We start from the raw sequence: 57,671 nt of genomic DNA on the forward strand, positions 1-57,671 counted from the left end.
GGGAAAAGCGCGTGTCCGAAGACCCCGCAGAGTGGTTTTCTCGAGGAGGCTGAGGCCGTGCCCACGGAAAGCAATGGTCCGTAGCGGAAAACAACTTAGCAGTTACTGCACAGTTTATTTCTTATATGAAAAAACAAGTCTTATTGATTAGGATAGAATGCTTCACAGTTCTATTATTTTGGAAAACGGTTTATTGTACAGGTTGGTAAAAATATCATTGAAATAGCCCAAACTTAACCATGCAAACTGGATTAACTCATTTTAATGATACGAACGTTTACTGATATTAAAAAAACCTTTGTAGAAGTTATCCTACAAAGGTTACATTCCCATCTTATAATCATACATTTTCGCTTTATCTGGGATGGCATTTTCAAAATCTGTTTTTAGAAAAGGTTTATATGAACGGTCTACTTTTGAAATGAATGGCAATTTAAGTATATTATCTTCTATTGTATCAATTTCAGATTGATTCACATATACGACTGCATAACGCATTTTTCGTGATACATACAAAAGATTTCCGAACCTTTTAATATGTTTAATGTTTTTTCTATGTTGAAACCAGACAACAATGCCTTGACGTTTATTATGCATTCTCTTACTCCCAATCATAATAATAAAATAGTTGATGATACTATGAAGCTTGACAGCCACATTTCCCACCAGTTCCACAGCTTCCTGACGCACAACCGCTCTCAATGAGTGCTAAACCTTCTTTTGGTACCATAATATGATCACTAACACTTTTGGCAATACTTTCACTTATCTCATCCAAAAACCGTTGTACATTACGCTCAGCTACTTTAAAAGCAGCAACATAACTATTCATGTCCATTTTTCTCTTGGCACTTCGAACATCCCGCATAATTTCATGATAGTCTGGATGATAACGACCAAACCGCTCTACATCTTCATAGTGATCTTTTATATGTAGAAACGTTTGAATTAAACGTTGAGCTTCTTCATTGGTTTGAAGTAAATGATACGTTCTTTGATACTCGATCATAATATCGGATTGTAAGATCATCTTTGTTAGTTCATCTGTCTTATCAAGTATTGCAACATACTCCAAATTCGCTATCAAAGTTGGCACACCTCCATGGCACTATTTTACCATGATTAGAATAGAAAAGAAAATAGTACAATTCTTCTTCTCTACGGTTTTAACAAGAAGTTCTGTGTGTAATAGAGTCGATGAACTCCAATTCCTAAATGAGTGTAATCTTCATGAAGTAATGCTTCTCTATGCCCCTCACTATTTAACCAGCCTTCCATCGCAGCTGGTGCATCGGTATGTTGTGCAGCAATATTTTCCCCAGCAGATAAATAATAAATCTCTTTCTCCTCTAACCGCTCTTTTAAGCCATTTCCATCTAAACTATAATGCGAAAAATACTTTTGGTCAAACATATCTTGGCTATGGAGGAAAGCGACTTCACTAACTTGCTCATCTTTTATAAGTGGAGCTACATCAAATCGATGGCGATAAATATTTGTTAAGTCAAATATTTGTTGTTCCATCCCTTTTTCAATCTGTTTCCAATCTTCATCCGATAATAATACCTCTTCTGGTAAAGTACCACGATACTCCATTTCGTACATGCGCTGTTTTAGTAAAATATCTCCCGTAATAATTCGGATAGACGATAATTGTTCCGTAAATGTATCAAAATAACATTGGACAAAAACATTATCTGATAATTTTATAAGTGGATTCGTGTTTATATCTGTTTCGTTTAATAAAAATGAATAAAACGCTAAACCAGATTGATACGTAACTTTATCTTGAAATGGAAAATTTCCCTTTACGGAATCAAAAGATGCTCCAATCTTAAATGGTTCAATAGAGATGTCTTCCCCCGTTGCATATATCGTTTGAACGGAATCATCTTCTATACCCACTTGAATTTGAAAAGTTGATTCATCTGTGTAAATCCACCATGTATAGCCATAGGGCGTTAAATCTTTACGAATAGGCTCACCTAATTCATCCTTTACTTCACTGCTTGTCTTTTCCATTAAAGTAAATAAATCACCTTGTAATAATTCCTTCATTTCTTTCGTTGCTTGATTCGATTTTAGTTTGGGCAATTCCGATTGATCTGTCGTAACGAGCATATCAATCGATTTACTAACATATTCTTTTTCTACAAAATAAACACCAGTCCCAATTAAAATAACTATAAAAAGTATTATACCAATCTTTCGCATAGTAGCCTCCAATAACTAAATTATCGTTCTACAATCCTATACATATTCTTATGTAAATATACCCTCTTGTAGACTAAATTGCGTCAACATCTTGAACTGTTTATATATTTTATTGCAAGTTATGTTTTTTTCTACTATGATTAGTTTAATGAGACTAAATCAAGAGGTGTATAAAATGAAATTAGAAAACACAGGAATAGACAATAAGGTAATTGATCTCGTCCCTTTAGATCATGTTATGGGTAAACATGCCTTTATCCGTGGTGAAAACTGGGATTATGAACGTGTAACTTACGACTATAAAATTAATTCCCAAGAAAAAAATGTTACATATTATATTCGTATTCAAGGTGAAGCAATCGAAGGTGATGTAGATCGTAAAGATGCTGTCATCAAATTAAAAACACCTTTATTAGGAAAACATTACTATCCACACGGTATTGAATATGGTGAAGATGAGAATTTTCCAAAAAATTTAATCGAACGTGCTAACAACCTTGTCATTAATGCAAATGAAGAATTAGAAAAGTACAACAAATAAGAGTCCATTTATTTTAGCATATAGATGGTGCGCTATTTGTTACTATTTGTTTACAAATCAAATCTTTGTTTTGATGAATACGTCGAAATTTCTTATAAAATAAGAGGTAATGACGATATATAAAAAAGTGAGAAACGAATGTATGAAATTTCGATTTTCTCACTTTTTTATTCATTATAAAATTTAATATCCAAGTATTGCTCTAATCATACTCGTTGTTTCCCCACCTTGGTAGATTACATAAAGAAATAAATATACCATGATGCCTGTGATAGCGGTGAAAAACCAAATGATACTTGTGATAGGGCCAATTTTCTTATGTTTTGTAAAATTCCCTTTAAATGCGAGTCGTAATGTAACCACTCCAAAGACTGCACCTGTCATCGATAAAAGTATATGGAAGATCAAAAATATCGTGTAATATACTTTTATATTGTCTGGCCCGCCAAAGCTCGTATTTCCAATAAATATCGTTCTAGATACGTAAATAATTAAAAATAATAAAGCACTAATTGCTGCAGCTACCATCGTTTTCTTATGCGCTTCTTTTTTACCTTTGATAATAAGTCCCCAACCAACCGCAACTAAAACAGCGCTTAATGCTATTAGTAGCGTACTAATAAAAGGCAAAAACTCTAAGTCCATCGTATTCTATCCCTTTCCATTACAAAAATTCTACAAGTAATATAATGTGTTTCCTACTGTTTTGAATATGGTAAAGAAGATGGCATTGGATCTACCTCTAAACTTTTTTTAGAAAACCAACCGAAAAAGATCCAAGCAATGACGAATCCGTAAATAATTTGTTGTAAAAACATCATAATAATTCCACCTAATTGCTGGTCTTCGTGCGCACTTAGGGGGGAGAACATTTCCGCACCCGATAATGTACCAGATAATCCTGTTAATACATCTGTCGGTACACACAAACTTAGTGCTTGAATCCAAGCACCCTGTGAACTATAGGCAAGATACAATGATTTTGTCGAAAAAATCATTAGAGCACAAGCAATTGAAACCATTAAAATACTTCCTAATAAATATCCCATTTTTATTAAAGGGTTGAGTTTATCCTGTGATTTTAATGGGGTGACAATTGGCCACCACATAAACATAGCAAAAATGAATAATATGACAGATATTCCAAAATGAAAAACTGCATGACTTTTCGAAAAATCAAATATTGCAGGTAAATGATACATAGAAAACAAACTATTAAATATTGCTAATGCAATAAGTGGGAGTGTAAAGAACGTAAACAAAGGTTTAATGACAGGCAAATGAATAAATTTTTCCCACATCCATACAGGTAAGCCACGAATAATAAAAATGGGTACAACAAAATATAGAAATGACATTTGAATCATATGAGCACTCATCATAATATGTGACATAAGATCAACTGGAGAACCTTTTACTATATAGAGTATGAACATGCCTGAATAAAAGAATATTTGTTGATTTCTAGTTGGTGGATCAAAAGAACCGAATTTCTCCCTCATTGGCCCAGTTAATAGAAAATATAATAAAGCTACACAGATGATAATTGTTAAAAAGTATGGACTCCATAATGCCCGAAATCCGAATATTTGTATTTCTAACCACATGTAATATTCACCTCTTTAAAAAACTTGGTTTATCGCCTAGCCATCATGGCAAAAACCTTGGTAGGACTTAACAGTAAGATAGTTTATACTTTTTTATCTGCTAAAAAAGTATGCAGTATTATTATAACGTATTATGACACATATTTGCAGCTGACATGTGACAACTTTGAGATAAACTGCGCAGTAACTTGGGTCTTCTAAACAACTAAATTGCGTTCCATGCTACCGTTGTCTTCCGCAAAATGTGACATGCTTTCCGCGGGCACCGCTGGCTTCAGCCTCCGACGCACAATGTTTATTGCGACGAGTAATCGCAGTCGCAGGACGTACTAGTGCGGGTATTGCGACAAGGACGTCGCGAACTTAACCCGCCTCGGAAGAAAACCGCTTCCTGCGAGGTCTTCAGACTCGTGGGACTCCGCTAAATGCTCGTCCCATCGAAGACCATTTGCTTTTCCCGCTGGAGTCAGTCACTTTCGCTCCAGACAACTAGAGTAGTTCATCTTACTTTATCTTGATTACATTCTCCTTAGCGAAGGAAATGCAAGTAGACTCCTGGTCGGCTAAAAACGGATATCATTCACCCAATCTAACGTATAGTTGATTGGAGCGGAGGACAGTTGACTCCTACGGGAAAAGCAACAGCCGAAAATCTATTTTCTAAAGTTTTGACAAAAACGGAGGAAATTAGTTGAGGCGTTGCCCGTGGAAAGCAACTGTCCATAGCGAAAATCAACGGTGCTACTAGCTTAGTTACTGTACAGTTTATTTCTACTATGTCGTGAAGTAAGATAAAATTAAATTCTCATTTTAATATAAAAAAACTGGAGGAAAACCCCCAGTTTTTTTATTATTTTACCACCAAGAAATTACCATTAGTCCAGCGAGTGTTAGGAATGCTGCCCATACACCACCATAAATTAATAAGGCAGGCATCTCATGCCCTTTATCTTTTAAGTGCATGAAATAGTAAAACTGAAATCCTGCTTGAACAATTGCCATAATAAATAGAATTGGTAAGATATATATTCTATCTACTGTATCTGTTGCTACAATTGCAAAAGCAATTAAAGTAAAAACAATCATAAGTCCGAAAGAAATTAACTGTCTTTGCATTTCTTCCTTACTTTTTTGTCTCTTAAAAACTTCAGTTTGATCATTTGAATTGTCAGTCATCCATTAACCCACCTTTCCCATTAAGTATACTACCGTAAAGATAAATACCCATACGACGTCAATAAAGTGCCAGAATAAACTAAAAGTATTAAACTTAGGTGCGTTATAAAGGTTTAAGCCTCTTTTTGCATTTCGAATCAACAATGTGGTTAACCAACAAATACCGAATAACACGTGTCCTCCGTGGAATCCAACTAGTGCGTAGAATGCTGAACCAAACGCTGACGATCTAAAACTGAAACCATACTCAGTAATATAATGTGCAAACTCGTAAATTTCACAGGCTAAGAAGCCGATACCGAGTAGACCAGTAATGCCTAGCCATAAGTACATCTTTTTAAAGTCGTTATTACGCATGTGATACATTGCATAAACACTTGTAAGTGAGCTTGTTAATAACAACATTGTCATTAAAAATACTAAACCCAAACCAAATAATTCGTCAGTGGATGGGCCCCCCGCAGTTGAATTTTTCAACGCGAGGTAAGTCCCAAACAAACTTGCAAATAGTACAGTTTCTCCGCCAAGGAAGAACCACTGACCAAAAAATTTATTTTTTCCTTCCAAAGTAGCTTTTTCTGGTGCTGCTGGCATAACTTCTGGAAATAAGCTGCTATGATCATGACTCATCTTTTATTTAGCCTCCCCTTCTAGTGCCTTTTTAAGTTCTTCTTTAGGGATATAGTAGCCAAAATCATCCTGAAGAGATCTTACAACCATACAACCAATAGAGAACGCTAATCCACCATATAATGCAAGGTACCATAAGCTATGGTCAACTTGATAAATAAAGCCAAATCCAGCAATAAAGAATCCAAGTCCCATTAAGAATGGTATGAATGAACCGTTAGGCATATGAACATCATCTAAAGGTTCTCCTGGAGGAATCTTTCCATCGCCTTCCATTTTTTCAATCCATAATGGATCAAGTCCACGTACAAGTGGAAGTTGTTCAAAGTTATAGTACGGTGGCGGTGAAGAAATTGACCACTCCAATGTACGACCATCCCAAGGGTCCGCTTCTGCTTTCTCCCCTTTAATTGCTGAATAAACGATATTATAAATAAATACGATCGATGCGATCCCCATTAAAAAGGCACCGATTGTACTGATTAAGTTACCTAATTCTAATCCTTGGTCATGTAAGAATACCCAGTAACGACGTGGCATTCCCATTAAGCCTAGGAAATGTTGAATGAAGAAAGTTAAATGGAATCCTGCAAAGAATACCCAAAACGAAAATTTACCCATTCCTTCATGTAAAATACGTCCAAACATTTTCGGCCACCAGTAATGTAAACCAGCAAAGATACCAAAAATTGTTCCTCCAACAATAACGTAGTGGAAGTGTGCAACAACAAAATATGTGTCATGGTACTGATAATCCGCAACGTTAGAACCGAGCATTACCCCAGTCATACCACCAATAGTAAACGAAGGAATAAATCCTAATGCCCATAACATGGCAGAGTTAACCGTTACTTGTCCGCCCCACATAGTTAAAAGCCAGTTAAATATTTTAATCCCAGTCGGAACAGCGATTGCCATTGTACCAACTGCGAAAATAGAGTTTGCAACTGGACCTAAACCTACTGTGAACATATGGTGGGCCCAAACCATAAACCCTAAAAATGCAATTAACATCGTCGCAAATACCATTGCTGTATAACCGAACAATCTCTTTCTAGAGAATGTTGAAAATATATCACTAAATAAACCAAATAAAGGTAAAATTAAGATATATACTTCTGGGTGACCAAAAATCCAGAATAAGTGTTGATAAATAATCGTATTTCCACCTAATGCAACATTGAAAAATGCTGTTTCAAACATACGATCAAACATTAATAAAAATAAGTTAATTGTAAGTGGTGGGAATGCAAATAAAATTAACACGCTCGTAATAAACGTTGCCCATGTAAATAAAGGCATACGCATATATGTCATCCCAGGTGCACGCATCGTAACGATTGTGGCAATAAAGTTAATACCACCCATTAGCGTACCAGCACCTGCAATTTGCAAACCTAAGATATAAAAGTCAACACCGTGACCAGGTGATTGCATCGCAAGTGATGCGTAAGAAGTCCAACCTGCGTCAGGCGCTCCACCAAATAGGAAACTTAAGTTAAGTAATAGTCCTCCAAATAAGAATAACCAAAAACTTAGTGCGTTTAAAAATGGAAACGCTACATCTCGTGCACCTATTTGTAATGGCATGGCGGCGTTCATTAACCCGATAAGAATCGGCATCCCCGCTAAAAATATCATCGTTGTTCCGTGCATCGTAATCATTTCGTTATAAAATCCAGCACTAATAAAGTCATTTTCAGGTCTAATTAGCTGAATTCGTATGACTAATGCTTCTAATCCACCAAGTATGAAAAAGAAACCTCCACCTGCTAAGTATAGGTGAGCAATTTTCTTATGGTCAACTGTTGTTAGATAGTCCCATAAGAAAGAACCAAAGCTTCGTTTACCCGTAGCTGCAATACTCACAATAAATACCTCCTATAATGATCTTTAAACTTACATAAAAAAGTTTTAAGATTAATCTTCCTTACTCTCTGCTGTAATCTCAGATGGTTTTAATTGTAAAAGATATTCAGCAATTTTATCCGCTTCATCGTCTGATAGTTCTGGGTATGCTCCTGTCATTAAGTTACCAGGCTTCAGTGACTCGGGATCTTGAATCCATTTCACTAAATTTTCTTTTGTAGGATCTAAATATCCAGCTAGTCTAGAGCGATCAGCAAACTGTGTTAAATCCGGACCAATTGGTACTGAGCCCGCAGAATAATTTTGTGTATCTGTCGCGTGACATTGGACACATGATTTTTCTTCAAAGAGTTCTCTACCTTCTTGTGCAACCGGATCTAGATCAAGCGTTTCAGTATCAAAGTTCTGCATATCTTGAACCCATTGGTCATACTCTTCTTCACTAACAACTACTACTTTAAAGTCCATCAGTGAGTGTGAAGGACCACAGAGTTCAGCACATTTCCCAAAATATACGCCCTCTTCGTAAGCTTCAATATACATTGTGTTTACGTTTTCCGGGTTTACGTCTAACTTACCTGATAAGCTAGGTACCCAGAATGAGTGAAGAACATCATTTGTTATTAAATGAACATATACTTTTGTGTTAACTGGAATATACAAGTCTTGGCTTGTTGCAATTTCCTCATTTCGATAATCATAATGCCACCAATATTGATTTCCTGTAACATCGATGTTGATATGATCTTCTGAATCTGAATCATCCGCCAAGTGGAATGTTGCAAATACAGTAGGAACTGCCATAATAACAACAAGAATTATCGGAATGATCGTCCAAACTGCTTCTAACGTTTTATTTCCTTCTACTTGTTCAGGATTGATAACTGGATCCCCTTTTTTCTTACGATAACGCATCAACACAATTACATAGATGACCATAACAACTAAAAATACAAATGTCATAACCACCGTTGTCAATATTATTAGTTGCATTGATACATCCGCACCATACCCTTTCGGTACAAGTGCTGTTAAATTGTCTCTACCACATCCTGAAAGTATAAAGGCTAAAGAACCTAATAGAACTAAGGTTCTCAGTTTTCCCATCCAACCTTTCATGTATGCATACCTCTCTTTCTCAATTATTACTACATTTGGTTTCAATTAGGGCTGTTTAAAAGTAAAACAATTTATACCACTACAATAATCATAGTAAAGAAAATAACGATAAGATAGCCTAATGAATAGAAGAAAACGATGTTTGCCCATTTCATAACATTTTCCATAAAAAACCCACTAAACCCTATAATTAGCCAAGCAACATTTAGTAGTGTCGCTATACTTAAGAAAGTTATCCCTAATTCTCCCAAGAAAAAAGGTAACGGAAGTAAACATGCAATGTAAACGACGATTTGCCGTTTTGTAAATTCAAATCCATGTACAACAGGGAGCATAGGGATACCAGCTGCTTTATATTCTTCACAGTTTTTCATTGCTAATGCAAGAAAGTGAGGTGTTTGCCAAATAAACATAATTAAAAACAAGGCAATTGGTACGATATGAAATAAATCTGGGTTAACTGCTGCCCATCCTATTAATGGAGGAACTGCTCCAGATATACAGCCTATTTCAGTATTTAAGGTATATCTTCTCTTTGACCATATCGTGTATAGTACTACATATGTAAACCAGCCAATAAATGCAACAATTGCCGCTGTTACTGTAGTTAAATATAAGAGAATTAGACCTAATAATGTAGAAATAATACCGATAAATAATACATTATTCAAAGATATTTTCCCTGTAACTGTAGGACGTTCTTTCGTTCTATCCATTACTGGATCTATATCTACATCATACCAGTTATTTAAAATGCTCGCGCCGATTAAAACAAAGGTGCTTCCAGCCATTGTTAATAGAAACAGTTTTAAATTTGGCATAAAAGATGCATTTGTAAAGTAAAGGGCAAGCCAATAACCTGCAAAAACTGTAAATAAATTGGAATTAACAATTCCTATTTTAATAACAGACTTAATATCTTTTAGCGTTAGTTTCCCATTATTTACTACAGCATTTTCATTTATTGTTACAGAAGAAGGCGTTACTTCTCCGTTAGCCATTCATGATAGCCTCCCTTCACTTTTATAAATAAAAAGAATATAGAAAGATATTATTTGTCTAACCCATTATCTTTATATATTCTACTCATTAAAGTTGCTTTCCCCTATTTACATGATAATGAATTTGTTGCACAATTAATTCTATTATACCACTTTTTTCACTGATCCACATACTTTAAGAGTATAGCAAGATAAAATCTTAAGTACAAATGGATACTAGTTGATAACCTCTATAATTATTTTTAGCAAATTTCATTTCATTTTGCAAGGAATACTACTGATACGAAAGCGAAAATGGGATTAATAAGAAAATTTATTACGAAAATGTGACAACTATTGAACATTATTCGTTTTACCATATTAATTAATTGATTTATATACATTAAAGCTATTATGATTAGTTATGTAATCTTTTATATAATTTAAACTATGTATTATGTGGTAGTAACTATCATTATCGTTTACTTACTCATGGTTGATTATTTAAACTATAAAAGTGAGGCTGTATTATATGTTAAGAATCATTAAATGGCTATCAGTAGTTTCTACAATTGGGATGGTCTTTATATTATTAGGTGGAGCATTAGTGACAAAAACCGACTCTGGAATGGGGTGCGGTAATAGCTGGCCATTATGTAATGGACAACTTTTTCCATCTGATATTACACCTGAATTAATTATCGAATATAGTCACCGTTTAGTTTCTTCTACTATAGGAGTAACCGTTCTTCTACTAGCAGTTTTGTCTTGGATGGTAATTGGACATATTCGTGAAGTGAAATTTCTAGCCTTTTTATCCGTTTTTTTCTTAGTACTACAAGGATTAATTGGAGCTGCAGCAGTGGTATGGGGACAGTCTGATTTTGTTCTTGCATTACATTTCGGAATTTCATTAATCTCATTTGCTTCTATCTTCTTATTAATGTTACTCATTTTTGAAATTGATAAAAAATTAGATGCAAATACGTTATTTATTCGCAAGAATCATCGAATAGAAATCTATTTTCTAACCTTTTTTACTATTATTGTCGTCTATACTGGTGCACTTGTCAGACATGTAAACGCCAATCTTGTTTGTGGAAGTTGGCCATTTTGTAATAATAGTGCCCCATTTGCATTTGCTGAGTACAATTTCCATCAATGGGTTCAGATGGGACATCGATTTATTGCAGGGATATTACTTATTTGGACCATTGCCTTTTTTATCAAAGTGTTTAAAAATTATCGTAACAATCGTATTATGTATTGGGGCTGGGTCTCTACATTAATCCTGATTATTTCCCAAGTTCTGTTCGGCGCACTAATCATTTTCACCCAACTGAACCTATGGATTGCTCTTTTACATGCCTTTTTCATCACTTGTTACTTTGGGAATCTTAGCTACTTCATCTTATTATCTTATCGAAGTGCCAACCAAGAAAATGAAGTACCTGTTAGAAATAAAATCAACGTCAGTGCAGAAGCAAAAAATGAGATTTAGGATATTTCCTAGATTTCATTTTTTATTTCTTTGACTAATTGCCATTTATCCCAAGGGCTTCCATCATCGTTTGGCATGGAAGTAATTGTAATGGTCTCTTTTTTAACAGGATGAATAAACGATAGTTTATTAGCCCATAAGGCAATTTGCTCCCCAACTTTATTTACATGAGCACCATATTTTTGATCTCCGTATAACGGATGTCCAATGGCTTTCAGTTGTACTCGTATTTGATGAGATCTACCTGTTTGCAGTTTTATATGTAGTAAAGTTAAATTGTTTTTCCGCTCCAGTACTTTATAGTGTAGAATTGCCTGTTTCGCATCATTTACATGAGGTTGGACAGCAAACACTTGATTTACTTTCCTGTTCTTTCGTAAATAATGTTCTAATGTTTCCTCTTCTTTTTTTACATATCCACGAACAACTGCTAAATATGTACGGTGTATTTCTCTTTTTCTTAATAGACTAGACATACGTGATGCTGCTTTTGACGTTTTTGCAAATACAATTGCGCCTCCAACAGGTCGATCCAGTCTATGTATTAAACTTAAGTAGACATTTCCACGTTTGTTATACCTAATTTTTATATCTTCTTTTAATAAATTTAATAAATCACGATCATTTGTCCGATCTTGTTGTACAGGTATATTAACTGGTTTTTCAACAATCAAAAGATGATTATCTTCATATAAAATTGGAATATTCATCGATAAATTCTCCTTTTAAATAGGGTCTACTGAATAAATAGAAATCCTATCTACATCAATAGTTTGTACTTTTCATATAAAGTGCAAGGCTTTTGACTGTTTTACCAATAAACCTTTGCATATGCAATGAACTACTCTAGTTGTCTGGAGCGAAGGTGACTGACTCCAGCCCATATACATTACTTTTCCATGGACGATTCACCAACTGTCTTTAGAAAGAGAAGTCGTTTATACGAATTACAGTGCATATAAAAAGTAGAGGGTGAATTTTACCCTCTACTTTTTATGATTTAGAGCATTCCGATTAATTGACAGATAAGAATGTATAAAACTTTCCTGACACACATAAGTGCAACTTTAGTCTCGCCATTAAAGGCTAAATGTAAATAGGTTAATCACTTATTACATTCAGTGCAAACATCACCTGGCGGCTCGCCAATCGGTGTGTTTTCTTTCGTCATAAACTAGCTACCCGCTAGTTTACTTACATAAGCGCAACAATCACCTCTGTCATCACCTAGCGGCTCGCCAATCGGTGTGTTTTCTTTAACGTATGCCTAGTTTTTAATGTATTATTCAAATTCAATTAATAAGTCATTAACAGAAATGGCTGCTCCATCATTTACATATATCCTTTTGATGACACCTTTGAATGGTGCTTGAATTGTCGTTTCCATCTTCATCGCTTCTGTAATGAGTAGATAGTCACCTTTTTCGACTTTATCGCCTTCCTTAATGAGCGTTTTGATGACCGTTCCTGGCATTGTTGCACCGATATGTTTCGAATTCTCTTTATCCGCTTTTGGAAGTTCGACAACTTGAGACTCAATACTTTTATCCTTAATAATTATTTCACGTGATTGACCATTTAATTCAAAGTAAATAACACGTGTTGCATCTGAACGAGGTTCGGAAATAGAAACAAGTCGAATAAACAATGTTTTACCTTGCTCAATCTCTACTTCGATTTCTTCCCCAAGTCGCATTCCATAAAAGTATGTTGGCGTATCTAATACCGAAACATCTGCATAAGTAGTAGTGAAGTTATGATAACTCATAAATACATCTGGATATAACGCATAAGCTATCATATCAAAGCTTGTTACTTCACGGTCAAGCTTTTTATATAATTCATCACGTACTTGATCAAAATCGACTGGTTCAAGTAAAATGCCTGGGCGTACATCGATTTTATCTCGACCTTTTAAGATGATACGCTGTAATTCTTCTGGGAAACCTCCATAAGGTTGTCCAATATCACCTTGGAAAAATTCGATGACAGATGCTGGAAAGTCCATAAATTCGCCACGTTCATATATATCTTTTTCCGTTAAATTATTTTGTACCATAAATAATGCCATATCACCAACTATTTTAGATGATGGGGTTACTTTGACAATATCTCCAAACAGGTCATTGACCGTACGGAACATTTTCTTCACTTCATCCCAACGCTCTTCTAGCCCAACAGCTTTTGCCTGTTGTTGTAAATTACTATATTGACCACCCGGCATTTCATGAAAATAAACTTCCGTATGTGGTGATTTCATCCCACTTTCGAAATCTTGATAGTAGTCACGTACCCCTTCCCAGTAAGTGGACAACTCTTCAAATTTTTCAATATTCATGTTCGGTTGGTTTTTCGTTCCTTCTAGTGCGTGATACAGTGATTGCGCACTTGGTTGGGATGTCGATCCTGCCATTGAACCTAATGCAACATCTACAACATCAACTCCAGCCTCAATTGCTCTCGCATACATATAAATGCCGTTTCCACTTGTGTCATGTGTATGCAAATGGATCGGAATATCGATCGATTCTTTTAATGTTGAAACTAGTTGATAAGCAGCTTCAGGCTTTAATAGTCCTGCCATATCTTTAATTCCTAAAATATGTGCACCTGAAGCTTCTAGTTCTTTTGCTAAATTCGTATAATACGATAAATCATATTTATTGCGTCCTTTATCTAACACATTTCCTGTATAACAAATGGATGCTTCCGCAATTTTATTGTTTTCCCTAACTGCTTCAATGGCAGGTTTAATTCCTTCTAACCAGTTTAAACTATCAAAAATTCGAAAAACATCAATTCCTGCTTTTGAACTTTCCGAAACAAATGATTGAATGACATTATCCGGATAATTTTTATAACCGACTGCATTACTCGCCCGTAATAACATTTGAAATAACACATTTGGCATCTTTTCACGTAACGTAAGTAATCTTTCCCATGGATCTTCTCGTAAAAAGCGGTAAGCGACATCAAATGTTGCGCCACCCCACATTTCTACCGAAAATAAATCTGGTAGCAATCTTGCTGTCGGTTCAGCGATTTGGATTAAATCTTTTGAACGGACTCGTGTTGCAAGAAGCGATTGATGCGCATCCCGAAAAGTCGTATCTGTTAGTAATACTTTATCTTGATCTTTTAACCACTTTGCCACATACTCTGGTCCATGTTCATCTAAGAGTTGTTTTGTCCCATTTGGAATCGACTCTAAATGATTCACGTGAGGAATTGAAACTGGTGAAAAGATTGGTTTTTGTTTTTTTGGTACACCATCGACACCGTTTACTGTCATTTCACCAATATAGGTTAATAATTTCGTTCCTCGGTCTTTTCGCTTAGGGAAAACAAATAATTCTGGTGTATCGTCTATAAAATTCGTATCATATTTCCCCGAAGCAAATTTATCATGTAAAATAACATTTTTTAAAAATGGAATATTCGTTTTAATTCCTCTTATCCGAAACTCTTTTAATGTACGAACCATTTTTTGTGAAGCCTGCTCAAAAGTGAGTGCCTGTGTCGACACTTTCACGAGTAAAGAATCATAGTATGGTGAAATAACTGCTCCTTGGTATCCGTTTCCTGCATCGAGTCGGACACCAAAACCTCCACCAGAACGATAAACCATAATACGACCTGTATCAGGCATAAAATCATTTAATGGATCTTCCGTCGTTACACGAGATTGAATGGCATATCCATTTGTTCTAATTTCATCTTGTGATGGAATACCAATCGATTTGTCATGGAGCTTTTGACCTTCAGCTACTTTTATTTGTGTTTGAACAATATCCACGCCTGTAATCATTTCGGTAATCGTATGTTCTACTTGAATACGTGGGTTTACCTCAATAAAGTAGAAATCTTCACCAGTTACCAAAAATTCAACCGTTCCAGCGTTAATATATTTTACATTTTTCGCTAGTTGTACAGCCGCATCACAAATTCGTTCACGTAGTTGTTCAGAAAGTGATAAACTGGGTGCAACTTCTACTACTTTTTGATGCCTACGTTGCACAGAGCAATCTCGTTCATACAAATGGACAATATTATCATATTCATCTGCAACAATTTGTACTTCAATATGTTTTGGGTTAAGAATAAACTTTTCAACATATATTTCATCATTCCCAAATGCAGACTTTGCTTCTGAACGGGCTCTGTCATATGCTTCTGTTAACTCACCTTTATGGTGAACAATTCTCATTCCACGGCCGCCACCACCCAGTGATGCTTTAATGATGATCGGGTAACCGTTTTCTTCTGCAAAATTTTCTACTTCCGAGATCGATGAGACTGGACCATCTGTACCAGGAATAATTGGTAGTCCAGCATTAATCGCTTGTGTTTTCGCTTTTACCTTATCACCAAACATATCTAAATGTTCGCTTCTCGGTCCGATAAAAATAATTCCTTCTTCTTCACAACGTTTAGCAAAATTAATATTTTCTGCTAAAAAGCCATACCCAGGATGAATCGCGTCCACCCCTACGTTTTTAGCAAGTTCAATAATTCCTTCAATATCTAAGTAAGCGTCAATTGCGCTTTTATCCTCACCAATTAAATAAGATTCATCTGCCTTATATCTGTGTAGGGCACTTGAGTCTTCTTTCGAGTAAATAGCAACTGTTCGAATATCAAGCTCTGTACATGCTCTGAATATTCGGATCGCTATTTCTCCCCTATTCGCTGCTAAAATCTTTTTGATTTTTCTTCTTTCTAAATTGGCCATGAACTTCCTCTCCTATGTGTAAGATTATTAATTGGTTCTGGTTCTATTGTCTTCGGTTCTTGCTCTTTTAACCGAACAGTTCTAGCTATATTATTTAATATTCCCATTGAAATCATTAAAGCTAATAATGAAGATCCACCATAACTAATAAAAGGTAAGGTAACACCAGTAATAGGTAGTACCCCACTGATTGCACCAAGGTTAATGATCGCCTGAATAGCGACCATAGAAGATATTCCAATTGCAAGTAAGGATCCAAAGCTGTCCGTACACTTCTTAGAAATAAACAAACCACGTAAAGTGATGACGGTGAATAGACCTATGACCATGACAACGCCAAATACACCTAGTTCTTCAGCGATTACGGCCATAATAAAGTCTGTATGTGCCCCCCATAAAAAGCCTAATTTTTGCACACTTTGTCCTAATCCTTCCCCACTTAATCCGCCACCACCAATCGCTAAGTAAGACTGGATTAAATGATATCCAGTTCCATCTGGATTTAAAAAAGGTTGATATGCACCTGTAAAGCGAGCAATTCTCGTTTCGGTTATCATTCTAGGAACGATAAGTACTAAGAGGACAGCACTAAAAGTAAATAATAGCAGTATATGTTTAAATCGAATTCCTGAACTAATAATAATCGTACCAACTACGAAAAGAATAATCGAAGCTGTTCCAATATCAGGTTGTACAACGATTAATGCAATCATGATAAATGTTAAAATTAGCGGTGGGAAAACCCCTTTAAAAAAATCACCTATATACATCTGCTTCTTCGAATAGACAGATGCCAAATAAATGATTAATGCTAATTTTACAAATTCAGATGGTTGTATCCGCAGACCAAGTATTTCCATTGACCTTGTTGCATTATGTGCCGTATCACCAAAAATAAGTACACCTAAAAGCATGATTACACTTATTAATAAGATCAATTTAATAAGATTTTGATAGTATTTATATGGGAAAATACAGCAAAAGATAAAACCAATTATGCTTAAAATAAACCATTGTACTTGCCTGAATAAGTAATATGTACTATCTAGTCCGTCTACCACTGCCGAAACCATGCTTGCACTATAGATCATTACTATTCCAAAACTAGCTAATAGAATGGGAGTGATGATGAGAGTAAAATCATAGCCCTTTAGTTTTTCCTTCACTAAAACCACCCCAAACACAATATAAGATGTTTTTACATTTACTTGTAGCCCAAAAAATGTCATCGTGTTTTCACTAATACGTTTGAACATCTTATTTAAATTATATTGCATGTTTCTCGCAATTGCTAGAGCTTGAATTCAATTTAATTAAATACCTTACATGAAAATAAGAATAATATCAAAGGTTTTTTAAATTTGTTCACTATTTGTTCACATTTCGCCTTTTATAAAGATGCTTAATACAAAAAACTTTGCTTCATGTAAGCAAAGTTTTATTTTTTAAATTCAATTGTATTTTGCGCTGTTTCATGTAAAAGACTTAATTTAAGTTCCAAATTATCTAGTAGTTCTCTACCTTCAGACTCCGTTATTAAATCGAGTCGCACCGCAAAATCAATTTCTCTTGATAAACCAAACATCTGTGTATCTAATACTTCTTCATACAAAGGACATTGTGGAGTCATTAAATTATCGATTTGAACTTCAATAAGCCTTAATATTTTGTCAGCATCTGACTTTAAAAGTGCATATGCTTTCTCACGCTGATTCATCGTAATTTGAGGCATCTAATTCATTCCTTCCGCAACACATTCTATTATCTACTTGAAAGAATAAATGTGAACTGTAACGCTTTAAAATAATAGTATCGTTATATACTGTAAAATGCAAATAGAAAACAAGTAAAATAGATAACTTATCAATACTGTCCTTTAATTATACCAAAAAAATTGTTCATATATGCCTTAAATGATTAAAATAGTTATATTATCGTGTAAAATAAGTATAATTTTGTTATTCTAAAAGTAGACATTTTAAAAGAGGTGGAATAATGATTATCCAATTAAAAGGGAAAGTCACATACCCGATTACATTAGATGCTTCCGTATGGATATTCGATGATCGTAAAATTATCTTGGAGGAAGCCTTTACCGAAAAAGAAGTAGTACAAGAAGAAGACCCTTTAAAAAAGGCAGATGAAATGTTCAATCAAGAAATTTATTTTCAAACTAAGATTAAACCGCCTGTAAATAAAAGTATTAATCGCTATGAAAAAGAAAAAATATTGGAAAACTCATTTGTTATGCCTTTGGAAGATTTTATTAACAACGCTGAAGTAAAACCCGAAGCGAAAAGAGCACTCTTAAAAACAGATGGAGACGATATTGTTATTACGGTCGAACAATTAACGGACGCTTATCTACTATTTGCAGTAGATGGAAAGCCATTAAAAGAAGAAGGCCCAGTACATTTATACTTTAGAGATGGGTCAAATAAAGAGGCTCCAATTAAAAATATTAAACAAATTATTATTAAGTAAAGATGAAAAAACTGCTCCTTTTGTGAGTAGTTTTTTTGGTAGATAAGAAAGTATCAACACTTTCTTACTGCATAAGTGCAACTAAGTCTTTCGCCATAAAGAGACTGGGACAAAAGTATTTTCACCAAAGAAAAACCCGAACAATGGTAGCTGCATATAACCCGCTCTGGAAATATACTTCGCTTTCCGCGGGCGGCTGGTGAGCCTCCTCGCTTGAAATTAAAGGAAGGCCAACTAAAGCCGGCCTTTGCGGCCAACGTCGGCATACCCCTTGCCGGGGCAGGGTCTCACCGATGCCTTTCTTCCCGCGACGCACAATGTTTTCGATGGGACGAGATTTTATCGCAGTCCCAGGACGTGCTAGTGTCGGGCGTTGGTCACAGGACGTGACCGCTTTTAGCCGACCAGGAGTCTACGTATATTTCCACCGCTAAGGTAATGCATTGTTCTTCTTGAGATTTGGTCGTTTTAGTTTTGTCCCGGCCTCTTCTAATAAGCTAGATACTCTGTCATTATTTGAATGTGCATCGTTCATTTTAAGTTCCACCATGCCAATACACATTGCAAGTATCTATCACGAAATTATTACGGAATGTTGACCACCATCGGTGAATTAGAACTCACCGTGGAAATGCAAGCGATTATTTATGGCGATTTAAAGCAAGAAGAATGTCTGAGTCATTACGTTACTACTTTGTGATTTGTTTTCAAAAAAAATTGTATAAAAATAGTCTTTTTACTAACAATATGGATATTAAAGCCCGTTAGTGAAGGAGACGACTTGAAAATGAAGATACGATTAATGCTAATCCTGTTCGTTATTAGCTTATTATTAATGAGTTGCAACCGAAATAATACGATGCCTGACAATCAAAGAAATGAAAATATTGCTGTTGAGCAGTCAAGTTATGAGGATGAAGTTAATTTAACAAATCAAGAAATAGCCTCTCATTTAGCAACTATTGCTTCAGAAGTTCCGAATGTAAATGATGCTGCCGCGGTTGTTGCAGGTCCTTATGCGGTTGTCGGTATCAATATTGATGAAGCGACAGAAAGGCAGCGAGTTGGAACAATTAAATTTTCTGTTAACGAGGCATTACAGCATGACCCATATGGAAAAACTGCAGTTGTTGTCGCTGATGCAGATATGACGCAACGGCTTCGTGATATGGGAGATAAAATCCAACAAGGACACCCTGTGCAAGGAGTCGTTGATGAATTATCTGAAATTGTAAGTCGATATATGCCAATGTTTCCTGTGGATGAAGATCGGCCAATCGATGAAGATGAAAACAGACAGAAAATGACAGATGAAGAAAGAAGACGATTAGATAATATCGAAAAAGAACAATCAAATCAGTAGAGGTAACGGCTTCAAAAAAATGGTGCTTTCCGAAATCGGAGAGCACCTACTTTATTATTCAGTAATCATTTCTTCAACTTTTTCTACATCGTCTTCCGATACTTCATTAAAATATTGAACTCCAAACTGTGAACCTTCAGACACCATTTTGGCGTTCTCAAACTGCGCATGATCATAATTTTCATGATTCATTTGATCCGGAATCCCTGCATTTGCTAAAGAATGGGCGAGTGTCCCTGCATCTGACTGGTTGTCTTGATTTTTATTTTTCATCATATATCCTACACCAACGGAAGCGATCGCCCCAATAATCGGAATAATATATCTTTTTTTCATTTTATCATCCTTTCACATTAAAGCATTTTTAATGTAATTATAGAATACCCCATACCATTTTTAATAAACATTATGTTATAGTTGTTTAGAGGAAAAATATTAGAGGTGAACTTGATGCAAGTCCAATGCGTATTATGTGATAAAATTGAATCGATTAATGATAACTCGTACGAAGCAAAACGATTGATAAATAAAAGAATTCAGTCTTATCTTTGTCAAACTTGTTATGATCGAATTGAAACAAATACAAAAAAACGTCATGAAACAGGAAAATTTAACTTGTATCGGTCAAATAGGAAGAATGAGTAGGACAGGTGCCATTTGCGATAGAAAACGCGTGATTGGCAAGCTAACGGGTGAGGACAAAATGATGTCGCGCTTATGTAAAGAAGTGCGTTATTTATTTATCAAGCCTTTATTGCGAATATACACAATGTTTATTGTGACGGGTAATCGCAGTCTCAGGATGCTACTACTGACGTCCCGACAAATGCTTTTCGCTAGGCATGCGTAAGCAAAAAGCAGAATGTCGCGCTTTTTAGCCAGCGAACAATAAAAAATTTTATGGTTCTTATCTGCAAAATGAATCCATCAATGAAAAAACTAAAACATCTTTTCTTAAGATGTTTTAGATTTTCGTTTTCGTTCAGTATGTAATCTGTAGCGATATATTCCAAGTACAATGGAAATAATAATTAATGTTTCGGTCATTGGATATTTTACAATACTAAAAAGTGTTATAATAAAAACTCCCATTGCGAGTAAAACATAGACAATAATAGATTTTAATAAAGGTAACTGTCTTGCAAATCCAAGCTTATAAGCTATAACACTAAAAATAAGGTTTAATACATAAAAAGTCCAAAAAACATACTCTGTTCCAAAGGTATTTACGATAAAATTAAATATTAAGCCAAAATCTGTATCCATTTTTACCCCTCACAAATGACAATTTCATTTAAAATAATGTCCAACCTTTATCATACTAAATCTTTCATTTTCATACCAGTAACTACAATTCATTTTATTTTTAATTTAAAATATTATATACTTACTTTGGAAACAAATTGAGGTGTATGTAGTTGAAAAACATTAATTATCCAATGTTATTTTTAGCAATGCTTGTCGTATCCATGTTTTGTTTAGTAGGTGTAGCCATTTTTTATCAAAATGTCTTTCTTGTTATTTTATTTTTATTACTCGGATTTGCACTTATGGGTTACGGTATCAAGCTAAAACGAAAAAGTGACAATTAAGTCACTTTTTTGCTTTACATATATAATCTTTTATTAACGTTTTATGTATAGTTGGATTACAAGTGAGTATGGAACTTCTTTCTAACATCCCTACCTCTTCCCCATAAATGTTTGTTATCATTGCTCCTACTTCACGAACAATAATCCTCCCTGCTGCAATATCCCACGGTTCAAGACGCATCGTAATGTAAGCATCTGCTGCCCCTTCAGCTACATAAGCAAATTCTAAAGCCGCTGAACCGTATGTCCTTGTCCCACGAACATCTTTAATTAATTGCTGCATAACTCTTTCATCAACTAGACTATTTTTTGCCAACCAATGATGATTTAAGCAAATAATAGAATGGTTTAGTTGTAAATCTTTATTTAATTTTTTTAACTGTCGGTCATTTTTATATGCCCCGTTATTTCTCATCGCACTATAAAGGTTATTTCTCATCACATCATAAATTAATCCAATTTCACCAATTCCTTCATAATAAATGCCGAGCGAAATAGCGAAATTTTGTTTTTGATGTACAAAATTCATCGTTCCATCAATTGGATCTAAAACCCAAACGGTTCCATGAACATCTGATAATGTATCTCCATAGCCTTCTTCACTTAACAATAAATGTTCTGGATAATATGCTTTAATTTTTGATGCAAAAAAAAATTCCACTTCTCTGTCCATTTCCGTTACTAAATCTTTTGGATTGGATTTTGTGTCAATTGTAAGTGGATCATGCATTTTTTTTCGAATGAGCGCACCTGCCTCAAGTACCCAAGATCTAACTCGATTGAATAGGATTTCTCGTGTAATTACGTCCATGCTTGAGCCTCCATTTTTAGCACAAAATTTAAATGAGAACCGTGCTAAATTTGATTCACGCTACATGTAATAGATAAAATTTATATTACTTGAACTATCACACGTTTTTCGGAATCGATATTAAAGCTCATTGTACCAAATAATGATCAATTATTCATCGGATTCGATCATTTACGTTCATTTCATGGAAGATAACGCATTTAATTTTCTAACTAAATAAGTTAATTTCTCTTTCGCTTTAATGATTTCAAGTTTATTGTTTGCCTGCATAGCATCGAACAGTGTTACAAGTTCATAATCAATCTCCATACGGACAACGGACAACATTTGACGGTTTTCTTTTTTCCTTACCTGCTCGATTACATACTTCATAACACTCACATCCTTTGTAGATATTATTATCTATATGATGTTTTTTATATTTTGTGTAATGTAATTCCCATTAAGTTTTAATATTTATTAATCTTATTCATTCCTGTCTTATATTATTCATACCCATTCCAAGCAAGATATAAACTACATTTTTTAGTTGCGGAAAAATGGGTTTATAACGAATAGCTACCTTTTTTTGCAATCAAGAAAGTTAATTGGGCGAAAATGGAAGTCCATTTCACCTTCTAATCACAGCAAATCGAATATCCTCGCTTTTCGTGGACTCCCCCACGAGCCTCCGACCATACAATGTCTATCGTACTGATAATCGTAATCACAAAAGCTTTTCGCTGGGACGTAAGTAAGTGCCGTCCCCCAACACGACGCTTGTCACTGGTCTCGTTCACTATAAATGACCCTCGTTGTGAAATCTCTTAGGTCGCTGAGTCAAGACGCATGGAACATGGCGATATTAGCCAACTAGGAGACTAACTGCTTGGGAAGTTAATCGCTCCATTTTCCTCACGATAATCAAAAGTGGCTGGGATAAAAGGATTTTTCTAAAGAAAAATCCGAACAATAATCGCTGCATATATCTCTCCCTTGAAATATAATTCGCGCATCGTAAGGCGGCTGGTGAGCCTCTTTACGATGCGCGTTTTTAGGGGGCTACACTGGTGCCTTCCTCCCACTGAACTCTACATATATTTCCTCTTACATGCCCCATGCTTTTCTAATTTGTTCCGCTTCAGTTATAATCGATTGAATTAGTTCTTCAACGGTTGGAATATCACTAATTCTAGCAGCCCCTTGACCGGCCCAACCAAATCCTTCCTCGGCAACTCCTTCATGAATATAACGTTTATTTGCTTCTCCACTTATATAGTCTTTTAATCCTTCATAGCCGGCTTTTTGTTTTTCTAAATCTAAAATTTTATCAGGCCAACTCCCTTTCAGTGCGCGAGCTGGTGCACCAAGTGAACGCTTAATAACGACTGTCGCTTCTTCATCGGCATCAAGAATCGCTTGTTTGTATGCCTCATGTGCATGGACACATTCTTTTGTCGCAATAAATCTCGTTCCCATCTCAATGCCGTCTGCTCCTAGTGCAAATGCCGCCATTAATCCCCTTCCATCAACAATACCGCCGGAGGCAAGAACTGGAATAGAAACATGATCGACAACTTGTGGTGTTAAAACAAGTGTTCCGGTATCACTTCGCCCAATATGCCCACCACCTTCTTGACCAACTACCATCACGGCATCTACACCCAGTTCTTCTGCCTTTTCCGCTTGCCTACGCGCTGCAACTAGTACTAATTTTTTAATATTGTGACCGCTTACCATATCGAGCACACCTTTAGGATTTCCACCTGTAACAGAAATAGCTGGAACTTGTTCTTCAACAGCTACTTGAACCATTTCCTCATATGGACGACGGCCTGCTCCTATAGCAAAATTCACACCAAAAGGTTTATCTGTCATCATTCTAACCCGTTTTATTTCTTCCCTTAAATGATCTGGAGTAGGTAAACTCATAGCTGTTATTTGCCCTAATCCTCCGGCATTTGAGACAGCAGCGGCAAGATCCGCATATGCTAAATGTGCTAACCCACCTTGAACAATTGGATATTTTACTTGAAAAGCTTCAGTAAATTTCGTATTCCAATTCATTAGAATATTCCCCCTTCGTTCATTTGCAATACTCCACGGCGTTCAGCGGAGTAAAAATCCTTACAAATTCAGTCTCCTTTATCGTATCATTAAAAGATTATGTTTGGCTAATAATTTGGAGTACGGAGATTCTGGTGCTGTGGGAAAAGAGGATGGGGAAGATTGATTATGTGCTATTTTGGGGAATGATGTCCTTCATTCAGAAATGATCAGCTAGTTCTAAACAATTATGTTATGGAAAATATGGAGATGGACAAAATTTTGCGATTTGGTTTTTTCTTACTTGTATATAGTTTAATATAAATAAAAGAGTGATGCATAATTAAGATCGCATCACTCTTTTAATTCATTGATTAATTTGTATTTTTTGTATTATTGTTACAGCTTGGACATGTGCTATAAAGTTTTGTCACTTTTTCTTCTTCATAATAATTAATTACTTGTTGACACTGTTGACAGATGATGATTCCCACATTCGCCAACTCCTCTAAAATTATTTAAGTTCTACTATAATTAATTATAGTATAGCACATTTGAAATTTCAAGGGTTAATTAGTATAACACATTCAAATTGTGTGATGTTTCATTTGTTTCCACGATAGCTGTATAAGAAAAAATAACTATTTTAATTTTTCGAGCTTTTTAACGATAATACTAAACCAATTATGATTTGTCATCTCACAGTTTACCGACACATTTTCCTATACTAAATAGATTTAGTTTAAAAAAGCCTATACATCTGTAAGAGTTATTCGATCATCTTCACGATTTTATACTTAATGTATCTTACTTTAACATTTACAGTTAGTTTTACTGTATTTTTAATAGAAAATCTACTATTACATAAAGTTATTCCAAATTCGTTTTGGTTATATGATAATTTTTTAACAGGATAAAAGGAGGAAATTGTTTTGAATGATTATTTTATTTGCAATAAGCATGCAGGCAATATTCAAACCTCTGGGATAATGATTTACGAGAATGAATATGTTTATGTTGGTCATATTGATGGAAATGGAAATCCAAACAACTATTTAGGCCATATGATGATCGACCTAAAAAGACACGTTCCAACACTTGGAGATATGAATATGGAGGAAGCAAAAGCTTTTGGTATAATAATAGCTAAAGTAAGTAATGCACTAATGAAATCTGAGAAGGCGGAGCATATTTATTCCTACGTTCTGGATGATAGTGTTCCCCACCTTCATTTGCACTTAGTTCCTCGCTATCTAAACACACCTAAAGAGTATTGGGGACCAAATGCTGTTTATGATTGGAAAGATGCCCCTATGGGTGGAGAAAACGATATTAACGGGCTTTGTACCCGTATCTCAACATACCTGGAGGATGATTCAAATGAATAACCCCGTTGAAGATTTTAGCTGGATCGGAAGCCAAAAAGATTTCATGGATAATCCTGAAGTCATCCTCCTTAATCATATTATGATTGGACGTTACGGTGGTAATACAAATACTGGACAATACAAAAACGAAGACGGATGTTTGGTATGGTTAAATGAAAACGAAGATTGGGAATTTGCCATTATGTTGGATGCTCATAATACCTCAGAAAGCGCTCTAATAACTTTAGAACTATTCGAAAATAATAAGGCTCAAATTAAACATGTATTATCTCTACCAACAAATCGTCAAATGTTTAGAGAACTTGAAGAGAAAATTTTAAATATGTTTCTATCCGATGAGTTCTTGTCCGCTTGCAGAAAGATTACCGGGGAAACAGCTTGTTTGATTGTGGCTAGGAAAGATAAGTATGTGTGGTGGCTTCCAGTTGGAGACTGTATTGTTTATTTATTTCATCATGAATTAGCGAGGCTTGGTCAATATCAGTTAAATCAAAGACAATTTTTTGAATGGATAGGAGAAGTTAATACCTTTGAACAAGAGGTACCTTGTTATAGTATTGGGATAAAAGAATTAAGAAAAGGTGAAAATCATCTATTTTTAGCGACTGATGGATTAATTGAATGCCCGAATGAACTGTATTCAAAGCCAAGCAAGATTTTTAAAGCATTTTACCATTCGAAAGATAATGAGAGTATTCAAACCATATTGAAAAATATTCAAGAAAATAATGTTCAAGATAACGCTACCATCGTTTCCTGGAAAGTAAATATTTCAAAAGAAGCAAGTAGACCAAGCAATCAATAACAACCTTCTTTAATTTATTAAAATATAAAACATACTAAAATTAGTGGGTTAGGTCATCGACGGATGACTTTACCCACTGTTACTATTTTGAAGTTAATAGTGAGGTTAGGACAAAAGTGTTTTCACCAAGAAAAATCCAAACAATGATAGCTGCATATAACCCACTCCGGAAATATACTTCGCTAAGATAATGATTTGTTCGTCTTTAGATTTGGTCGTTTTAGTTATGTCCCAGTCTCTTTTGCTATTAATATTCTCCAGACCGAACTTTTTTTCATACAGTTACTTTTATAGCATATGAATCGGTGTGCCAAGAGCAACTTCTGCTGCTTCCATCGTAATTTCACCAAGTGTTGGGTGAGCATGGACAGTTAGCGCAATATCTTCAGCTGTCATTCCCGCTTCGATCGCTAGACCAATTTCAGCGATCATATCACTTGCATTTGGTCCAACAACTTGACCTCCGATGACTAAACCATCTTCCTCACGAGTAATCAACTTCAAAAATCCATCTGTATCATTAAGCGATAGTGCACGGCCGTTTGCTGCAAATGGGAATTTTGATGCTTTAATTTTAATTCCGGCATCTTTCGCTTCTTGTTCCGTATATCCAACTGAAGCCATTTCTGGATCAGAAAATACAACTGCTGGCATGCCGATATAGTCGATTTCAGATTTTTTACCACTAATTGCTTCTGCAGCAACTTTTCCTTCGTAGGAAGCTTTATGTGCAAGTGGTAAGCCTGCAACAATATCACCAATTGCATAAATATTTTCTACGTTCGTACGACATTGTTTATCAATTTTAATAAGACCACGCTCATCCACTTCAACGCCTACTTGTTCTAGTCCAAGTTCGCTCGTATTAGGACGACGTCCGACTGTTACTAATACATAATCCGCTTCGATCGTTTCTTCTTTTCCAGCCGCTTCATATGTAACTTTCACACCGTTCTCTGTTTCTTCCACACCTTTTGCCATTGCACTTGTTACGATGTTCACGTCTTTTTTCTTCAAACGTTTTTTAACGGCAGCAGTCATTGGCTTTTCAAAAGTAGCTAAAATTTCTTTTTCACCTTCAATAATCGTTACCTTTGTACCGAAATTAGCATACGCTGAGCCAAGTTCTGTACCAATGTATCCCCCGCCAATTACAACTAAGCTTTCAGGAATTTCTGTTAGGTTTAATCCACCAGTTGAATCAAGTACTCTTTCTGAAAAAGGAAAACTTGGAATTTCAATTGGCGTTGAACCTGTTGCAATAATACAGTTGTTAAATGTATATGTTTGTGATTGTTTTTCGTCCATCACTTTTGCGTTATTTTTATCGATAAAATAAACTTCACCTTGTACGATATCCACTTTATTTCCTTTTAATAACGCTTCTACACCAGATGTTAATTTATTTACAATACCACTTTTCCATTCTTGAACTTTTGAAAAGTCTACTTTTACGTTTTCTGTAGATATACCGAGGTCTTCATTCCCTCGAGCAGCTTCAGTTAAATGACCTGCTTGGATTAATGCTTTCGAAGGAATACATCCTACGTTTAAGCACGTACCACCTAACGCTCCTTTATCTACAATTGTTACTTTTTGACCAAGTTGTGCAGCACGAATTGCAGCAACATATCCTCCTGGTCCAGCTCCAACTACAAGCGTATCTACTTCAATTGGAAAATCCCCTACTACCATTACTCACGCCTCCATCATGATTAATTGTGGATCATTTAATAATCTCTTGATTTGATTGAGAGCTTCTTGTCCTGTAGCACCGTCGACAATACGATGGTCGAAACTGAGTGATAGTGCAAGCACTGGTGCTACAACTATTTCACCATTACGAACAACTGGTTTTTCCGCGATACGACCGATTCCTAAAATAGCCGCTTCTGGATAATTTAAAACCGGAGTAAACCATTGCCCTCCTGCAGAACCGATATTCGTAATTGTATTCGAAGCACCTTTCATCTCCTCAGCTGTTAGTTTACCACTACGAGCCTTCTCTGCCAACTCATTTATATCTTTTGAAATTTCAAATAAAGATTTTCTATCAGCATCTTTGACAACAGGAACGAGTAATCCTTTTTCTGTATCTGCTGCTATTCCAATATTATAGTAATGCTTATGAATGATTTCATCTGTTTCATCATCAACAGCCGCATTCATAATCGGATACTTTTTAGAAGCAGAAATAAGTGCCTTTACAACATATGGTAGGTAAGTCAATTTAATCCCTTGTTCTGCCGCTACTTCTTTAAAACGTTTTCGGTGGGCAACAAGTTCCGTTACATCAACCTCATCCATTAACGTAACATGCGGTGCTTTCGTTTTCGAATTGACCATCGCTTTTGCAATCGCTTTTCTGATCCCACTCATTTTTTCACGCGTTTCCGCATACGTGCCTTTTGGAATCGATACTGGTTTTTCGGAAGTTTCTGTTTCAGTTGTATCTGCAGAAGTAGTTTCTTCCGCCGTGTCCACATCACCTTGTACAAATCGATCGATATCTTCTTTCAAAATACGACCGTTTTTACCAGTCCCTTTTACCTCTTGAATTGTCACATCATTTTCACGTGCATACTTACGGACAGAAGGCATTGCGATGACTCGTTTACTAGAATCTGCACTTGCCGGTGCCTCAGTTAGTTCAGAAGCTTTTTCTTCCACTTTTTCATCTTTCTCTACTTGTTCCTCTACCTCTTCTATTGGTTCTTCTTCTGATTCGTACCCTTCTGCATCAATGCTAATGAGTGGGTCACCAACAACGGCCACCTCTCCTTCAGCAACATGAATTTTAAGTGCAGTCCCTTCAACAGGAGAAGGTATTTCAACGACTGCTTTATCATTTTGAACTTCACATAATGGATCGTCTTCTTTTATTTCTTCGCCTTCTTTTACAAACCATTTTAAAATTTCACCTTCATGGATACCTTCACCGATATCCGGTAATTTAAATTGATAAGCCACAATGTCAACCTCCTATCTATTCTGTTAAAAGTTCATAACTGCTGCTACTTTTTCGATAATATCTTTATGATCTGGTAACCATGCATCTTCTACCGCGGCAAAAGAATATACTGTATCTGGTGCCGTCACACGAAGAACCGGAGCTTCTAAATGTAGAATAGCTCTCTCTTGAATTTCAGCTGCTACGGTTGCGGCAATGCCTGCTTGACGCTGTGCTTCCTGCACAACAACGGCACGATTTGTTTTTTCTACTGATGCAATAATCGTATCAATATCGAGAGGAGAAACCGTACGTAGGTCGATTACTTCTGCATCAATACCGTCTTTTTCAAGTTCACTAGCTGCTTTTAAACATGCGTGAACCATTGCGCCATATGCAATCAATGTTACATCTTTACCTTCACGCTTTATATCAGCTTTACCGATTTCAATTGTATATTCTTCCTCAGGTACTTCGCCACGGAATGATCGGTATAATTTCATATGTTCTAAAAAGATGACTGGGTCATTATCACGAATAGCGGAAATTAATAATCCTTTTGCATCATATGGTGTAGAAGGAATCACAACTTTAAGTCCTGGTTGTTGTGCCATAAGCCCCTCTAATGAATCGGCATGTAACTCTGGTGTTTGCACTCCCCCACCAAACGGCGAACGTACAGTTATCGGTGATGTAAACGTATTTCCTGTCCGATATCTCATTCGAGCCATTTGGCCACTTATTGAATCCATTACTTCATATAAAAATCCGAAGAATTGAATTTCCGGTACTGGTCGATATCCTTCTAAAGCGAGCCCGATCGCTAGTCCACCGATTGCAGACTCGGCAAGTGGTGTATCAAACACACGATCTTCTCCAAATTCTTTTTGTAATCCCTCTGTCGCTCGGAAAACACCACCATTTTGTCCAACATCTTCGCCGAATACTAGCACATTTTCATCTTTATTCAGTTCATTTCGCATCGCATCCGTAATTGCTTGAATCATTGTCATTTGTGCCATGTTAGTTCGACTCCCTTTCTCTATATTCCTTCAGTTGCTCCTCGAGGTTGTACGGTAAGTTTTCATACATATTTTCGATTAGCTCGGTAACTTTTTGTTTAGGATAAGCATCAGCTTTTTTAATTGCTTCCTTAATATCTTCTTTCGCACGTTCAATTACTTCATTTTCTTGTTCTTCAGACCATACGTTTTTATTTTCCAAATAAGTTCTAAATCTAACAAGTGGATCTCTTTTTTCCCATTCCGAATCAAGATCTTTCGTACGATATCTTGTCGGATCGTCCCCTGCCATCGTATGTGGTCCGTAGCGGTAAGTAAGTGTTTCTATTAATGTAGGTCCCCCGCCATTAATTGCCCGTTTTCGCGCATGTTCTGTCACTGCATAAACTGCAAGTGGATCCATTCCATCTACTTGGTATCCTTCAATTCCAGCAGCAACCGCTTTTTGAGCAAGTGTCTTTGCAGCAGTTTGTTTTTCTACTGGAACAGATATTGCGAAATAGTTGTTTTGGATGAAAAAGATTGCTGGTGCATTGTAAGCTCCTGCAAAGTTAATTCCTTCATAGAAATCACCTTGAGAAGTTCCACCGTCACCTGTATATGTAACGGCAACAGCATCTTTCCCTCTTAGTTTCATTCCTAGCGCCACACCGGCTGCTTGCACATATTGCGCGCCAATAATAATTTGTGGGCTTAAAGCATTGACACCTTCTGGCATTTGATTACCATGAAAATGCCCTTTTGAAAATAGAAAAGCTTGATATAATGGTAGACCGTGCCAAATTAATTGTGGGACATCACGATAACCAGGTAAAATAAAATCTTGTTTTTCTAGAGCGAAATGGCTCGCAATTTGAGATGCCTCTTGCCCAGCAGTCGGCGCATAAAAACCTAGTCGACCTTGACGGTTTAAAGCAATTGATCGCTGGTCTAAAACTCTTGTGTATACCATTCTTGTCATCAATTCTTTTAACTCATCATCAGAAAGATCTGGTACATTTTCTTTATTTACAATCTCTCCATCTTGATTTAACACTTGAAACACTTCAAATTTGTTTTCTATCTCTTCTAATACATGCTTCAAAGTAGTCACCTCTTCCTTCCCTACATAATATATGAATGATATTGTTTGCACTTCTCGTTAAAACTTTCACACAAAATGTATGAAAGCCTTTTACTAAACTGTTCTACTTATTTATTCTTTCATAGTAGTACAATGTTTCATGTAAATATAGTGTAGCTTATCAACCTATGAAAGGTCAATGTTTTTAACTGTTAATCTGAATTTTTAACAAGAAAAAAATTATTTTATTTGGTTGTTATATGACGTCATCCCTTATCTGTTATACTTATATATAGAAACTGTACTAGTCTGTATAGGGAGAATATTATCTGTATTAATACAAATGTCTAAGTATTTTTTGAAAATCAATTTTTGCGGTTTTGATGTATTCCACAAAAAAAGCATTCTTTCATCTATACCCATAAAAAAGAGAGTTAAATCTATGCTGTTTAACTCTCCCTCTCACATTTATTATTCACTTACCATCTCATAATATTCTTCTTTTAAACTATTGTATAAGACCGTTTCTTTATTAAATGTTTCATTCGCTTTCAATACTTCATCATAACTATCATTCACATTAGCTATCACTGCATATACTTCATTTTCCTTAAATTCCTCTTGCTGAAAAAGCGAATATAAGCTTTTTGTCAACTCGATCGATTCTGCATAATTTCCGTAAACTACTTCATATGCATCATACCGATTAATCATCGTTTCATACATCTTTTCTGCTTGCTCCTTCTCCTCAGGATCCGATATCTTATCGATTAACGGAGCAATTTGTTCAAATTCTATTCGTGATTCATCAAGACTTTCTTTTTCTAATTTAACATATTCCATCCGTTCCTCCAATAAATCCATTGCTTCCGTAGATAGTTCAACAACTTTTTCATAATCTTCAGTGCCAAGCCCAATTATTTCGTTATAAATTTTCTCATCTTCTTTTTCTAATTCATAAATTTTTTCTTGATTCTCTTCAAAAGCTGCCTCTATTTCAACAGTCGCCTCTATATGTTCAGACACTTTATCCATAACATTTTCTTCATTATTACAAGCGACGAGGATGAAGAAAATAAACATTGTTATCATAGCTTGAGTAAATTTGACCAACCGTAATCCCTCCAATACTAGAATTGTTAAATAGTTTGTTTTTTCATTAATCATTGTATGATGCAATGTATGTATTTATTTGCAGGAAGATGTAATTTGAATCACTTTACAGCAACGAAATAATCCTTTATCTAGTTTAGCGCCATCTATACAAGATTCCAAATAATAACTCAACTTTTGCAGAGTGAAATGGATTAACCTGCCTGGTAAAAAGAAGTGGGATGAAGATACAGTGCGCAAACTGACTTCGGATCAACTGGTTGCTGGAAAGTAGTCTATTTATACCTAGCCTCCACCCGCTCCTTTCATTACGTTTGTTGCTATTACCGCGCATTTGAAATAAACTACGGAGTAACTTCGAATAGTGAATGTCTATCTGCTACGGAAATACACTACGTTTTCCGCGGACAGCTGGTGAGCCTCCTCGTTCTCAATTAAAGGAAGACCAACTAAAACCGGCCTTTGCGGCCAACGTCGGCATCCCCCTTGCCGAGGGCCGGGGGTCTCACCGATGCCTTTCCTCCCGCGACGCACAATGTTTTCGATGGGACGAGTAAGCGCAGTCCCAGTCCCCAGGAACGTGACCGCTTTTTTTAGCTGACCAGGAGTCTCCGTGTATTCCTTCGCTCAGGTGGGTGTAGTCAATCATTACTGTTATTTGTTATGGATGTAATAAAATAATTTTCATTCACCCTACGTTGGGTCTACTGAATAAACAGATATCCCATCTAAATCAATAGTTTGTATCCGTTTTTCTCGATATAAAGTACAAGGGTTTTGACTGTTTTACCAAAAACCTTTGCATATGCAATGAACTACTCTAGTTGTTTGGAGCGAAAGTGACTGACTCCAGCGGGAAAAGCGCGAGTCTGAAGACCCCGCAGGAAGTGGTTTTCTTCCGAGGAGGCTGAAGCTGTGCCCGCGGAAAGCATGTCACATTTCGCGGAAAACAACGGTAGCATGGAACGCAATTTAGTTGTTCAGCAGACCCTAAGTTACCGCACAGTTTATCTTTTATATGATGTAACAAAAAAAGATTTGGTAAGAGAAGGATTCGCCGTTCCAATCTCTTGGAAAATTGTTTATTATACCAAGAGTGACAAGGATATAATTAGAAGCTTCCAAAGCTTAATTTAGCGAGCTGTTTGAACTCATTTGATTGGTGCTAAAGTGGAGCAATAATAAATAAAAGTGAACATTACACATTCGTATAAAGTAGGTTTTTACCATTTTTTTCGATTACTTGTGTTAAAATAAACAAGAGTATGTGAACATTTGGAGATAGGAGTTTGGAAAATGTTATTAATGAAAGATATTGTTAGAGACGGACATCCAGCATTAAGAAAAAAATCCGCAGAAATTAGTTTACCACCATCCGCTGAGGATGTTCATATATTAAATGAAATGATGGCTTTTATAAAAAACAGTCAAGATGATGAATTAGCTGAAAAGTATAAATTACGTTCAGGTGTTGGGCTTGCCGCACCACAAATTGGAATGAATAAACAGCTTATCGTCGTTCATTTTACACATGATCAGAAACAGTACAGTTATCAGCTCATTAACCCAAAAATTATTAGTCATTCCGTTGAAAAGGCATTTTTAAGTGGTGGAGAAGGGTGCTTATCGGTCGATGAAGTAATTGAAGGATATGTCGTTCGTCATGCTCGTATCACTGTACGTGCTTTTGATATCGAGGGAAACCCTTTGAAATTGAGGTTCAAAGGTTATCCGGCAATTGTCCTGCAACATGAAATTGATCATTTAAACGGTGTAATGTTTTATGACTATATTAATGAGCAAAATCCATTTTATGTGCCCAAAAACGCCAGAGCGATTGATTAACTAATTAAAGTGCGTGTTCAAAAAGGGCAATAAAACAGGCGCGGTCGGCTAAGATCGCTAGCGTCCGCTAAATGTGCAGTCCTAGGACGTCATGCTTAACCAGTGAGCAGTAAGAAAGTGTCTATACCTTCTAAGTTTGCCAAAGAAATGCGAGGTGTCAATTTAACCGGACTTTTTAAGCTTACCTCATAAAGAATGAATCAATCACTCTACATCTCAATCACTTTTTTAGATTTTTGATCTACGTATAATATACATAAGAATGTTAAAAATAAAGGTAGAAAAATGCTTGCATTAGTTTAACCTTATTTACTTTTAAGGATCACTTATTATTTATGTATGCGTAAATTTTTAAAATTATAATTGATATTTATTCCAATAATAATGAAATCATATTATAATAAAACTAACAGGGATTGGATCGGCCTAAACTTATTGCTTTTCTTTGTTTAGAAAGGAGATGTAGGGTGATGTTGAAACGCCTGAAAGAAAAGCTGAAAAGAAAGTGGAAGGAATTTTTAAAACAAGGACGTGTACCGACAACTGATAAATGATATGTATAACTACTTTACAGACAACACTTGTGAAACAAAACATGGAAGCAAAATAGAAACAATTATCATCTTAAACAATAATTTTTTTAACCGAATAAACATATTAGGAGAGATACAATGATATTTAAGGTTTTATATCAACCTTCAGCACATATTGCTCCCGTGCGTGAACGTACGGAAAGTATTTATGTTGAAGCAGAAACAGAACGAGAAGTTCGTTCGAAATTAAAAGATCGAGATATTAATATTGAGTTAATCCAAGCATTAGATGACGTACATTTAGCATATGAAAAAAAGTCTGAATTCTTCACGATAGAGAGCGTGTAAGATGAAATTTGTTAAAAATGACCAGACAGCTGTCTTTGCACTTGGCGGCTTAGATGAAATCGGAAAAAATACGTACTGTATTCAATTTCAGGATGAAATAATCATTATTGATGCAGGAATTAAGTTTCCTGAAGACGAATTACTCGGGATTGATTATGTTATTCCTGATTACACCTATTTAGTGCAAAATAAAGAAAAAATTAAAGGATTAATCATTACGCATGGTCATGAAGACCATATTGGTGGTATCCCTTATTTATTACGTGAAATAAATGTACCTATTTATGCTGGAAAACTCGCGATCGGACTTATTAGAAATAAATTAGAAGAACATGGATTATTAAGAAATGCTAAATTAAACACGATTCAAGAAGATGATATTATTAAGTTTCGGAAAACTTCCGTTAGTTTTTTTCATGTTACACATAGTATTCCAGATTCTTTTGGGGTAGTCATTAAGACACCATCTGGAAATATTGTACAAACAGGTGACTTCAAATTTGACTTTACACCTGTAGGGGAACCTGCTAATTTAGCGAAAATGGCTGAAATCGGTAAAGAAGGAGTTCTCTGTCTCCTATCTGATAGTACAAATAGTGAAGTTCCTGGTTTTACAATGTCTGAACAAGTAGTGAAAGAAAATATTAATGATATTTTTAGTAGAATTGACGAGCGACTTATCTTTGCCACTTTTGCATCTAATATTTACAGACTTCAACAAGTAGTAGATGCCGCAGCAAAGCATAATCGAAAAGTTGCAATTTTCGGTCGTAGTATGGAATCTGCTATAGAAATTGGACGTGAATTAGGATATATAAGTGCGCCAAAAGGAACATTTATTGACGCTAATCAAATTAATCGATTTCCGTCTAATGAAATCGTCATTCTTTGTACAGGTTCTCAAGGGGAACCGATGGCAGCATTATCACGAATCGCTAATGGTACGCATCGACAAATTCAAATAACACCTGGAGACACTGTTGTCTTCTCCTCATCCCCAATCCCTGGGAACAACGTAAGTGTTAGTAGAATTATTAACCAACTAATGCGTGCTGGCGCTAAAGTAATTCATGGTCCATTAAGCAATATCCATACTTCTGGTCATGGTAGTCAAGATGAGCAAAAGTTAATGTTACGTTTGATGAATCCAACATTCTTTATGCCGATTCATGGTGAGTATAGAATGTTGAAGGAACATACTCGACTTGCATTAGCTTGTGGCATACCTGAAAAAAATTCATTTATTATGGATAACGGTGAAGTACTCGCCTTAAGTAAAGATAAAGCAGCAATTGCAGGGAAAATACCATCTGGTTCTGTTTACGTAGATGGTAGTGGAATTGGTGATATCGGAAATATTGTATTACGTGACAGAAGGATTTTATCTGAAGAAGGCTTGGTAATTGTAGTTGTCAGTATTAATATGAAAGAGTTCCAAATTGCAGCAGGCCCAGACATTATTTCACGAGGATTTGTTTATATGCGTGAATCTGAAGACTTAATCAATGAAGCGCAAAAACTAGTTTCAGACCATTTAAATAAAATTATGCGTCGTAAAACGAGCAAATGGTCCGAAATTAAAAATGAAATAATTGATACAATAGCACCACTACTTTATGAAAAAACAAAACGTCGACCAATGATCTTACCGATTATAATGGAAGTGTAAACAAAAAGTGATAGAAGTAGGAGATGAATATTATCATCCCCTACTTTTTTTATACGCATTTTTGATATATGGAGACGGTGTGATCATTACCATAGTGAAATGAAACAGTGAACAATCATACTTCACAGAAGAAAGTATTCATACAGTGCGAGCTTGCAACCGGTTACTAACTTGAGTATGGTGAAGGGATTCTATTTGCGAAGATTCTTGAAAAGTGCCGGAAATCCTAGCTCAGTGCGGAAAATTTCAAAAACAAAAAGAAGAGGTGAATTTTTACTTTTAACCTCTTCTTTTCAATTGATTTTTAATTGTTCCTTTTTATTTACTCATCTATTACTAATTGTTTTTCAAATCGAGAAATATCATTGTCGGCACCTATAACGATTAAGACATCATTTTCTTGAATGATATAGTCTGCACTTGGGGAAACATTCATTTGTTTGCCCCGTTTAATTGCTACGACGTTACATCCGAATTTTGCCCTAATATTTAAATCTACTAACGTTTTACCACGCATCCTTCTTCCAGCCATTACTTCTACCATACTATGATCTTCTGACAGTTCAAGGTAATCCAAAATATTACTCGAAATTAAACTATGGGCAATTCTTTTTCCCATATCCCGTTCTGGATGGACGACATGATGGGCACCAATTTTATTTAAGATTTTTTCATGATAATCACTTTGTGCTTTAACTGTAATTTTTTTAATACCTAAATCAGCTAAAATGACAGTTGTCAAAATACTTGCTTGAATATTGTCCCCGATCGCCACGATTACATGATCAATATTTTTAATTCCAAGCTCCTTTAACGCATGTTCATCCGTTGAGTCAGCAATTACGGCATGAGAAGCGATGTTTTTATATTCATTAATTTTATGTTCATTTTTATCAATAGCAAGCACCTTCATCCCTTCCATACTTAACTCTTCACAGATGCTGCCACCAAATCTTCCTAGTCCAATTACGGCAAATTCTCGTTTCATGTGCATTCCTCCTATTCATTCTTGTATCTTCTCACGATGTGGAATGAATAAAATAACAATAAAGCTAATCAGTGCAATGGCACAAACGCCAATATACACATATGTTAACCCAGATAAAAGACCTTGTTGTAATACTTTAACCGCTTCAGCTGATAAATGGGCTACTTCATTTTGATCTAACAATTGATCAACTGCGTCCACTGTCACTGTTGCAGTTAAGTTAGCTTGTTCGATTTCTCTATTAATTTGATTATTTAATATTCCACCGAGAAAAGCAACTCCCAAAGCACTTCCAATCGTACGCATAAACATATTCGTAGCAGTTGCAATTCCCCTGACTTCCCATTTTACCGTCGTCTGAATCGCGACAATAAAAGATGTACTCGTCATCCCCATCCCAATTCCGACAAAAAAAGACCCTATTCCTGCCCAAAAAGGTTGTTGAATAACTGGTAATAACATAAAAAAGCCTGTGCCAATTAGTAAGGAAATTCCACCGAGAATAGATGTTTTTCGGTACCCTATTATTAATAGTAACCGACCTGCAACGGTCGAAGCAATTGGCCAGCCGATCGACATGGCGGTTAATGTAAAACCAGCGATTATTGCTGATTTACCCAATACTCCTTGCACAAATGTCGGTAAATAACTTGATACACTAATTAAAATCATCCCTGTAAATAATGATGCAATATTGGCAACTTTTATCATCCGATATGTCCAAATATGGGAAGGGATAATAGGTTCTTCTATTCGTTTTCCGTGAATAATAAAGAGCAAAAATGTAACGAGAACGACTCCAATTAATATCCACATTTGAATGGAATTCCATGAAATAGAGATTCCACCTTCTACTAAAACATACATTAGGATACTAATACTTGTTATTAGTAAAAACGTACCAATAAAATCAATAGAGCGTTTTTCTTTTTTCATCTTTTCTTTTAAGAAAACGAAAATTCCAATCATGGATAAAAGTCCTAAAGGAAGATTCATCCAAAAAACGAGCCGCCAATGGAAGAAATCAACAAAAAAAGCACCGATTAACGGACCGATAATTGCGGAAATTCCCCAAACTGCAGATAAATACCCCTGCACCTTTGCTCGTTCAGTCTTCGTATATATATCTCCAACGATCGTTGTTGCAATCGGCATAATAGCACCAGCACCAACACCTTGAATAAACCGCGAAATAATTAGCATTACCATCGTAGTGCTAAATCCCGCTATCGTTGAGCCAATTAAAAAAATACAAATTCCAACTGTATAAATTGGGCGTCGTCCATATAAATCAGCTAGTTTTCCGAAAATTAATACAGTAGCACTAGAAGATAATAAATAGGCGGAAAACACCCAACTATAAAGCGAAAAATTTTGTAAATCTGCAACAATGCTAGGCATGGCAGTAGCTACAATGGTCGCTTCAATTGCAGACAAAAACATCCCTAGCATGACAGAGGCTAGAATAAATGGTCGTTTTAATTTTGTATTCATTTATTTATCCAACTCTTCTACAACACCGTTTAGAACCATTTATTAGGCTTTTTCACGTCGGTAATAATCTCTTTTTAACGCTTTCAATATAGCTCTTCTCGTTAAAATCCCATCAAAATATCCTTCCTCATCTACTACACAGACAAAAGGTGCATCAATTACTGCCTTCAGTCCGTCAATAAAACTAGCATTTTTTTGGATACTTTCCATTTCATCTTTCATCACTTCATGAACTTTGAGTTCTGCCAATCGTTCTACTTCAAATCGTTCAATGCCTAATATTTGATCTAAAATAACTGTTTTACTTATAGATCCAGCTAATTTATAAGAAGCATCTAAAACAGGTACCGCAAAATAACCCGATTTCACCAAAACGAGTAATGCGTGTTCTAAAGGATTATTTAATTGAACATGTGCTACTTTTTCTGATGAAATCATTAAATCTTTTACGGTTATATCTTGTAATTGTTTATCTTCTTGTGTCATACTCATCAAAAGCAACCCCTCTTTTATTAATCTATACTTACATAATGTAATGTTTCATGTTAAAGCTATATCATCATTAGGAGTTTAATAAATTGTTTTAAAACGAAAAAAAGAACGTTCTATAAAAACTTCCATTATGTTATGAACCAATCTGTTCATTATTTCTCATCTCGTTTTACCACTTGCTGACAACTGGTTCTATTTATAGTTTACCACATATGATGTAGAAGTAACATCGGATAAATCTATTCAGAAAAAAATAATCTTGAAAACCTTTCTTATTTTCCATCTCACCTGTACAATATAGATATGTCACTTACATAAGGAAGGTTTAAGATGAGTACGTACCTTTTTTCAAAAAAAGAAGAAATTGCACATGCAATCACACATGGTATTGGTGCTTTTTTAAGTATTGCTGCTTTAGTTTTGCTTATTGTTTTTTCCTCGATGAATGGTAATGCTTTGTTAATTGTTTCTGTAACGATATTTGGAAGTACCATGCTTTTCATGTATACTTCTTCTACAATTGTCCATAGTTTACCGATTGGAAAGTGGAAAAATATCTTTCTTATCATTGATCATGCATCCATCTATTTATTTATCGCAGGAACTTACACACCGTTCTTACTTATCCAGTTAAAAGGAACATTTGGTTGGGTATTATTCGGGGTCATCTGGGGTCTCGCATTAGTAGGAATTATTTTAAAATTATTTTTCGTCAAAAAGTTTATCATTTTATCTACTTTATTCTATATTGCCATGGGATGGTTAATTGTTATTGCGTGGAAACCTTTAACAGATGTTCTTCATCAACAAGGTATCATATTCCTCGTAACTGGTGGGATTATGTACACGGTTGGTGCTATCTTTTATGTATGGAATAAAGTTCCGTATCACCATGTTATTTGGCACCTATTTGTCATTGCTGGTTCTACTTTTCACTTCTTTACCGTCTTCTTCTATGTAATCTAATTTGCAAGACGTCTTTCTTTCATGTAAGCTATTAGTACTATGTCGATAGAAAAGAGGGATTTAGCTTGAAAGATAAACTAAGTGTTGCGGAAATTGCAAAAGCTATTTATACGATAAATCGCCACGCAAAAGCAGCTCCGAAGCCACAACATTTATATTACATTAAAAAGGAAGCAATTGAAAAACTATTAAAGGAGAAAAAAGCGGAAAAAGTTGGGCTTCATTTTTCAAATAACCCTAAGTTCAGTAACCAACATTCAACGCTCCTTGTAAAGGTTGACCAATATTACTTTCACTTACCTCCCACTAAAGAAGATTTCCAAAACTTAAAGCATCTTGGTTCACTCGATTCTGATTTTCGAAACCCGCGGACGAAAATGTCTTTATCGTATGCAAAACGAATTATTTATCAATATATTGATTGGCAAGAACAGAATAAACCTGCTAAACGCAAACATATCTCTTCATATTATACACCTTCATCTCTCGGTAAAATGGAATGGCCACCGACGAAAAAGTTTTAATGACATGAAAAGCGTATGACCCCCTATCATACGCTTTTCATCTGCCTTTTAATTAATTTATACATGATAAATATCGCAAAACAGATTCCAAACAAAATCACTACTTGAAAGGCCGTTTTGATTACTATTAATTCATTCGTAAAATATGCGATGATGAAAGCGATGATGATTAATAACAAACTACTTACCGTATAAGTAAGGACAAAGAAATATTGCTTATGAATGACCAACATAACAATAGGTTTGATGATGAAAGAAAGGAAGAAAATTGTTATAAATAAGATAACTATATACTGATATTCTTTGGTAAAACCTAACACTTCCAATTGATGAAAATTAATCATAGCAGACCACCACTTTTCCTTTATATTACCATTGTCAACGCATTGCTTATTAACTATACGTAGAACTATTTAAAATGGAGGTAAACGACATGAATCGCGCTTTTATTTATATCATTTTAGGCGCTACTTTATGGGGAACGATCAGTTTTTATGTTAAAAATCTTTATACATATGGCTTTACACCTATGGAAGTTGTCACTTTAAGGGCGTGGTCTGCAGCAATTATATTAGTTGTTTACTTAAGTTTTGCAGCGCCAAAAAGTTTACGATTATTCCATGTACGAGACGTTAAATATTTTATTGGAACAGGGATTTTTAGTATTATTTTCTTTAATTATTGTATGTTTAAAACGATCGAACTTGCAACCATTCCCATCGCTGCTGCTCTTTTGTATACTGCTCCAGCATTTGTTATTATCATTTCCTATTTTGTTTTCCAAGAAGCTTTAACAAAGAATAAGATGATTGCACTTTTCATGACGTTGATCGGTACTGCTCTTGTTGTCGGTTTATTACCATTTGACTTTGGATCCATTCCATTAATGACTATTCTAATTGGACTAGGATCAGGATTTGGCTACGCATTGTACAGCATATTTAGTAAATTTGCTCTACAAAAATATAATAGTTTAGCAGTTACAACGTTTACCTTTATTGTTGCTTCAGTCACATTGCTACCATTTTTTCCTTATACAGAAAAACTTTATTTAGTAAAGGAGCCAAAAGTGTTATTTTTTGCTTTTGGATTAGGATTCCTTCCAACTGCTGTTGCGTACATCGTTTACACGCTTGGGCTTCATCGTACGGAAGCATCGAAAGCAGCAATTTTATCAACGATCGAGCCTGTTGTAGCAACATTAATTGGTGTATTTATTTTTTTAGAATCGTTTAGTTTTGTGCAAATGATTGGTATGGGATGCATTATTTGCGCTGTTATCTTAATACAACTCGATTTTCCATCGAAAAATCGGGAAAAACTACGAACCATTAAAAAAAGAGGTTGACTCTATTTTGTCTAGAGTCAACCTCCAATACCGATTTAGTTTTTCTTTCGCTTTAAGGAATTATATATATTTATTAAGCCATCAAGCTCTTGGCTTACTTCAATTGTCTTAATATTCGTATACCCTTTTGCATATACTGTTTTAGCCAGTTGATGTCTTAAGTCTTCAATTTTTTTTAACGTCACTTTCTCTAAACACATAGTAATAAGTTAATAACTCCTCTCGGTTTATTATAAAATTATAGTAAACATATCTATTTATCATTTGAACATATCCATAGTATAATTGGAAGATGGAATAAATTGCAAATAATTATAGTTACATTTTACTATTTATTTTTCTCAACGGTCTAATTCTTTTTCATAATTTCGGTTGAAAACACTCGAAACAATTTGCATGCTATGCTACTATAATATAGGATTGTTTTATTAAAGAAAGGATGTCTTCATTGGCTGAATCAAAAAAACAAAATGAATGGTTAGAATGGGGTAAAGCAATCATTATAGCTGTATTACTTGCATTCATTTTAAAAACATTTGTCTTTGCAACGTCCATTGTCGAAGGTGAAAGCATGTACCCAGCCCTTGAAGATGGCGAAAGAATTATTTTTAACAAATTAGTTTATATCATTTCCCAACCAGAACGTGGCGATATTATTATCATTCAGCATCCAGAAAAAAACTATGTGAAAAGGATCATTGGTTTACCTAATGAAACGATTGAAATGAAAGATCATGTTCTTTTCATCGATGGGGAGAAACAAGAAACATCTTTTGTTGATGAATACCATGCCAAATTAACTGGTAATTTCGGTCCGATCCAAATTCCTGATGATAGTTACTTCGTGATGGGGGATAATCGTGCCATAAGTAAAGATAGCCGAAATGGATTAGGGTTTATAAGTAGAGCAGATATTATCGGTCGCTCTGAATTTATCATTTATCCATTTACCGAATGGGAAATAACAAGATAACGTCTAAATAACAACCACCGTTCATAACAGGCAATTATGGCTATAAAAAAGGTCAAACATAATCTTTAATGTTCGACCTTTTTTGTGTTCTTTCTTATTCATGATCAAATAGACAGTACCCTACATTTAATAAAGTAATAATAAAACAAATGATCCCAAATGCTGTAATCCACATTATAAAAGCACCCTTTCTGCTCTATATATGTACATAGATTCTTCATTATCTATCATACCAATTTTTCGAGCATTATTAAAGTATTATATCATTCCTTTTTAGCTTATCCTGTAAACTTCTTTTCATGTTCATTAACCAATAATAATTCTTTCTTTTGGATAACGAATATGATCATCATTTTGCATTTCTTTTCTAAATGTAAATAAAAAAGTGACAACTCCAATTCTCCCAATAAACATTAAAATCATTAATATAATTTTACTAAAAGTCGTTAACTCACTCGTTATCCCGAGCGAAAGACCAACTGTACCAAAAGCGGAAGTAGCTTCAAACAATAATTCTGTTACTGAAAAAGGCTCAATAACTGACAAAATAACGAGGCTAGTAAAAACTAATACGATCGCCATTGTTGTCACCGTCACGGCTTTCATTAAATCTTCATCATATATTTCACGATTAAATACTTTAATTTTCTTCCCACCACGTGCATACGTGATCAGAAAAATGATCACAAGTGCAAATGTCGTCGTCCGAATGCCTCCACCTGCACTGCTAGGTGAAGCTCCAATAAACATTAAAAATGACATAAATAAATGATTTGATTCAGATAATAGTCCTACATCTAATGTGGACAATCCAGCACTTCTCGTTGTCACCGATTGAAACAATGCATAAAATAAACTTTCGTGCCAACCTTTATCTTTAAAAAATCCATTTATATCAATAAAATAAATGAGCAAAGTTCCAAAAAAGATTAATATAAAGAAAGTAGTCGTCGTTACTTTTGTAAATAACGTGAAGCGGAATGGACGTTTGCCTTTTCTTTTTGAAAATAAAAAAGCCTTTAATTCAATTAATACGGGAAAGCCAATTGCCCCAAAAATAATTAACAGGATAATGATAAACTGTACAAAATAATCACCGCTATATGGTGCCAGGGAATTATTCGTTAAACTAAAACCACCATTGGAGATCGCACTAATTGTACTAAAAAACCCATTAAAATATGCCTCTTTTGCTGTTGGAAAATAGGTCAGAAAATAGGTTCCCAAAATAAGAATACCTAGTAACTCAACGATTAATACAACGAACAAAATTTGCTTAATTAAATCAACCATCCCACCAAAAGTAGTTTGATTTTGATCTTGCATAATCAGTCTTCTTTCAGAAAGACCAATCCGCTTCCCTAATAGCAACCAAATAAACGTACTAACGGACATAACACCTACAGCACCTAGATGTAAAATAAGTGCCAGTAAAATGACTCCTGTTGTACTTAACGTATCCCCTACAGAAATCGTACTTAACCCTGTTACACTTAAGGCACTCACGGCAGTAAAAAGGACATCGATAAATGGGACATGCACACCCTTTTGATATGCAACGGGTAAAGATAAAATTCCAGTTGATAAGATAATTGCTAATAAATAGAAAGATAATAACACTTGAGCTGGTGATAAACGATGAATCCATTGTATAAAAGGATGTTTATCAAACATTATCATACCCCTTTACTAAGCCATAAAATAAATTACTTTTCATAGTATAGCAAATCTATTGCTTTTATTCACTATTTTTTCTTCTATTGGGCCTCAAAATAGAGGATAAAAAGAACCAAGCAGTTCGAGGCGGCGTAGCTTTGAGCAAATGTTTTAGCACACCAGAAAAGTGGCCTTCTTTTCCAAGGAACGGAGCGAATTCGTTTTAATACGTGAGTACTAAAAAAGCAAGCCAACAAAGAAAGGCGAAGTGTCATTTTCACCGGACTTTTTAAACACCCCCTCTTATGAACTTAAATCGATCAACTCGATATGGTTCAATTTTGTCAGTTTTTCATATAATTCTGCTGGTAATACATTTGAATGAATCATAATGAATAATTCAATGACATATGTTTGGTGATCGATATCCTTAATGCGAATACTTTCGACTTGTTCTACCTCTTTGGCAATTTGTTCGATTACATGCTTTATCTTTTCTCGATCGTGTAACGTAACATGTAGATGATATTCTTTCAATTTTAATTTTTTAAAACCTAAACTAAAAATAATGATCGGGACGAGCTCCACACTAATTAGTAATAGAGCAACGCCAACAAATGCTTCGATATAAAACCCAGCACCGATCGTAATGCCGATTCCAGCCGCCCCCCAAACGATCGCTGCTGTTGTAAGTCCTGAAATAGTATCATCATCCCGGCGAAGGATGACCCCAGCCCCTAAAAATCCGACTCCTGTTACAATTTGTGCTGAAAGTCTAAACGGATCTGTACGAATTATCTCCATGACGGATTTAGGTACTAAATAGGCTGACTGAATGGACACAATCGTCAATAAACAACTTACAATCGAGATAACTAAGATTGTTTTTAAACCTAATGACTTTCTTTTTAATTCCCGTTCTAGCCCCATCATTAACCCTAAAAAAGCTGCAATGATCAGCCTTAATAACATTTCTAAATGGCTATTATCAAGGATTTCAAGCATGATATCTCTCCATTCTTATTCTCCTAATGTCCCCCTTTTAATATTATGTAGTTCTTAAATTAATTCTTTGAACTTTTTCAATAATGACTCCCCTTGATACCCTTCTTCAATAATCATTTTTAACATTTCTTCAATACGACTTTTGCGGTGATCGACGACACTTCCTTGAAAAAGAACATTGATCATATCACCGCTAATCTCATTTATCCCAATCACTTTCGTAATAAAAAATGCTGGATCATTTTCTTCGCGTGTAATTTTTACTTGGATCATTATTTCCTCAATATGTTCAATAGATGAAAAGTAATCTTTATATTTTTGATCAATATACGCCTCGATTAACCAACCATTTTTGTCTTCACGATTAATTACTAGCCCATCTTTTAATAAAATTTTTTTCCGTTCAATTTCGTCTTCATCGTTTGCCATTATTTCTAATCCTTTTAATTTAAACGTTTTCACACTATCCCTCCATTTCTCTTGTCACATGCTTTACATATAAACTATTGCATTTGAAGCATATTGTCAATCACATATAAAAAGACATTTCCAGCAAACAGTAGCACTGCAAAAGTTCTCTCCTTGGAAATTTGTCCTGAAATACTGTTGATATTCCTACAGGGAAACACTTTCCACTGACGTAAAATGTTTATTGCGACAAGCAACGACAGTCTCAGACGTTGAAGACGTAGATTACGTAGTCTTTATTCCCTTTCATGCGTTCCTGTGGGAGTTCACCGCCTAACATTTCCGCGAACGAAACATGCTACTTATCAATCTCCAAGTTATCACTTGATAAATTGTTTTTAGAAAAAACTGGATAATTCTATCATGCATAAAACGAACTGTTTATCCCACTATATATATTGACCATACAAGTTTTTCTATATTAGAAGGAGGATGTTTTTCATGACGGTAGCTACTCAAGTAAAACAAGCAATTGCAGGATTAAAAAGTGTACAAGCAAGCTTTGAACAATTCGCACTTGAAACTGAAAATAAACAAGCGAAACAATTGTACACAAATGCGGCTGAACAGACAAAACAAGTGTTACAATCCGTTGAACCAAGACTTACTGAGATCGAACAAGAAGAACCACAATATCGCCAGTGATTATTAGTTAGCTTCTTAGTGACATGACTAAATATGGATAAAGAAAATTTTTTAACAGGCATGAGTGAACGAAGGCTAACAAAATCGGTTGTAGAAAGTGGTTCTCGCTTTAAACATAAACTTTACCCACACATAAGAACTTTAAATACCTTACATGAGAAATTAGGTGAAAAAATGAACGTCAAAAAGATGATTTTCATTGCTTTAGTGTTAATCATTTTCTCTGGTTGTCTGAACAAAGATAAAAATCTCACACTGGAACCGAAAGGAAACCAGCCAATGGGGTTAGTTAAGTTAGCATCTGATGGAAAAATTGATCAACAACCATCCAATAACGCAAAAGAACTATTAAGTAATTATGAGGAAATTTCTGGTGTAAGAGCAGTAAATCACAATAATCAGTTAGTTGTTGCTGTCGATGTTGACCACGATGATCGCTTTAATCTTGATAATATTGAAAGGGACGTAAGTAAAAAGATTAAACGTGATTTTTCCAATATGAAGGTTACTATTTCGACAGACCAAAAAATATTACTCGAATTAGAAGATCTTGAAAATGCTTTACAAAAAAATGATATTTCTGAAAAAGAATTGAAAAAACGTCTGCAAGAGATCAAAAAACTATCAAAAGAACAGACTTAGATTAGAAAGAGTGAATCAAGATGGCCGATCAAAAGAAAAAGCAGCTTCCACCAGAAGCACAACAATATCAAGCACTGCAAGCGAAACGAGAAACGAAGCGTCCAGTGATAAAAAATTGTATCAAAGCATTTTTGATCGGTGGCTTTATTTGTCTGATCGGTCAACTTATTACAACCTTTTACATTTATTTTTTTAATTTTACGGAACAAACCGCTGGAAATCCAACCGTTGCAACTTTAATTATTGTTACGATGTTTCTGACAGGTTTCGGTATATACGATCATCTTGGACAATTTGCTGGTGCCGGGACAGCCGTTCCAGTAACTGGTTTTGCAAATGCGGTTATATCCTCCGCAATCGAGCATCGGACAGAAGGATTTATATTAGGTGTGGGGACAAATATGTTAAAGTTAGCCGGACCTGTTATTGTCTACGGCGTTTTTGCTTCTTTTATTATCGCTCTGTTAAAAACATTGTTTACAAAACTGATCGGTACGTAAATCATTGAAAAGAAATGAGGTGTAATTTGAATGTTAATTGGTCACAGTACATGGATATTTGAAAATGAACCGACTATTCTCTCCACTGGGGTTATCGGCGGTCCTTTTGAAGCACAAGGTAAAATTGCCAACGACTTTGACATATTACATGAAGATTTATGGATGAAACAAAAGTCATTTGAACAAGCACAACAAATAATGATGGAGGAAGCTGCCCAAGTTGCCGTTAAAAAGGCAAACATTCAAAAAGAAAAAGTGAACTTCTTTATTAGTGGGGATTTAATCAATCAAATTACACCAACAACCTTTGCTGCCAAAACAGTTGATGTCCCCTATTTCGGTATTTTTAGTGCGTGTGCAACGTCGGTTGAAAGTCTGGCACTATCTGCCATGATTATCGATGCTGGCGGGGCCAATTATATCTTGAGTGGTACGGCTAGCCATAATGCAACAGCGGAAAGACAATTCCGTTATCCAACAGAATATGGTGGGCAAAAACCGCCTACTGCGCAGTGGACGGTAACAGGAGCCGGGTGTGCACTCGTTGCAAAATCAACTAAAGGATCTAAAGGACCAGTCATTACTTCTGCAACCATTGGAAAAGTAGTTGATATGGGATTAACTGATCCCTTTAATATGGGTGGTGCAATGGCGCCTGCCGCTGCTGAAACAATCATCCGCCATTTACAGGAACGTAATGTTGAGCCAACTTATTATGATCTCATCATCACAGGTGACTTAGGAAGAATTGGTCGAGAAGTTTCCTATGATTTACTAAAAAAGTATGGCATTGATATAAATGCAAAACAATATGTTGATTGTGGCATAACGATATATAAAGAAGACCAACCAGTTCAAGCTGGTGGTAGTGGTAGTGCGTGTTCTGCCGTCGTAACATATGGCCATTATGTAAAAAGAATGATTCAAGGTCAACTTAATCGCATTCTTTTTGTTGCAACTGGATCACTTCATTCACCAATGAGTGTACAACAAAAAAATTCGATCCCTTGTATTGCTCACGCTGTATCAATTGAAATGAGGAGTGAATCTTGATGATCTTTTTTTGGGCATTTGTTGTTGGTGGTCTGATTTGTGTTCTTGGGCAGATTATGTTCGATGTATTCAAACTAACACCTGCACATACGTTAACAACCCTCGTTATTATCGGTGCATTATTAGATGGTTTTGGTTTATATGAGCCACTCATTCATTTTGCGGGTGCGGGTGCAACCGTACCAATTACAAGTTTCGGTAATTCATTAGTTCACGGTGCCATGGCAGAGGCCGAAAAACATGGAATAATCGGAGTCATTACGGGGATTTTTGAAGTTACGAGTGCCGGAATCTCCGCCGCAATTATTTTCGGTGTGATTGGCGCAATTATCTTTAAACCGAAAGGATAAAGGAGCGAAAGCAAACATGACAGTTGGAGCTAATGTAAAAGGATGTTATTTTACAATTAAACAGGCGGGAGCTATTTTAGAGCAGTTAGCTGTAAAAACGAATACCGACGAAGCAAGGGAAGCATTTTTGAAAGCACAAGAGATTCTTTCTGAAGTGGCAGTTGATTTAGAAAAACAAGTACTATTTTTAGCGAAAGAAGAACCACAATATAAGTAGTTTCCATCAAAAAGGAGTGAGGAAAAATTGGCGGATTGGTTAAATATTCTTCTTAGATCCATTGCACTTGTTTTTATGTTATTTATTTTAACTAAATGGCTTGGTAAAAAACATTTATCACAATTAAGTATTTTTGATTACATAAATGGTTTTGTTCTCGGTGGAATTGTAGCCATCATCACTCTTGATGTAAACGCTAATTTCTATCATGGCCTTATTGCCATGTTCGTATGGTTTATTATCCCATTTGCTATTGAATATTTAGCATTAAAGAGTAAAATTGTCCGTAACTTAATTCAGGGAAAAAGTACGGTTGTCATTCAAGATGGGAAAATAATGGAGGATAATTTAAAAAAAGAAGGATTTTCAACAGACGATCTATTACAACATTTACGAGCGGACAGCGTGTTCCAAGTGGCGGATGTAGAATTTGCAGTTATTGAACCAACTGGACGACTAAGTATTTTACTTAAAAGAGAAAATCAACCAGTAACAGCCAAAGACCTTCAACTGCAACTTGCACCAAAAAAAGAACCCCAAACCGTTATTATGGACGGTAAAATGTTACTGGAACCGTTAGCAAATTTAAATCTAAACCCTGCTTGGCTTGAAACAGAATTAGATAAATTAAATGTGACCATTGAAAATGTTTTTCTTGCTCAAGCAGATAGTGATGGACAATTAACAGTCGATTTGTATGATGATAAATTATCTGTTCCAAGTCCTACAGAAAAACCGTTATTACTCGCTACATTAAAAAAGTGCCACGCAGATTTGCAATCATTTGCTTTAGCAACTGAAAACGAACAATCAAAGCAATTATATGAAAAAAATAGCGACAAGGTGCAGCAGGCAATTAATATTGTTGATATCTATCTAAACTAATTTTCAATAAAAATATGAGGGTGTTTTGATGAAGGATAGAATTGTAATCAATAAATCAGACAAACAAAATATCAATAGACCAATATCACCTCAATTAAGTAAATCACTTGAAGCATTTAAAGCCATTTATTCTTTTCCAACTAATCAAGATATCGCCATTCGCGAACTTACGATATCGTCTCTGAATAAACGAGCTTTTCTATTTTTCATTAAAACAATAACGGATGTTACAACCATCGACCAAGATATTATCAAGCCGCTATTAAAAAACAAGGAAAAGGATGCCTCCATTGAGCAAATAATTGTAACACCATCAATAAAAAAGGAAAAGTTAACGAAGTCTATTGTTGAGAAAATAAATAACGGAAATGCTGCCTTATTTATTCAAGATGACAGCCAAGCTTATTTAATTGATTGCGCGAAATTTAAAGAACGAGGTATTGAACGTTCCGAAAATGAAATTGTTATAAAAGGCCCAAAAGAAACGTTTGTAGAAGGTGTCTCCACTAACATTTCCCTTATCCGTAAAAAAATAAAAAATGAAAATTTAGTGTTTGAAACAACCACTATTTCTGAACGAGCCCATGATGAAGTATTTATCGGTTATGTTAAAAATTTAGCAAATGATACGTTAATTAAAGAAGTTAAAAAGCGTCTGAATAAAATCGATATTGACAGTTTGCAAAACTTAGCTATTTTGGAACAATATTTGGAAGATCGGCCGAGGTCTGTTTATCCGACGATATTGTATACGGAAAGACCGGATCGAACTTGTACTTTTTTAGAAAGAGGTTGTGTCGTTTTATTAATGAATAACTCGGCAGATGCACTGATCTTACCAATTACTTTTTGGGATTTATTTCATTCGGCGGAAGATGAATATTTACGTTTTCTAAATGGAAATTTTACAAGATTTATTAGGTTAATTGCTTTTTTAATAACAGTGCATATTTCAGCTGTTTATATTGCGATCACTACCTTTCATCCTGAAATGATCCCGACCGACTTATTATTAGCTATTTCTGCTACAAAGGCAAAAGTACCTTTTACGCCAATTATTGAAATATTGCTAATGGAAATAGCTTTTGAATTAATCCGTGAGGCTGGATTAAGAGTGCCTTTACCAATTGGACCTACCATCGGAATTGTCGGAGCTTTAATTTTAGGACAAGCTGCGGTACAAGCAAATATTGTCAGTCCTATTGTCGTTATTATTGTCGCCTTGGGTGCATTAAGCTCTTTTGTCATAGGTGATATCGGACTTAATTTTTCGTTTAGAATATCGAGGTTTATTTTCATTGTATTAGCGTATTTCTTTGGTTTATATGGCATTGTCGCTGTATTTATGGTGTTAGTAATTTATTTACTTTCGATAACGTCTTTTGGAGTACCATACTTATCCCCACAAACACCTTCCTATTTAGGTTCAGGCCAAGACACGGTACATCGAAAATTATTAACAAAAAGATATTATCGACCGAAATATTTTAAGCCAAAAGATACGACGAGAAGTTGAAGGAGGACTTAAAGTGGATAAAGCAAATTATAAAATTGGTACGAAAGAATTTGTTGCCACTATGCTTTTAATTATTGGAATAAGTGTTTCTGATGACACTTCGGCGATTCTTTTCCAAACAATGAAAAATACCGCATGGATGCAACCTATTCTAAGTGCTATCATCATTATCATCCCTTTAATCTTACTCATTAAAGTTGTAAACGTTTATAAAGATAAAGATATGTCCGAAATAATTATCCATTTATTCGGTAAATATATTGGTTCTTTTACCCTGTTTGCTTTATGGGTTTTATTAACAATCCGGATCATTATTGAAAGTGCTATTTATACGAATATAATTGAAACGATGTTTTATTCAAAAACTCCGCCAATCGTTATATACATTTTTTTAATGGTAGTATGTGGCTATATTGCAATAAAAGGAGCTGTGCATATTACATCTATTGCATGGGTTGTTTTACCTGCCATAAAGATTTCTTTTTTGACTTCACTCCTTCTTACAATTGGCTATGGAAATCTAAATTTTTTATTTCCGATTTTAGGACCAGGTGAAAAAGTAATTATGAAAGAAAGTTTTTTAAAAGCGTCTATTTATATTGATTTTCTTTTTTTATGTTTTTTGCTTCCATATTTGAAAAATAGAAATGTATTTCAAAAAGCAAGTCGTATCGCACTTCCAATATTAATAGTTGAACTTGCCATTGCTTTTATAATATTTTTGATATTTTTCGATTATTCAGCTGCCAAGTTACAAAATTTCCCTTATCATGAAATACTCAGATATATTCATGTTGGTTTTTTAACAAATATGGAATCTTTTTTCTTTCCTTTTTGGTTGATGGCTACATTCGTTCGCTTCTCAATATATATTTATATTAACCTTCATATTGTAAGGAAGGTTTTTAAGATTGAACGAACTGAATTTTTAATGCCTGGGTTGCTTGCCTTAGTGATATTAATTGGACTTATACCAGACAGTCCGTCTTTTACGTTATTTAATATGAAGTTACATTATTTTAATATTTTATCACCTATCTTTATTGTCTTTCCTTTCTTATTATGGATAGTAGCATATAGTAAAGGGGATTTTAAGAGTGGGTAAAAGTCTACAAAGGTTTACTCTTCTTGTGACAACTTTATTATTCCTTTCTGGTTGCTGGAATCAAGTAGAGTTAGACAAGATTGCTTACGTCGTTGCAATGGGAATTGACAAAGAAGATGACAAAATTAGAATTACTTACTTAATTGTTAATCCAGAATATGGTACACAACCAACTGGTTCTTCAGATGTAGAACCGTTTGCCATTTTTTCATTTGTAGCAGATGATTTAGCAATCGCCAAAAACATCGCAAATACAATAGTTAATAAAACTGTATCCTACTATATTTTAAATCAAGTGTTGATATCTGAAGAAATTGCCCAAACGGACGAATTTATTCATTGGTTATATGATATGACAAAAATAACCGAAGTTAGAAAAGATCTTGAATTAATTATTACGAAAGAACTTGCCTATGATTACTTAACAAAATTTAACCCAGCATTAGAAAAAAGACCATATAAACTATTTCGGGAAATGATTAGAAGGAATAAGGAGTCAGCATTCATTCCGAGCAATTCCGAGCTTTTCTATTATTTACGAATTACAGAGACAGATAATGATCTATATTTAGCTGTCTATAGTACAAATGAACAAGACGGTGTGCAAAAGCCTTCGGGGGATCATCGATTTCATTATGATAAAGAGGAAATTAAAGTAAAAGGAACGACGAATAAAGCACAATATTTAGGTTCAGCTGTTTTTAAAAAGGGTAAAATGATTGGCCATTTAACTGAACAAGAAACAATATTGAGTACAATTTTAAATGAAAATTTACGAGGGGATCAAAATATTTACAAATCGTTTACAGATCCATTTAACGAACAATATACAATTACTACTAAAATGGATATCCTGAAAAAGTCAAGCATTAACTTAGACTTAGACAAGACCCCCTCTACTATTGATGTTGAAATACCTTTGACAATCAGTGTATTAACGAACCATACAATGGTTGACTATTATCATGATGAAAAAAAACGCCAGGAATTAAAGAAACATATTGAAGATAGTTTACAAAAGGAGTTTACTCAGTTTATTAAGAGAACACAAGAAGAATTTAAAGGAGAACCATTCGGTTGGTCATTAGATGCTAGAAGACATTTCAGGACGAATCAACAGTTTGAAAAGTTCAATTGGATGGAATCATATCCTAAAATGGATGTCCGTGTTAAAGTAAAGGTGAAATTTGGTAGTTTTGGCAGGCAAGCTGATGTACTTGATATAAGAAAAGTGAGGGAAAAAGAATGAAGGTATACGGTTTAATTAGCTTTTTATGTTTATTCCTTATTTTTCTTTATACAATAGGTTTTGCTTGGCAGCTTTGGAAAGAAGAAAAAAATAAAATGGGGTCGATATTCGTAAGTATAATCGCACTACTGATCATCATTATCCCATTTTATTTTTTTCGTCACTAATTATATTCAAACTAAAGCCGATAATGTGGTATATATGCAGCTAAATACAAGAATAAAACTAAAGCAACTGATCATTAGCCCCTTCAATTTGCCACCTCAATATTTCCTTAAAAAATAAACGGCGACATTTGAAAAAATAAAACAAAAAATCGGAAACAAGAAGATGGAAAGCAATTGAAAATGTATGGCTAAAATATTTTACATACTTTTTTAACAATAAAAGAGAAAAAATATACATTCGCGAAAAAGACAAGGGGCTGGGACAAAAGTGTTTTCACCAAAGAATAACCGAACAGTGGTAGTTGCATATAACCCTCTCTGGAAATATACTTCGCTAAGGTAATGCATTGTTCGTCTTTAAATTTGGTCGTTTTAATTATGTCCCAGCCCCATTTTACATTTTAATCGCTATTTTTCCAAACTGTTTATTTACTTCTAATAGATCAAAAGCCTCTTTTACATCGTCTAGTTTAAACGTATGCCCAACGACGGGTTTAATTTCATGCTTTTCCATAAATGCAAGTAGCTCTTTTAATTCTTCACGACTTCCCATTGTGGAACCGAATAATTGATACTGTCCATAAAAAAAAGCTCGTAAATTAAAATCAATCGTATCTTCTGTCGTCGCTCCGAAAGTCACCATTTTCCCGCCTTGTTTGAGTACATCAAGCGAACGATTGAAAGTTGCTCTACCAACACTGTCAATAACAAGATCAATCGTTTCACTAGCTAATTCCTTTTCCCAATCACTATTCGTATCAATAGCAAGATCAGCGCCTAGTTTTAATGCTTGCTCCCGTTTTTCTTCACTGCGGGAAGTAACGATCACTTTTGCACCCATTGCTTTTGCAAATTGAATGATATAAGTTGCTACACCACTTCCAGCTCCAGGTATAAAAACAGTTTGCTCTTTTTGAATCGTTCCTTTCGTCACTAATGCACGGTAGCCAGTAAGTGCCGCAAGCGCAAGCACTCCTGCTTCTTCCCATGATAAATAGTCTGGCTTTTTCTCTAGTTGATCGGCAGAAATGGCGATTTTCTCAGCAATTGTTCCATGATCAGGCATACCTAAAATATCAAATCCTTCTGGTGGTGCATCGCTATTTTTCTCCCATCTAAGCGATGGGTTAATAATGACTTCATCTCCAACTGAAACATTAGTTACATTTGCACCGACCGCTTCTACAACCCCAGCACCATCAGATCCAAGAATAAGCGCATCCTCTTTCTTGCCCCAACGGTTAGGGATGTGTAAATCACGCCTGTTCAATCCCGCTACTTGTAGTGTTACAACAACTTCTCCTTCTTTTGCCACTGGGTCAGGCATCTGCTTGATATGTAATTCCCCTTGTTCTAGTACAAATGCTTTCACGAAAAATCAATCCCTTCTATTGATGTCTTCTTTTTAGCTTTCTACTAAATAGGTAGAAAATTTTTCTAATTGCTGAACATTAATTATATCATGTGAAAAGAATGGAACAAAAAATAATTGTTTATCAGAAAATGTTTGCTGGATCTTTTCTACATATTTTTGTTCATGTTTTTTTCGTTGTTTAAAAAACTCACCTTCATCATCATTTGGTAAAACACGGTTAACAATAAGCGTCTTCACATGTAAATGATATTTATCAAGCATTCTAATCGCATTTTTTGTCTCTAAGATCGGAAGTTGCTCAGGATTAAGGACAAAAATGAAGCCTGTTTGTTTATCATCTAACATGATTTCCCTAGCTTGTTTAAATCGCGCTTGCCGTTCCTTTAGCACCTCAAAAATTGGGTCATCAATCGGTTCCCCATCGTGTAATAGTTTCGCATAGTTTTCCTTCGTTTTATGGCGTTTTTCCAGCAATCCTTGAATCCATATACCCATAAGTTCAGGAAGGGATAGAAGTCGAATCGTATGACCTGTGGGCGCTGTATCAAAAACTAATTTATCAAAGTCAGCACTTTCTTCCAAGATGATCGTGATTAATTTATCAAATAGAGCAGCCTCATCTGCGCCAGGTGATGCTTGGGCTGTATCTAATTGACGGTGTACCTCTTCCATC

The 57,671-nt window shown here is 35.1% G+C and carries 60 protein-coding genes (1 of these 60 running past the window's edge); 25 read left to right on the forward strand and 35 right to left on the reverse strand.

Annotation, left to right across the window (positions count from 1 at the left end):
* Positions 1–321 precede the first annotated feature (321 nt).
* The 3 genes from DFR56_RS03055 to DFR56_RS03065 form a co-directional block, all read right to left on the reverse strand.
* A complete protein-coding gene (locus DFR56_RS03055; RefSeq protein WP_110393964.1) occupies positions 322–597 on the reverse strand; it encodes a YlbG family protein in 276 nt (91 codons plus the stop codon).
* A 40-nt stretch (positions 598–637) separates the two neighbouring features.
* Positions 638–1,087 carry a YlbF/YmcA family competence regulator gene (locus DFR56_RS03060; protein ID WP_110393965.1) on the reverse strand — a complete coding sequence of 150 codons (450 nt, stop codon included), beginning with the start codon at positions 1,085–1,087 and terminating at the stop codon, positions 638–640.
* 71 nt (positions 1,088–1,158) lie between these two features.
* A complete protein-coding gene (locus DFR56_RS03065) occupies positions 1,159–2,214 on the reverse strand; it encodes a CAP domain-containing protein (RefSeq protein WP_110393966.1) in 1,056 nt (351 codons plus the stop codon).
* Between the two features lie 175 nt (positions 2,215–2,389).
* Between DFR56_RS03065 and DFR56_RS03070 the strand changes: the two genes are divergently transcribed.
* Complete coding sequence (locus DFR56_RS03070; RefSeq protein ID WP_110393967.1) at positions 2,390–2,755, forward strand: YugN family protein; 366 nt, start codon at positions 2,390–2,392, stop codon at positions 2,753–2,755.
* Between the two features lie 183 nt (positions 2,756–2,938).
* Here the strand turns inward: DFR56_RS03070 and DFR56_RS03075 are convergent, their stop codons facing one another.
* The 7 genes from DFR56_RS03075 to cyoE all read right to left on the reverse strand — a co-directional run bounded on the left by DFR56_RS03075 (position 2,939) and on the right by cyoE (position 10,157).
* Positions 2,939–3,400 (reverse strand): DUF420 domain-containing protein, encoded by a 462-nt coding sequence (locus DFR56_RS03075; protein WP_110393968.1) that lies wholly within the window; start codon positions 3,398–3,400, stop codon positions 2,939–2,941.
* 53 nt (positions 3,401–3,453) lie between these two features.
* Positions 3,454–4,362 carry a cytochrome c oxidase assembly factor CtaG gene (gene ctaG, locus DFR56_RS03080; protein WP_110393969.1) on the reverse strand — a complete coding sequence of 303 codons (909 nt, stop codon included), beginning with the start codon at positions 4,360–4,362 and terminating at the stop codon, positions 3,454–3,456.
* 855 nt (positions 4,363–5,217) lie between these two features.
* Complete coding sequence (gene ctaF, locus DFR56_RS03085) at positions 5,218–5,538, reverse strand: cytochrome c oxidase subunit IVB (RefSeq protein WP_110393970.1); 321 nt, start codon at positions 5,536–5,538, stop codon at positions 5,218–5,220.
* A 3-nt stretch (positions 5,539–5,541) separates the two neighbouring features.
* Positions 5,542–6,168: a cytochrome (ubi)quinol oxidase subunit III gene (locus DFR56_RS03090; RefSeq protein WP_110393971.1), complete on the reverse strand. Its 627-nt coding sequence runs from the start codon at positions 6,166–6,168 to the stop codon at positions 5,542–5,544.
* Between the two features lie 3 nt (positions 6,169–6,171).
* Positions 6,172–8,037, reverse strand: coding sequence for a cytochrome c oxidase subunit I (ctaD, locus tag DFR56_RS03095; RefSeq protein WP_110393972.1), 1,866 nt, complete (start codon positions 8,035–8,037; stop codon positions 6,172–6,174).
* 51 nt (positions 8,038–8,088) lie between these two features.
* A complete protein-coding gene (gene coxB / locus DFR56_RS03100) occupies positions 8,089–9,156 on the reverse strand; it encodes a cytochrome c oxidase subunit II (RefSeq protein ID WP_110393973.1) in 1,068 nt (355 codons plus the stop codon).
* Positions 9,157–9,227: 71 nt separating this feature from the next.
* The gene (cyoE, locus tag DFR56_RS03105) at positions 9,228–10,157 is read right to left on the reverse strand and encodes a heme o synthase (RefSeq protein WP_110393974.1); all 930 of its coding nucleotides are present in this window, start codon (positions 10,155–10,157) and stop codon (positions 9,228–9,230) included.
* Positions 10,158–10,668: 511 nt separating this feature from the next.
* Here cyoE and DFR56_RS03110 point away from each other — a divergent pair.
* The gene (locus DFR56_RS03110; protein WP_110393975.1) at positions 10,669–11,637 is read left to right on the forward strand and encodes a COX15/CtaA family protein; all 969 of its coding nucleotides are present in this window, start codon (positions 10,669–10,671) and stop codon (positions 11,635–11,637) included.
* A gap of 8 nt (positions 11,638–11,645) precedes the next feature.
* Here DFR56_RS03110 and DFR56_RS03115 read toward each other — a convergent pair whose 3' ends face one another.
* The 4 genes from DFR56_RS03115 to DFR56_RS03130 form a co-directional block, all read right to left on the reverse strand.
* The gene (locus tag DFR56_RS03115; RefSeq protein WP_110393976.1) at positions 11,646–12,347 is read right to left on the reverse strand and encodes an RluA family pseudouridine synthase; all 702 of its coding nucleotides are present in this window, start codon (positions 12,345–12,347) and stop codon (positions 11,646–11,648) included.
* Between the two features lie 572 nt (positions 12,348–12,919).
* Positions 12,920–16,369, reverse strand: coding sequence for a pyruvate carboxylase (pyc, locus tag DFR56_RS03120; RefSeq protein ID WP_110393977.1), 3,450 nt, complete (start codon positions 16,367–16,369; stop codon positions 12,920–12,922).
* A complete protein-coding gene (locus tag DFR56_RS03125; RefSeq protein WP_110394311.1) occupies positions 16,357–17,535 on the reverse strand; it encodes an FtsW/RodA/SpoVE family cell cycle protein in 1,179 nt (392 codons plus the stop codon). The genes pyc and DFR56_RS03125 overlap by 13 nt, the downstream gene beginning before the upstream one ends.
* Positions 17,536–17,807: 272 nt before the next feature.
* Positions 17,808–18,101, reverse strand: a complete 294-nt coding sequence (locus DFR56_RS03130) for an Fpa/YlaN family protein (RefSeq protein WP_110393978.1) — start codon at positions 18,099–18,101, stop codon at positions 17,808–17,810.
* 263 nt (positions 18,102–18,364) lie between these two features.
* Between DFR56_RS03130 and DFR56_RS03135 the strand changes: the two genes are divergently transcribed.
* Positions 18,365–18,853, forward strand: coding sequence for a molybdopterin-binding protein (locus DFR56_RS03135; RefSeq protein ID WP_110393979.1), 489 nt, complete (start codon positions 18,365–18,367; stop codon positions 18,851–18,853).
* A gap of 787 nt (positions 18,854–19,640) precedes the next feature.
* Positions 19,641–20,216, forward strand: a complete 576-nt coding sequence (locus DFR56_RS03145; protein ID WP_110393981.1) for a YhcN/YlaJ family sporulation lipoprotein — start codon at positions 19,641–19,643, stop codon at positions 20,214–20,216.
* 54 nt (positions 20,217–20,270) lie between these two features.
* On the opposite strand, the gene DFR56_RS03150 is transcribed toward DFR56_RS03145, so the two are convergent.
* A complete protein-coding gene (locus DFR56_RS03150; RefSeq protein WP_110393982.1) occupies positions 20,271–20,552 on the reverse strand; it encodes a hypothetical protein in 282 nt (93 codons plus the stop codon).
* Between the two features lie 114 nt (positions 20,553–20,666).
* Between DFR56_RS03150 and DFR56_RS03155 the strand changes: the two genes are divergently transcribed.
* Positions 20,667–20,861 (forward strand): YlaI family protein, encoded by a 195-nt coding sequence (locus tag DFR56_RS03155; RefSeq protein WP_110393983.1) that lies wholly within the window; start codon positions 20,667–20,669, stop codon positions 20,859–20,861.
* A gap of 309 nt (positions 20,862–21,170) precedes the next feature.
* On the opposite strand, the gene DFR56_RS03160 is transcribed toward DFR56_RS03155, so the two are convergent.
* The gene (locus DFR56_RS03160; protein ID WP_110393984.1) at positions 21,171–21,482 is read right to left on the reverse strand and encodes a YlaH-like family protein; all 312 of its coding nucleotides are present in this window, start codon (positions 21,480–21,482) and stop codon (positions 21,171–21,173) included.
* Between the two features lie 152 nt (positions 21,483–21,634).
* Here DFR56_RS03160 and DFR56_RS22785 point away from each other — a divergent pair, with 152 nt between their 5' ends.
* Positions 21,635–21,808: a DUF5325 family protein gene (locus DFR56_RS22785; RefSeq protein WP_158525479.1), complete on the forward strand. Its 174-nt coding sequence runs from the start codon at positions 21,635–21,637 to the stop codon at positions 21,806–21,808.
* Position 21,809: 1 nt separating this feature from the next.
* On the opposite strand, the gene DFR56_RS03165 is transcribed toward DFR56_RS22785, so the two are convergent.
* From DFR56_RS03165 to DFR56_RS03180, 4 genes are all read right to left on the reverse strand, one after another.
* The gene (locus DFR56_RS03165) at positions 21,810–22,619 is read right to left on the reverse strand and encodes an inositol monophosphatase family protein (RefSeq protein ID WP_110393985.1); all 810 of its coding nucleotides are present in this window, start codon (positions 22,617–22,619) and stop codon (positions 21,810–21,812) included.
* A gap of 177 nt (positions 22,620–22,796) precedes the next feature.
* Complete coding sequence (locus DFR56_RS03170; protein ID WP_110393986.1) at positions 22,797–22,991, reverse strand: hypothetical protein; 195 nt, start codon at positions 22,989–22,991, stop codon at positions 22,797–22,799.
* 714 nt (positions 22,992–23,705) lie between these two features.
* Positions 23,706–24,665, reverse strand: coding sequence for an NAD(P)H-dependent flavin oxidoreductase (locus tag DFR56_RS03175; RefSeq protein WP_110393987.1), 960 nt, complete (start codon positions 24,663–24,665; stop codon positions 23,706–23,708).
* A 353-nt stretch (positions 24,666–25,018) separates the two neighbouring features.
* Positions 25,019–25,138 (reverse strand): GapA-binding peptide SR1P, encoded by a 120-nt coding sequence (locus DFR56_RS03180; RefSeq protein ID WP_110393988.1) that lies wholly within the window; start codon positions 25,136–25,138, stop codon positions 25,019–25,021.
* A gap of 438 nt (positions 25,139–25,576) precedes the next feature.
* Here DFR56_RS03180 and DFR56_RS03185 point away from each other — a divergent pair, with 438 nt between their 5' ends.
* A complete protein-coding gene (locus DFR56_RS03185; RefSeq protein WP_110393989.1) occupies positions 25,577–26,032 on the forward strand; it encodes an HIT family protein in 456 nt (151 codons plus the stop codon).
* Positions 26,016–26,837 (forward strand): PP2C family serine/threonine-protein phosphatase, encoded by an 822-nt coding sequence (locus DFR56_RS03190; protein WP_342353137.1) that lies wholly within the window; start codon positions 26,016–26,018, stop codon positions 26,835–26,837. Before DFR56_RS03185 ends, DFR56_RS03190 begins: the two co-directional genes overlap by 17 nt.
* A gap of 288 nt (positions 26,838–27,125) precedes the next feature.
* On the opposite strand, the gene lpdA is transcribed toward DFR56_RS03190, so the two are convergent.
* The 5 genes from lpdA to DFR56_RS03215 form a co-directional block, all read right to left on the reverse strand.
* On the reverse strand, positions 27,126–28,532 hold the full coding sequence (gene lpdA, locus DFR56_RS03195) for a dihydrolipoyl dehydrogenase (protein ID WP_110393991.1): 1,407 nt from the start codon (positions 28,530–28,532) through the stop codon (positions 27,126–27,128).
* Between the two features lie 3 nt (positions 28,533–28,535).
* Positions 28,536–29,807 carry a dihydrolipoamide acetyltransferase family protein gene (locus DFR56_RS03200; protein WP_110393992.1) on the reverse strand — a complete coding sequence of 424 codons (1,272 nt, stop codon included), beginning with the start codon at positions 29,805–29,807 and terminating at the stop codon, positions 28,536–28,538.
* A gap of 24 nt (positions 29,808–29,831) precedes the next feature.
* Entirely contained in the window at positions 29,832–30,809 is a 978-nt protein-coding gene (locus DFR56_RS03205) for an alpha-ketoacid dehydrogenase subunit beta (protein WP_110393993.1), read from the reverse strand.
* A gap of 1 nt (position 30,810) precedes the next feature.
* Entirely contained in the window at positions 30,811–31,893 is a 1,083-nt protein-coding gene (gene pdhA / locus DFR56_RS03210; RefSeq protein ID WP_110393994.1) for a pyruvate dehydrogenase (acetyl-transferring) E1 component subunit alpha, read from the reverse strand.
* A gap of 450 nt (positions 31,894–32,343) precedes the next feature.
* Entirely contained in the window at positions 32,344–32,985 is a 642-nt protein-coding gene (locus DFR56_RS03215; RefSeq protein ID WP_158525480.1) for a YkyA family protein, read from the reverse strand.
* Between the two features lie 1,296 nt (positions 32,986–34,281).
* Here DFR56_RS03215 and def point away from each other — a divergent pair.
* The 3 genes from def to rnjA all read left to right on the forward strand — a co-directional run bounded on the left by def (position 34,282) and on the right by rnjA (position 37,380).
* Positions 34,282–34,830, forward strand: a complete 549-nt coding sequence (gene def / locus DFR56_RS03225) for a peptide deformylase (protein WP_110393997.1) — start codon at positions 34,282–34,284, stop codon at positions 34,828–34,830.
* A gap of 671 nt (positions 34,831–35,501) precedes the next feature.
* The gene (locus DFR56_RS03230; RefSeq protein ID WP_110393998.1) at positions 35,502–35,711 is read left to right on the forward strand and encodes a DNA-dependent RNA polymerase subunit epsilon; all 210 of its coding nucleotides are present in this window, start codon (positions 35,502–35,504) and stop codon (positions 35,709–35,711) included.
* 1 nt (position 35,712) lies between these two features.
* Entirely contained in the window at positions 35,713–37,380 is a 1,668-nt protein-coding gene (rnjA, locus tag DFR56_RS03235; RefSeq protein WP_110393999.1) for a ribonuclease J1, read from the forward strand.
* Positions 37,381–37,702: 322 nt separating this feature from the next.
* On the opposite strand, the gene DFR56_RS03240 is transcribed toward rnjA, so the two are convergent.
* Genes DFR56_RS03240 through cbpB form a run of 3 tightly spaced genes read right to left on the reverse strand, consistent with a single transcriptional unit; the run spans position 37,703 to position 40,354 of the window.
* On the reverse strand, positions 37,703–38,368 hold the full coding sequence (locus tag DFR56_RS03240; protein WP_110394000.1) for a potassium channel family protein: 666 nt from the start codon (positions 38,366–38,368) through the stop codon (positions 37,703–37,705).
* 15 nt (positions 38,369–38,383) lie between these two features.
* On the reverse strand, positions 38,384–39,862 hold the full coding sequence (locus DFR56_RS03245; protein WP_110394001.1) for an MDR family MFS transporter: 1,479 nt from the start codon (positions 39,860–39,862) through the stop codon (positions 38,384–38,386).
* 42 nt (positions 39,863–39,904) lie between these two features.
* A complete protein-coding gene (gene cbpB, locus DFR56_RS03250; RefSeq protein ID WP_110394002.1) occupies positions 39,905–40,354 on the reverse strand; it encodes a cyclic-di-AMP-binding protein CbpB in 450 nt (149 codons plus the stop codon).
* 330 nt (positions 40,355–40,684) lie between these two features.
* Here cbpB and trhA point away from each other — a divergent pair, with 330 nt between their 5' ends.
* Positions 40,685–41,320 (forward strand): PAQR family membrane homeostasis protein TrhA, encoded by a 636-nt coding sequence (gene trhA / locus DFR56_RS03255; RefSeq protein ID WP_110394003.1) that lies wholly within the window; start codon positions 40,685–40,687, stop codon positions 41,318–41,320.
* A 65-nt stretch (positions 41,321–41,385) separates the two neighbouring features.
* Positions 41,386–41,844, forward strand: coding sequence for a YkyB family protein (locus DFR56_RS03260; RefSeq protein ID WP_110394004.1), 459 nt, complete (start codon positions 41,386–41,388; stop codon positions 41,842–41,844).
* 26 nt (positions 41,845–41,870) lie between these two features.
* Here the strand turns inward: DFR56_RS03260 and DFR56_RS03265 are convergent, their stop codons facing one another.
* A complete protein-coding gene (locus tag DFR56_RS03265) occupies positions 41,871–42,188 on the reverse strand; it encodes a hypothetical protein (RefSeq protein WP_110394005.1) in 318 nt (105 codons plus the stop codon).
* An 89-nt stretch (positions 42,189–42,277) separates the two neighbouring features.
* Here DFR56_RS03265 and DFR56_RS03270 point away from each other — a divergent pair, with 89 nt between their 5' ends.
* Complete coding sequence (locus tag DFR56_RS03270; RefSeq protein ID WP_110394006.1) at positions 42,278–43,192, forward strand: DMT family transporter; 915 nt, start codon at positions 42,278–42,280, stop codon at positions 43,190–43,192.
* A gap of 35 nt (positions 43,193–43,227) precedes the next feature.
* Here DFR56_RS03270 and DFR56_RS03275 read toward each other — a convergent pair whose 3' ends face one another.
* Positions 43,228–43,392 carry an aspartyl-phosphate phosphatase Spo0E family protein gene (locus tag DFR56_RS03275; protein WP_110394007.1) on the reverse strand — a complete coding sequence of 55 codons (165 nt, stop codon included), beginning with the start codon at positions 43,390–43,392 and terminating at the stop codon, positions 43,228–43,230.
* A gap of 248 nt (positions 43,393–43,640) precedes the next feature.
* On the opposite strand from DFR56_RS03275, the gene lepB reads away from it, so the two are divergent.
* Entirely contained in the window at positions 43,641–44,165 is a 525-nt protein-coding gene (lepB, locus tag DFR56_RS03280) for a signal peptidase I (RefSeq protein WP_110394008.1), read from the forward strand.
* A gap of 306 nt (positions 44,166–44,471) precedes the next feature.
* On the opposite strand, the gene DFR56_RS03285 is transcribed toward lepB, so the two are convergent.
* The 3 genes from DFR56_RS03285 to DFR56_RS03295 form a co-directional block, all read right to left on the reverse strand.
* A complete protein-coding gene (locus DFR56_RS03285) occupies positions 44,472–45,839 on the reverse strand; it encodes a TrkH family potassium uptake protein (protein ID WP_110394009.1) in 1,368 nt (455 codons plus the stop codon).
* Positions 45,840–46,124: 285 nt separating this feature from the next.
* Positions 46,125–46,826 carry an MgtC/SapB family protein gene (locus DFR56_RS03290; RefSeq protein ID WP_110394010.1) on the reverse strand — a complete coding sequence of 234 codons (702 nt, stop codon included), beginning with the start codon at positions 46,824–46,826 and terminating at the stop codon, positions 46,125–46,127.
* 54 nt (positions 46,827–46,880) lie between these two features.
* Complete coding sequence (locus tag DFR56_RS03295; RefSeq protein WP_110394011.1) at positions 46,881–47,288, reverse strand: YwpF family protein; 408 nt, start codon at positions 47,286–47,288, stop codon at positions 46,881–46,883.
* A 447-nt stretch (positions 47,289–47,735) separates the two neighbouring features.
* Here DFR56_RS03295 and DFR56_RS03300 point away from each other — a divergent pair, with 447 nt between their 5' ends.
* From DFR56_RS03300 to DFR56_RS03345, 10 genes are read left to right on the forward strand one after another with little or no spacing between them, the layout of a single operon-like run.
* Entirely contained in the window at positions 47,736–47,939 is a 204-nt protein-coding gene (locus tag DFR56_RS03300; protein WP_110394012.1) for a DUF1657 domain-containing protein, read from the forward strand.
* 33 nt (positions 47,940–47,972) lie between these two features.
* A complete protein-coding gene (locus tag DFR56_RS03305) occupies positions 47,973–48,581 on the forward strand; it encodes a YhcN/YlaJ family sporulation lipoprotein (RefSeq protein WP_110394013.1) in 609 nt (202 codons plus the stop codon).
* 20 nt (positions 48,582–48,601) lie between these two features.
* Positions 48,602–49,081 (forward strand): stage V sporulation protein AC, encoded by a 480-nt coding sequence (gene spoVAC, locus DFR56_RS03310; protein ID WP_110394014.1) that lies wholly within the window; start codon positions 48,602–48,604, stop codon positions 49,079–49,081.
* 30 nt (positions 49,082–49,111) lie between these two features.
* Complete coding sequence (gene spoVAD, locus DFR56_RS03315) at positions 49,112–50,134, forward strand: stage V sporulation protein AD (RefSeq protein WP_110394015.1); 1,023 nt, start codon at positions 49,112–49,114, stop codon at positions 50,132–50,134.
* Positions 50,134–50,484 (forward strand): stage V sporulation protein AE, encoded by a 351-nt coding sequence (gene spoVAE / locus DFR56_RS03320; protein ID WP_110394016.1) that lies wholly within the window; start codon positions 50,134–50,136, stop codon positions 50,482–50,484. The genes spoVAD and spoVAE overlap by 1 nt, the downstream gene beginning before the upstream one ends.
* A 16-nt stretch (positions 50,485–50,500) precedes the next feature.
* A complete protein-coding gene (locus DFR56_RS03325; RefSeq protein ID WP_110394017.1) occupies positions 50,501–50,701 on the forward strand; it encodes a DUF1657 domain-containing protein in 201 nt (66 codons plus the stop codon).
* A 27-nt stretch (positions 50,702–50,728) separates the two neighbouring features.
* Complete coding sequence (locus tag DFR56_RS03330) at positions 50,729–51,586, forward strand: DUF421 domain-containing protein (RefSeq protein ID WP_110394018.1); 858 nt, start codon at positions 50,729–50,731, stop codon at positions 51,584–51,586.
* A 28-nt stretch (positions 51,587–51,614) separates the two neighbouring features.
* Complete coding sequence (locus DFR56_RS03335; protein ID WP_110394019.1) at positions 51,615–53,102, forward strand: spore germination protein; 1,488 nt, start codon at positions 51,615–51,617, stop codon at positions 53,100–53,102.
* Between the two features lie 13 nt (positions 53,103–53,115).
* The gene (locus DFR56_RS03340) at positions 53,116–54,207 is read left to right on the forward strand and encodes a GerAB/ArcD/ProY family transporter (RefSeq protein ID WP_110394020.1); all 1,092 of its coding nucleotides are present in this window, start codon (positions 53,116–53,118) and stop codon (positions 54,205–54,207) included.
* Positions 54,200–55,456, forward strand: a complete 1,257-nt coding sequence (locus DFR56_RS03345; protein ID WP_110394021.1) for a Ger(x)C family spore germination protein — start codon at positions 54,200–54,202, stop codon at positions 55,454–55,456. Before DFR56_RS03340 ends, DFR56_RS03345 begins: the two co-directional genes overlap by 8 nt.
* Positions 55,457–56,017: 561 nt before the next feature.
* Here the strand turns inward: DFR56_RS03345 and DFR56_RS03350 are convergent.
* Entirely contained in the window at positions 56,018–56,995 is a 978-nt protein-coding gene (locus tag DFR56_RS03350) for a zinc-binding dehydrogenase (protein ID WP_110394022.1), read from the reverse strand.
* A 33-nt stretch (positions 56,996–57,028) separates the two neighbouring features.
* Positions 57,029–57,671: the 3' portion of an ArsA family ATPase gene (locus DFR56_RS03355; RefSeq protein WP_110394023.1), read on the reverse strand. The gene runs 290 nt beyond the window's last position; 643 of the gene's 933 nt are visible here — the last part of the coding sequence; its start codon lies off the right edge, out of view; the stop codon is at positions 57,029–57,031.

This window comes from Pseudogracilibacillus auburnensis, assembly GCF_003201975.1.
Taxonomy (GTDB): Bacteria; Bacillota; Bacilli; order Bacillales; family Amphibacillaceae; genus Pseudogracilibacillus; species Pseudogracilibacillus auburnensis.

Bases quoted from the DNA above. Each gene is read 5' to 3' on its own strand.
- DFR56_RS03335 (WP_110394019.1), top strand. From the start codon at position 51,615: ATGAAGGATAGAATTGTAATCAATAAATCAGACAAACAAAATATCAAT.
- DFR56_RS03190 (WP_342353137.1), top strand. From the start codon at position 26,016: ATGATTCAAATGAATAACCCCGTTGAAGATTTTAGCTGGATCGGAAGC.
- ctaG (WP_110393969.1), bottom strand. From the start codon at position 4,362: ATGTGGTTAGAAATACAAATATTCGGATTTCGGGCATTATGGAGTCCA.
- DFR56_RS03150 (WP_110393982.1), bottom strand. From the start codon at position 20,552: ATGAAAAAAAGATATATTATTCCGATTATTGGGGCGATCGCTTCCGTT.
- spoVAE (WP_110394016.1), top strand. From the start codon at position 50,134: ATGATCTTTTTTTGGGCATTTGTTGTTGGTGGTCTGATTTGTGTTCTT.
- DFR56_RS03130 (WP_110393978.1), bottom strand. From the start codon at position 18,101: ATGCCTCAAATTACGATGAATCAGCGTGAGAAAGCATATGCACTTTTA.
- DFR56_RS03205 (WP_110393993.1), bottom strand. From the start codon at position 30,809: ATGGCACAAATGACAATGATTCAAGCAATTACGGATGCGATGCGAAAT.
- DFR56_RS03270 (WP_110394006.1), top strand. From the start codon at position 42,278: ATGAATCGCGCTTTTATTTATATCATTTTAGGCGCTACTTTATGGGGA.
- DFR56_RS03110 (WP_110393975.1), top strand. From the start codon at position 10,669: ATGTTAAGAATCATTAAATGGCTATCAGTAGTTTCTACAATTGGGATG.
- DFR56_RS03075 (WP_110393968.1), bottom strand. From the start codon at position 3,400: ATGGACTTAGAGTTTTTGCCTTTTATTAGTACGCTACTAATAGCATTA.
- DFR56_RS03115 (WP_110393976.1), bottom strand. From the start codon at position 12,347: ATGAATATTCCAATTTTATATGAAGATAATCATCTTTTGATTGTTGAA.
- DFR56_RS03230 (WP_110393998.1), top strand. From the start codon at position 35,502: ATGATATTTAAGGTTTTATATCAACCTTCAGCACATATTGCTCCCGTG.
- pyc (WP_110393977.1), bottom strand. From the start codon at position 16,369: ATGGCCAATTTAGAAAGAAGAAAAATCAAAAAGATTTTAGCAGCGAAT.
- cbpB (WP_110394002.1), bottom strand. From the start codon at position 40,354: ATGAGTATGACACAAGAAGATAAACAATTACAAGATATAACCGTAAAA.
- cyoE (WP_110393974.1), bottom strand. From the start codon at position 10,157: ATGGCTAACGGAGAAGTAACGCCTTCTTCTGTAACAATAAATGAAAAT.
- DFR56_RS03070 (WP_110393967.1), top strand. From the start codon at position 2,390: ATGAAATTAGAAAACACAGGAATAGACAATAAGGTAATTGATCTCGTC.
- rnjA (WP_110393999.1), top strand. From the start codon at position 35,713: ATGAAATTTGTTAAAAATGACCAGACAGCTGTCTTTGCACTTGGCGGC.
- lpdA (WP_110393991.1), bottom strand. From the start codon at position 28,532: ATGGTAGTAGGGGATTTTCCAATTGAAGTAGATACGCTTGTAGTTGGA.
- DFR56_RS03285 (WP_110394009.1), bottom strand. From the start codon at position 45,839: ATGTTTGATAAACATCCTTTTATACAATGGATTCATCGTTTATCACCA.
- DFR56_RS03300 (WP_110394012.1), top strand. From the start codon at position 47,736: ATGACGGTAGCTACTCAAGTAAAACAAGCAATTGCAGGATTAAAAAGT.
- ctaF (WP_110393970.1), bottom strand. From the start codon at position 5,538: ATGACTGACAATTCAAATGATCAAACTGAAGTTTTTAAGAGACAAAAA.
- DFR56_RS03065 (WP_110393966.1), bottom strand. From the start codon at position 2,214: ATGCGAAAGATTGGTATAATACTTTTTATAGTTATTTTAATTGGGACT.
- DFR56_RS03165 (WP_110393985.1), bottom strand. From the start codon at position 22,619: ATGGACGTAATTACACGAGAAATCCTATTCAATCGAGTTAGATCTTGG.
- def (WP_110393997.1), top strand. From the start codon at position 34,282: ATGTTATTAATGAAAGATATTGTTAGAGACGGACATCCAGCATTAAGA.
- DFR56_RS03240 (WP_110394000.1), bottom strand. From the start codon at position 38,368: ATGAAACGAGAATTTGCCGTAATTGGACTAGGAAGATTTGGTGGCAGC.
- DFR56_RS03090 (WP_110393971.1), bottom strand. From the start codon at position 6,168: ATGAGTCATGATCATAGCAGCTTATTTCCAGAAGTTATGCCAGCAGCA.
- DFR56_RS03305 (WP_110394013.1), top strand. From the start codon at position 47,973: ATGGATAAAGAAAATTTTTTAACAGGCATGAGTGAACGAAGGCTAACA.
- DFR56_RS03160 (WP_110393984.1), bottom strand. From the start codon at position 21,482: ATGGATACAGATTTTGGCTTAATATTTAATTTTATCGTAAATACCTTT.
- DFR56_RS03170 (WP_110393986.1), bottom strand. From the start codon at position 22,991: ATGAAGTATGTAATCGAGCAGGTAAGGAAAAAAGAAAACCGTCAAATG.
- spoVAC (WP_110394014.1), top strand. From the start codon at position 48,602: ATGGCCGATCAAAAGAAAAAGCAGCTTCCACCAGAAGCACAACAATAT.
- DFR56_RS03275 (WP_110394007.1), bottom strand. From the start codon at position 43,392: ATGTGTTTAGAGAAAGTGACGTTAAAAAAAATTGAAGACTTAAGACAT.
- DFR56_RS03135 (WP_110393979.1), top strand. From the start codon at position 18,365: ATGATTATCCAATTAAAAGGGAAAGTCACATACCCGATTACATTAGAT.
- DFR56_RS03055 (WP_110393964.1), bottom strand. From the start codon at position 597: ATGCATAATAAACGTCAAGGCATTGTTGTCTGGTTTCAACATAGAAAA.
- DFR56_RS03155 (WP_110393983.1), top strand. From the start codon at position 20,667: ATGCAAGTCCAATGCGTATTATGTGATAAAATTGAATCGATTAATGAT.
- DFR56_RS03245 (WP_110394001.1), bottom strand. From the start codon at position 39,862: ATGAATACAAAATTAAAACGACCATTTATTCTAGCCTCTGTCATGCTA.
- coxB (WP_110393973.1), bottom strand. From the start codon at position 9,156: ATGAAAGGTTGGATGGGAAAACTGAGAACCTTAGTTCTATTAGGTTCT.
- DFR56_RS03265 (WP_110394005.1), bottom strand. From the start codon at position 42,188: ATGATTAATTTTCATCAATTGGAAGTGTTAGGTTTTACCAAAGAATAT.
- DFR56_RS03290 (WP_110394010.1), bottom strand. From the start codon at position 46,826: ATGCTTGAAATCCTTGATAATAGCCATTTAGAAATGTTATTAAGGCTG.
- DFR56_RS03175 (WP_110393987.1), bottom strand. From the start codon at position 24,665: ATGAATTGGAATACGAAATTTACTGAAGCTTTTCAAGTAAAATATCCA.
- spoVAD (WP_110394015.1), top strand. From the start codon at position 49,112: ATGTTAATTGGTCACAGTACATGGATATTTGAAAATGAACCGACTATT.
- DFR56_RS03145 (WP_110393981.1), top strand. From the start codon at position 19,641: ATGAAGATACGATTAATGCTAATCCTGTTCGTTATTAGCTTATTATTA.
- trhA (WP_110394003.1), top strand. From the start codon at position 40,685: ATGAGTACGTACCTTTTTTCAAAAAAAGAAGAAATTGCACATGCAATC.
- DFR56_RS03325 (WP_110394017.1), top strand. From the start codon at position 50,501: ATGACAGTTGGAGCTAATGTAAAAGGATGTTATTTTACAATTAAACAG.